Origin of the sequence: Tenacibaculum sp. (assembly GCF_048269885.1) — a bacterium.
GTDB lineage: Bacteria > Bacteroidota > Bacteroidia > Flavobacteriales > Flavobacteriaceae > Polaribacter.
In genome coordinates, this window is record NZ_JBLWTZ010000024.1 from 1 (window position 1) to 48915 (window position 48915).

Genomic DNA, 48915 nt, shown 5'->3' on the forward strand with positions numbered 1-48915 from the left:
GGAGGTGGCGGTGATATTGCAGAAGATGATACCTCAGGAACCCCTATAGTAACAAGCCCTGTAGAAGATGCTGATGGAAATACTTATACAGAAGCACAAATTAGAGCGAATAATATTAATAGAGCTTTAGATAATACCTTATCACCTTCAGATTTGCACTATTTATCAGACAGTAATAATTCAACCCTTACTATAGAGGTAGAATCCTTTTTATTTGAAAACACCTCTCCAGAAGCTAAAGTTTTTGCCATGGGAGCTATTAAAAATAAGTCTATAAAATATATTAAAGAAAATTTTAATCTTACTCTAAAATCTCCTTTCAATGTAAATATGACTCAGGTGCTCGACTCTATAATACTACCTACAGTAACCCCAGAAAATAAAATCGCTGCCGAAAAGTTCAAATGTATTTATGATAAAGTAACAAAATCACCTAAATTTAAAGACTTATTTATTGACCTTTTTGGAACAAATAAAGATATTAATATAACATTTGAAATTGCAGATGATTTTGTAACAAAACCAGACGGAACACAAACAAACGGAAATTGTATATTAGAAAACTATTTATTAAATACAGATGGTTCTCTTAAAAGAGCTAATGCAAAAATTAAGATAAACAAAAATAAACTTACTGCTACAAGCATGCAACTCTCTAATATTTTAATGGCTAAAACCATTGTACACGAAGGTATCCATGCTTTTTTAAGTGTTAAAAGAAAAGATTGTAATGCTGGCATAACAATTGATTATTTAAATAATTTAGAGTTCAAAGAACTTATAGAAGAATATTATGACGGTACTTGCGCTACCAAACAAGAACAACATGAATTTATGTTTGATTATATGGTGCCAACATTATCAAAAATTTTTACTGAGGTTAGAGACGATTTAATACCACAAAGTAATACTGATTATGTATCTGATTATAATTTTTATAATATTTCTCAAACCTTAAATGGTCCTTTGAGCAGTGACCATCCTTGGAGCTGGATTGAATTTTTTAATAATATTTCCTTAATGGGATTACATGATACAGAATCTTTTTTAAAAGAAGTAAAAAATAATGATGTGAAATATTTTATATACCAGCAGTATAATTCTATAAGTAGAAACTTCACAAAAAACTGTAACAACTAAAATTATGAAAAAAATAATCTATGTAATTGTTTTCCTATTAAATTACAGCAATATTTTTAGTCAGAATATTGAAAAAATAAACAATAATAATATTGCTTTTATTTATTTCGATAAAGAAGATGATAATTTTAAGAAAACAAAAGATGTTTTTATTGTCGGAAAAATTAAAGAATATGGAGAAAAGTATAACTATCTCTTTTTGAATCGATATAAGAAACAAATAGAAATTAGCTTTATACATAATAAATACAAAGATTTTGATAGTTTTGACAATAAAGAAGAGATGCTGAGTTTTAAATTATGTAAGAGTTTTTTAAAAAACAACAAAGATATTATTATTAATAACGAGACAATTAAAAAAATAGGACTGAAAGGGCTCTATGACATAATTTTAGATAAACAAAAAGTTTTTTTGATAGATAAAAGCGAGATAGAAAACAATTTGATTCTTGTAAAAGAAGTTTATCTTTTGGATCTTAACAGTGAAGAATAAGAAAAAAATGTATTGTAAATTGTAAAGGCACAGAGTTAACCAATACCTCAAATACTTACTTTCATAGTTTAACAAAAAACTTACCCTAACTAATTATGAAAATACAATATTTGAAAAGTCAAAACAGAAAATAAATAAGTATTACGATTCAAAAGGTAAACTTAAGTCAGAATTAATAACAGCTTAAGGTAAAGGACTATCGGAAAAAGAATGGAATGACTTAGGTGAACTTATAAAACACAAAATGTATGACAAAAAAGGTAAACTAATAAAAGAAAACATTTATAAGAAAAGACCCTGATATTTTTGTAAAAACGTCAAGGCCTTTTCAGTAAAACATCAAGACGTTTTTTTAAAAAACGTATTAACTCAAAATATCAACTCTGTTCCTGTAATTAATTACCAACAAAAAACCTCACTGTAACAGTGAGGTTTTTTTTAAATATATTACTAAGAATTAATTAAAAAAAGTTTTAAGCATTTAAAACTTCTCCTACTTTATCAGCAGCCTCTTGGAACTCAGTAGCTGAGATAATTTCCATTCCGCTGTTGTCAATTAATTCTTTTGCTTCTTTAGCGTTTGTTCCTTGCAAACGACAAATAATAGGCACATTAATTTTGTCTCCCATATTTTTATAAGCATCTACAACACCTTGAGCAACACGATCACAACGAACGATTCCTCCAAAAATGTTTACCAAAATAGCTTTTACATTAGGATCTTTTAAAATGATTCCGAAAGCTGTTTCAACACGTTGTGCATCTGCAGTACCTCCAACATCTAAGAAGTTAGCTGGATCACCACCTGCTTGCTTAATTAAATCCATAGTTCCCATTGCTAAACCAGCTCCGTTAACCATACACCCAACGTTACCATCTAAATCTACATAGTTTAATCCTGCAGCTTTAGCCTCTACCTCAATAGGGTTTTCTTCACGTAAATCACGCATTGCTGCATAATCTTTATGACGGTATAATGCATTCTCATCTAACGATACTTTAGCATCTACAGCCATAATTTTATCATCAGATGTTTTTAATACTGGGTTAATTTCAAACATCGAAGAATCAGACTTGATGTATGCAGTATATAAAGCAGTAACAAACCTTACCATTTCTTTTAAAGCCCCACCGCTTAAACCTAAGTTAAAAGCAATTTTACGAGCTTGGAAAGGTAATAATCCTGTTCCTGGATCAATTTCTTCTGTAAAAATTAAATGTGGAGTTTCTTCTGCCACAGTTTCAATATCCATACCTCCTTCAGTAGAATACATGATCATGTTTCTACCAGTAGCACGGTTTAATAAAACTGACATATAAAATTCATCTGGCTCACTGTCACCAGGATAATATACATCCTCAGCAATTAACACTTGGTTAACTAACTTACCTTCTGCTGAAGTTTGAGGAGTTATTAACATCATTCCTAAAATGTCATCAGCAATACTTTTTACCTCATCTAAGTTTTTAGCTAACTTAACACCACCACCTTTTCCACGACCACCTGCGTGTACTTGAGCCTTAATTACGTGCCAACCAGTACCTGTTTCTTCTGTTAATTTCTTCGCTGCTTCCACAGCCTCTTCTGGAGTATTTGCAACAATTCCACGTTGAATACGAACGCCAAAACTGCTTAATATTTCTTTACCTTGATATTCGTGTAAGTTCATTAGATATGAATTTTTAAAGTCGAACAAAAATACAAATTCAATTTATAATACCTTATAAATTGTACTTTAATTTATGATTAAAATCAATTTTATTTAATTTCCAATTTTACATTTTTTTAACATTTAAACGTGTCACATTCTTTTTTTTAACAGGTCTTTACCGTAATTAACATGATTTTGTGATTTATTAATCCAAATCATAATAATTTAGCCCAACAACTAATACTATATCTCAATCAACTATGCTTAAAGTTTTAGCATTTATTACAACCTGTTTCTTCTTTATTGGAGTTTCAACTGCCCAAACTATAAATCAACACAGAAAAAAACTAAACGTAACACGCGTAGATATTCCTCCAAAAATTGACGGAAAATTAGACGATGCTGCTTGGAAAAATGTTCCTGCTGCAAAAGACTTTGTAATGATGCGTCCCGACAATGGAAAAGCAGAACCCAACACTCATAAAACAGTAGTTAAATTAGTATACGATGATAATGCTATTTACATCAGCGCTAAAATGTACGACCCTGAACCATCTAAAATACCTGCGGAGTTTACCAACAGAGACAATATTGGTAACAGTGATTTCTTTTTAATAACTATTAACCCTAATGATGACGGACAAAACCCTTTTGAGTTTATAGTAACCAGTTCAGGAGCCCAAGCAGACTCAAAAGTATCTAACGGAAATGAAGATTTTAACTGGAGTGCTGTATGGGACAGCGATTTTAGTATTAATGAAGACTCTTGGATTGTAGAAATGAAAATTCCTTATAGGGCTTTGCGTTTTGCGAATGTTCCGGTTCAATCGTGGGGAATCAATTATCACAGAAAAGTACTAAACTTAAATGCTCAATTCACGTGGAATCATATTGATAATCAACAAGGAAACTGGACGCAATATGATGGTTTGTATGAAAACTTCACCAATATAAAACCTCCTACCCGATTAAACTTTTATCCGTATGCATCGGCAACTACTACCACTAAAGATGGTAATACTGACTTTGACTGGAGTGTAGGTATGGATGTAAAATATGGAATCACCGAGAACTTTACCTTAGACGCTACTTTAATTCCTGATTTCAGTCAAGTAGGTTTTGACAATGTTACCTTAAACTTGGGCCCTTTTGAACAGCAATTTACAGAACAACGTCAGTTTTTTACTGAAGGAACTGAGCTATTTAGTAAGGGACGTTTATTTTACTCCAGAAGAATTGGTGGTAGGCCAATAGATCAATTTTCTGGTGAACGAAAAGACGATGATGAGTTTGTTGATGGTAAAAAAGTAAATGATGAAGTTATAGATGTTCCTGATAAAGTTCAAATGTTAAACGCTATAAAAATTTCAGGAAGAACCAAAGGAGGTTTAGGAGTAGGTTTCTTTAATGCCATTACCGAAAAAACAGAAGCTACGGTTGAGAGAACTGAGCAAACAATTAATGGTTTAGATACCCTTAGCAATGTGAGTACTTACAAAACCACGGTTAATCCATTTTCTAACTATAATATTATGGTACTAGATCAACAGTTTAACCAAAACTCATCTATTACCTTAATTAACACCAACGTAACTCGTGACGGACGATTTAGAGACGCAAATGTTACTGGATTGCTATGGCATGTTGAAGATAAAAAAAGCCGGTATAATATCGACGGAAGTTTTAAAATGAGTAACATTTCTGACGACGAAGATGACCCAAATACAGGATATGCTTTTGATACCAGTATTGGTAAACAATCAGGAAATTGGCGAGGAGAAATTGGGTACAATTTTGAAAACAAAGACTATAACCCTAATGATATGGGGATTCTTTTTAGTAACAATGAACAAACTATTTACGGTTTTGTTGGTTATCGATTGTTAAAACCTAAAGGTATATTCAACAACTACGGAGCTAACATATATTATAATTTTAACTTCTTACACAATCCAGGAACCTATGTAGGTACCAATACTGGTTTGTCTTTTTGGGCCGATACCAAAAACCGATTTAGCTTTGGAGGTAACTTAAATTACAGTACCGAAAGAAAGGACTTTTTTGAACCAAGACAAGGAACTACTAGCGGTATTTACTTTAACAGACCAGAAAGATTAAACATTAATCATTGGGGATCGACTGATTATAGAAAAAAGTTTGCAATAGACTATGATTGGTACTATACCTTTTATAACAACAACCCTAAAGAAGACTATGGCTTTAGGTTTTCACCTAGATACCGTTTTACCAACAAGTTTTCTTTAATTTATGGTTTTAGGTATGGTAAAACTAATAATGGTCAAGGCTATGTTACAAAAGTGGATGAAGATGATGTGCAAGAAAAACCTTCATTAGCCCCGTTAAAAGATCATATTATTTTCGGACAACGAGATTGGGCTACCTACGACAATTCTTTAACAGGAAAATATACCTTTAGTACAAAATCGGCAGTATCATTATCATTCAGGCATAATTGGAGTAAAGTTCCGTACCAAGGAAAGTATTTTAGCTTAAATGAAGAAAACGGAGAACTTACGAAGAACAACTACCAAGGTGACCACGATAAAAACTTTAATAGTTGGAATTTAGATATGAACTACCAATGGCAATTTGCTCCAGGGAGTCAATTGATTTTTTTCTACAGAAACTCTATAAGACCAGATCACGATTTTGCCCCTGCAACAATTAATTTTAAAAACAACATCTCAAAACTTTTTGATCAAAGTATGCAACATAGGTTTTCTGTTCGATTGGTTTACTTTATCGATTACAACAACATTAAAAACATAATTTAAATACACGTTTATGTATTGTTTGAAATCAGGTAAGCATTAAAGCGTATCTGATTTCTTTTTTATACATTCGTTACTTAGAAAATAACACTATGATTGTTGCTAAAAACATCCACAAACATTACGGAGAGGTAGAAATTTTAAAAGGCGTTGACCTTCATATAAAAAAAGGAGAAATTGTAGCTATTGTTGGTCCTTCAGGAGCAGGAAAAACAACCTTACTGCAAATTTTAGGAACCTTAGATAAACCATTAAAAGATCAGAGCTACGAATTATTGGTCGATGGTGTTTCTATCAAAGATTTAAACGACACCAAAGTTTCTGCTTTCCGAAATAAACACATCGGATTCATTTTTCAATTTCATCAATTATTACCAGAATTTACAGCCTTAGAAAACGTTTGTATTCCTGCCTTTATCGGAGGAAAAGGAAAAGTAGAAACCGAAAAAAGAGCCAAAGAATTACTAGCCTTTTTAGGATTATCGCATAGAGAAAATCATAAACCTAACGAGCTTTCTGGAGGAGAGCAACAACGTGTTGCTGTTGCCAGAGCTTTAATTAACGAACCTTCTGTTATTTTTGCTGATGAACCTTCAGGAAACCTAGATTCTACTTCTGCTAAAAACTTACATGAGTTGTTTTTTAAGCTACGTGATGAGTTTGGACAAACGTTTGTATTAGTTACACACAACAAAGAATTAGCAAAAATGGCTGATAGAACGCTTACAATGAAAGACGGAATTATTGTTGAATAATGTAACTATTTAAAGTTTCTTGCTACTAATTAATAAATCACTCCCATGAAAGAAACTTTTCAAGAACTTGTTACTTATTTAAGAAATCCTGTTTTAGAAGAAGATACCAACCAAGATATTTCGTATCGTTTTCAAAAATTCTTTCACCTCCTTTTTATAAGCATTATTACAGGTGCAATATTATCATCTCTTTTTCTTCTTATTCAGGAATTAGGTTTGATCAATATGAATGAACATGCTATGGAAGAATTACTAAAAACGCATAGCAAATGGTTTATCGCGTTTCTTACCATTATTTTAGCTCCTTTGTTTGAAGAGTTATTTTTTAGAGCACCAATCACCTTATTTCATGGTAAAAAAACTTTTAAAATAGCCTTTTATGTATTTGCGCTACTTTTTGGTTTGGTACATTTAACTAACTTTACTATTACCACCAATGTACTATTATTGGCCCCAATATTAGTAGCTCCACAAACTATATTAGGTGGTTATTTAGGGTTTATCAGAGTTCGTTTTGGTTTACAATGGAGCATCTTATTACACGCTTGTTACAATGCTTTCTTTGTTTTGCTTAGTTTTGCAGGAGATTTAGCATAAAATGAACAAAAAGGAGCTTAAAGAATTTTTAGACGAAAAAGTAATACAATACAATCATCCAGGTTTTATTGATAGTGACCCTATTCAAATTCCACACCAATTTTCGGTCAAAGAAGATATTGAAATCGCTGGTTTTTTAGCTGCAACCATTGCCTGGGGAAATCGTAAAATGATTATTAACAACTCCCATAAAATGATGGATTTAATGGGGAACGCTCCGTACGATTTTGTTCTCAATCATTCTGAAGAAGACTTGGCTACTTTTGACGGGTTTGTACACCGAACATTTAATGCAGATGATTTTAAACTCTTTGTTCAATCGTTAAAAAACATCTACCAAAATCATGGTGGCTTAGAAGTTGTTTTACAGCCAAAGGGTAATGCCGATAATTATCAGCATGCTATTCATCATTTTAAACAAGTTTTTTTTGAAATTCCTCATCAACCAAGAACCTTAAAACATGTTTCTGATCCACTAAAAGGTTCTGCATCTAAAAGAATTAATATGTTTTTACGTTGGATGGTGCGTAATAATACTACTGGAGTCGATTTAGGTATATGGAAAACACACTCACCAGCACATTTACATTGTCCGCTAGATGTTCATACAGGAAATATTGCTAGAAAACTAAAAATACTCACTCGAAAACAAAATGATTGGAAAGCGATTCAGGAACTTGACCTAACTTTAAGAAAATTTGATAAAAAAGACCCTGTTAAATATGATTTTGCTTTATTTGGCCTGGGTGTTTTTGAAAAGTTTTGATATTTTTAACTTTCTAAGCAACCTATCACGATGAAAAAAATTATAATATTAATAACTTTTTTATATTCAATTAAAAGCACTTCTCAAGACAGTAGAATTCCTTTAGACACTATCGTTACTACTTCTAATTCTGTTACTATAAATGGTAGAAAAATACAATATAAAGCACAAACAGGAACCCAACCTGTGTTTGATGCTAACGGAGTAACTAAAGCAACCCTTTTTTATACTTATTATTACAGGACAGATAATACCGATAGAGAGAAAAGACCTTTAATTATGTCTTTTAACGGTGGGCCTGGTTCAGCTTCTGTTTGGATGCATATTGCTTATACGGGTCCTAAAATTTTAAAAATTGATGAAGAAGGTAATCCTATACAACCTTACGGAATAAAAGACAACCCCTACTCTATTTTAGATATAGCTGATATAATTTTTATCAATCCTGTAAACACAGCTTATTCAAGGCCAATAGTAGCACCTAAAAAGAAAGTAGACAAAGATTATTTCTTCGGAGTGAATGCTGATGCAAAATATTTAGCGGACTGGTTAAGTGTATTTGTCTCCCGTAATAACAGGTGGAATTCTCCTAAATACATTATTGGTGAAAGCTATGGTGGTACTCGTGTTATGCAACTTGCATACGAGCTGCAAAACAATCAATGGATGTATCTTAATGGAGTAATTATGGTTTCTCCAGCCGATTATCAATTGCTAAGAACTAAAAGTTCGGAAGACTATGCTATTAATTTCCCTTACTTTACTGCAGCTGCTTGGTACCATAAAATGCTTCCTCTAAAACTACAACAAAAAGATTTATTAGATATTTTACCTGAAACCGAACAATTTGCTATTAACACTCTGCTCCCTGCATTAGCTAAAGGAGGGTATATTAGTGAACCAGAAAAAAACAGTGTTGCTGAGAAAATGTCTTATTACTCAGGGATAAAAAAAGAGGTGATTTTAAAACATAATTTAGAGGTTCCTAATAGCTATTTTTGGAAAGAATTATTAAGAGATACTTCTGGAAAAACCATCGGACGTTTAGACAGTAGATATCTTGGTATTGATAAAAGAGAAACTGGAAACTCTCCAGATTATAGTCCTGAATTAGTTTCTTGGCTTCATTCTTTTACCCCTGCAATTAATTACTATATCCAAAATGTATTAGACTTTAAGACCGATGTAAAATACAATATGTTCGGCTCTGTTCAACCATGGGACTTTAGTAATAATAATGCTCGTGAAAATTTACGAAAAGCAATGGCTCAAAACCCTTATTTAAAAGTGTTAGTTCAATCGGGTTATTATGATGGAGCAACTACCTATTCTGCTGCCAAATATACTATAGGAAAGATAGATCCTAGTGGTAAATTTAAAAACAGGTTTTCTTTTAAAGGCTATAGAAGTGGGCACATGATGTACCTTAGAAAAGAAGATTTAGAAAAAGCTAATGACGATCTACGTGAATTTATTAAAAATAGCTCAAAAAATATAGGTTCTGCAAAATACGAATAACACCAACTATAAAACTTTTATTTTTTACTTTCATGAAAAATGACCTTGCTAATATGATGTCTCTAGATATTTATATATCAAGTTTAGACAAAGAAGAATATACCAAAATTACTGATGACCTTAAACCTATGCCCCAAAAAAGTGTCAACCTTTTAAGCTGGGGAGTCCACGATTTGGTTACAGAAAAAGAACTATACAATGATTTAAAACTCATAAAAACATTTTCTCAAAATTTCAACTGGAAAAACAATATCGCAACTATAGTAAAAGAAAACAATTATGAATCTTTAGTTCTTACTGATGTTCAAAAAAAGATAATGTGGGTAAGCGACGGTTTTACAAAAATGACAGGCTATCAAAAAGAATTTGCACTGAACAAAACCCCACATTTTTTACAAGGAGAAAAAACCAAGGATACTACTAAAAAAAGAATTCAATCAAAACTTTTAAAAGGAAAACCATTTAAAGATGTAATTATCAATTACAGAAAAGACAAATCTACCTACAAATGTGCGTTGTACATTATTCCGCTATATAATAACGAAAGTCTGAAAATCACACATTTTTTAGCTTTAGAAAAAGAAGTCGTTTAACCGTTCGATAAATGCAACTATTTATTCACTACTTTTTACATTTTGGCTTTCCAATAATTATAGCCTATTTATTTTTTAGAAAAAATTGGAAAAAAGTTGCGCTATTACTACTCGCTACCATGTTAGTGGATGTAGACCATTTATTAGTGACCCCTATATTTGACCCAAATCGATGCAGTTTTGGTTTTCATGTACTCCACTCCTACTACGCAATAATAATGTATGCTCTTTTGCTCTTTTTAAAAAGACCTTATAATATCATAGGTTTAGGACTATTACTTCACATGCTAACCGATTTTATCGACTGTTTATTTATGTACAACGCATGTAATTCTTGCCTAGAAAATGCTCCCGCTAGAAAACTATTAGAAGCAATAAGCAAATTATTTTTTTAACTGTAAATCACAATACCAAAAACTTCTATCATAGTTTTTAGTGGTGCCTTCCTCTGTTTTCTTGGTTTTCTTTGAATCTTGATAACAATTGTCATCATCATTTTTATGCAAAGTATACGATTTCAACACCTTCTCTCCTATGTCAAACTCCACAGGTTTCTTAAAAATAGGTCCGTCATAACAAAACGTATGGAACTCTCCATTTTCTCCACAAACATCAACTCCATCAGGAAGTTCATTAATAAAGTCTTCATCAATCACCCTCCCTACAAACTCTTCTCCTAACAATTTTGCATTCACACAAACGGTAATGGTTTTAAAACCTAAAGCTAAAAACTCACGAAGTAATTCCTTTGTATCTTGTTTCCATAACGGATACACACCTGTAATCCCAACCTCTTGTAGCTTCGAATCGCGATATGCTCTCAAGTCTTCCAAGAAAATATCTCCAAAAATACCATTTACAAGTCCTGCTTCTTTTAACTCAGCAGTTTTCTCTTTCATTCTTTGGTTATACAAGTCCATCGTAACCTCAGCCGGAAAGTATATTTTTTCTAATGGAATACCTATGCTTTTAGCCTGCGCATCTAGCAAATCCTCATGCAAGCCATGCATTGAAACACGCTGGTAATCTTGATTTACATTCGTAATCAATTTTTGTACATCGTACTCTTTTTCTTGCTGTATTTTATACAATGCTAACGATGAGTCTTTTCCTGAACTCCAATTAAAATAGGCTTTTTTCATGTGGCAAATATGCATAAAAAAACCTGCATTTTGCAGGTTTGATTTTATTTCCTCTTTTGATTTAAAGGAACTGGTCTTTCTTGTTTTACTACTGGTTTTCCATGCAAATCAAAATCACCTGCATCAAAAATCTCAATATCGATAAACTCTCCTAGTTTGATATAATACTCACGAGCATCTACAATGACATCGTTATCTACATCTGGTGAATCAAATTCGGTACGTCCGTAATAGTACTCTCCATCTTTTCTATCGAATAAACATTTGAACGTCTTTCCTATTTTCTCTTGATTCAATTCCCAAGAAATTTGCGACTGCACTTCCATTATTTCGTTTACACGTCTGAATTTTACATCTGCTGGCACATCATCTTCTAAAGCATAAGCTCCTGTATTCTCTTCATGCGAATATTCAAAAGCTCCTAAACGTTCAAAACGCATCTCCTCTACCCAATCTTTCATTTCTTGGAATTGCTCTTCAGTTTCTCCGGGATACCCAACAATTAATGTTGTGCGGATTGCCATATTTGGCACTGCCTCGCGGAATTTATGAATCAATGCCGTCGTTTTTTCATGTGTTGTACCACGCTTCATCGATTTTAAAATCTCGGTATTGATATGCTGTAACGGAATGTCTAAATAATTACAAACCTTTGGTTCGTTTTTCATCACTTCCAATACATCCATCGGAAAACCTGTTGGAAAAGCATAATGCAAACGAATCCACTCTATACCATCAACTTTTACTAATTCCTTTAATAAATCTGCTAACGCACGTTTTTTATAGATATCTAATCCATAATAGGTTAAATCTTGTGCGATTAACATGATTTCTTTAATCCCTTTTTCTGCCAATTTCGTTGCTTCAGTAACCAAATTTTCAATTGGTGTCGATTGATGCTTTCCACGCATTAACGGAATGGCACAAAATGAGCACGGACGATCACATCCTTCTGCAATCTTTAAATAGGCATAATGCTCTGGAGTCGTGGTTAAACGCTCACCGATTAACTCATGCTTATAATCTGCTTCTAAAACTTTTAACAAATTTGGTAAATCATGTGTCCCAAAATACTGATCTACATTGGTAATCTCAGCCTCTAAATCTGGCTTATAACGCTCGCTTAAACAACCCGTAACAAACACTTTGTCTACTTCACCTTCTTCTTTCTTTTGTGCATAGTGTAAAATAGTCTCTACACTTTCTTCTTTGGCTTTGCCAATAAAGCCACAGGTGTTGATAACTACAATATTTCCATCGTCATTTTCATCTTCATGAACCACTTCTTTACCATTGGCTTTTAACTGCCCCATTAACACTTCACTATCGTAAACGTTTTTTGAGCAACCTAAAGTAACTACATTGATTTTGTTCTGTTTTGTTGTTTTAGTACGCATATTCTTGAAAAATTCGGAGTGCAAATATACGCTTTAATTCAGCTTTTTAGCTAGTTTATGTCCTTAAAAATTAGTTTGATTCTTATCCTTGTTTTCGGTAACTTCGTTATTAGAGAACATACCTTTAAAAACTAAATTAATCGCTATCAAACACTAATGACTGAACTCAAAAGATTACTATACGACTTAATCGGACTTACGGAAAATGAGTTTCAAACATTTTATAATCGATTAGAAAAAAAAGAATACAAAGCAAAAACATTAGTTATTAAAGAAGGAAAATGTGCTAAGGATTTATACTTTATAGCATCTGGACTCTTTAGAACATTTAAGTATATAGAAGACAAAGAGTTTACTACTTATTTTGCCTGTGATAAACAGTTTATAACGATTTTTGATAGTTTTATATACCAAACCCCTTCTCACGAATTTTTAGAAGCTCTTGAAGATAGTATTGCATATAAAATCTCTTTTGAGAGTTTATCTCACTTATATAAAGAATCTCCCAATTTTGAGAAGTTTGGAAGGGTCTTAGCCGAGAGAAATCATCTTTGTGCACAACAAAGAGCGTTAACTATGCAAACAAAATCGGCTAAGAAAAAGTATTTAGATTTTATAAAGACCTACGATAAAAAAATTGTGTTAAGAGCTCCTCAATACCAAATCGCAAGTTTTCTTGGTATAGCTGCTGAGTCACTCAGTAGAATTCGAAAAGAAGTTGTTATTTCCTAACATTTGTCAAGATAAAAATAGTTTCCTCTCATTTTCTTTGTTTTTATAAACCATAAAATAAATACAATGAAAATCGTATCGATAGCAAAATATGCTATTCTCTTGTGCTTGGCTATTTTTATCGCTAGTGTTGCTTTTAAATCTTGTTCAATTAGCCCTGAAGCTTGGTCTCCAGCACCTCCTCCAAAATTAGAAGGTATACTCCTTGAAAATGAACTACTCAGTTCTACCAAACACATCAACTTAGACGGTTGGTATGGCCCTGAGGACATTGCAGTAGATAATCAAGGAAATCTATATTGCGGAGTTCATATTTCTGAAACAGATTTTTCAGATGGTCGAATTTTAAAAATTGACACATCGGGAAAAGTTTCTGTCTTTTGTAATACGGAATCTTGGGTTGCTGGTTTACATTTTGACAGCAATCAAAATCTAATTGCTTGTGACTTAGAAAGAGGGTTGATTAGTATAGATAAAAAAGGAAAAATTACCACTTTAGCAAGTGAAGATGAAAACGGGAACAAGTTTCTTATCCCCAATGATGTAGACATTGCTTCTGATGGAACTATTTACTTTACCAATACTTCTTCTAAAATTCCTTTTAGCAGAACACATATTTGGAAACTTTTAATGGAAGCGAAACCCGATGGAGGTCTTTATCGTTACAATCCGAAAACTAAAGAAGTAAAAACACTTATAGAGGGTACTTATTTTGGAAACGGTGTTGCGGTTTCTCAAAAGGATGACTTTGTGTTAATGGTAGATTTAGCTAAATATAGAATTCTTAGATACTGGTTAAAAGGTAGTAATAAAGGAACAACAGATATTTTTCTTGACAACCTACCTGGTTTTCCTAATGGAGTCTCTAGAAGAGTCGATGGTAGCTTTTGGCTTGGTTTTTCAACTAAAAGAGATTCTTCTTTAGATGAAATACATTCTAAACCTCTTGTAAAAAAGTTAGTTTATGGTCTTCCTCTATTTTTACAACCTAAAGTAGCTCGCTATGGAATGATTATGCATTTGAGTGCTAATGGAGAGATTTTAAAAACTTATTATGACACAACTGGTAAAGTTGTGTCAGAAGCTAGTTCTGTTGAAGAGCATGATGGATATCTTTATCTCGGCGGAGATGTGTCTGGTTATATTGGAAAATACAAATTAGAGAATTAAAATAAAAACTCCCGAATTGGGAGTTTTTATTTTATATGTAGTCCTATTAATGATAATCAACTGGAGTCTTTCTTGCTTTCGTTAGTTGTTCAAAAGCATACCCTAGCTGCAATAATTCTTTTTCAGTAAAAGGCTTCCCTATAAACGTTAAACTAACAGGTTCTCCAGAGTTTTTATATCCCATAGGAACTGTTAATGTCGGATACTTCGCTACTGCTGCAATACCAGAATGATAATTATTAATTGATAGAATACCATCTAAATTTTGAGCTTTTAAAGCTAGTAAAAATTTCTTTCCATTATAACTTAGACTATCTTTTACCACCTCTAACTGAGCTAAACTAGTCGTATCTTTTATTATTCCTTCAAATAGCTGTTGTCCGTAAGGAGCTCTTTTTGTAGTATCTTTTTTATTAAACTCAACCACATCTTGTATATTTTTCACTGTTAGCTTTTTGTTTCCGTAAGTAGCTAAGTATTCAGGTAAATCATGTTTCATATCTATATTTAGCAGCGTAATAAATCCATCAAACGAAATTTCTGGTGGAGTTATCTCTATAATTTCTGCACCAGCTTCTTGTAACTTTTCTACACTTGCTTTATAAATTGAGTCTGTTAGAATGGATTGTAGCACTCCTATTCTTTTTCCTTGGATTGTGTAGCTTTCATTAAGTAATTCTTTAGGTTTAAAATCTTCTATTTCTAAAGAAGCAGTATCTTCATTATCTTTCCCTAGCATTGCTTCAAATAAAATAACATTGTCTACGACACTTTTAGTCATCGGACCTGGAGTATCTAACGTACTTGAAATCGGAACAATTCCTGAGCGACTTAAAACACCAATTGTTGGTTTTAACCCAACTACTGAGTTTTGACTTGATGGTGAAGTTATAGACCCTGCTGTTTCTGTACCTACAGCAGCTACGGCATAGTTTGCTGCTACAGAAACTCCACTTCCTGAGCTTGAGCCTCCTGTTTCAAAAATTTTTCTCCCATAAGGATTCAAGGTTTGTCCCCCTGTAGCACTATACCCTAACGGGCAATCTTCACAAAAGAAATATGCCCATTCACTTAAGTTTACTTTTCCTAAAATTAATGCTCCTGCTTTTTTTAATTTTTTGACGATAAAAGCATCTTTATCCGTTGAGTTATCTTGTAAAGCTACGGCTCCAGCAGTCGTTGTCATTCCTGCGGCATCAATATTATCCTTTATCAAAATAGGAATTCCACTAAGCGAATATTCATCAACCTCTTTAGCTTCTTTATCTTTTGCTCTCGCTTCTTCTAAAACCTTTGGGTTTAGTGATATGATTGCATTCAAATACTTGGTACTATCACTTTCATATTTTCGAATTCTATATAAATAGAATAATGTTAGTTTTTCGTAGGTGAGTTTCTTTTCTGCAATGCTTTTTTGAAGGATTGGAATCTCTTTTTCTAAAATTAATGGTTTTAATTGTTGATATTCTTCTTCAGAAAAATCTGACAATTCCTTTTCAAAAGGTTTGAATTCTTTATTTAAATCTAAAAAATGAGACTGTAGTAGTTTAAACTGCATTCTCTTCTTTTCATGCTTTTGCTGTGCTTCTATTTCTGAAGATTCATCGTACTTTTTAAAGTACAATTTACTGGATGTTTGCTTGCATGAATTAATGAATAAAACAATTAATAGTAGTAGTAGTATTTTTCTCATGGAGTCAAGTATTTGATACTCAAATGTAATTATAAAAAACGAAAAGTTTCATTTACTTTCAAAAGAAGCTTTCTCTTATGTGAATTCAAATAACTTGCGGTTTACTAACTTTTACTTAGAGTAGTTGTTTACTACAAAATCTCCCCAGTCGGCGATAGACTGAATTATCGGAATTAAACTTTGTCCTAAATCAGTTAAAGAGTACTCTACTTTTAAAGGCGGTTTTGATGTATACACCTTTCTTTTAATTACCCCGTCTTCTTCTAAGGCCTTTAACTGTAAGCTTAAAGTTCGTTCTGTAACCATTGGAATCTCTTTTCTTAGCTCACTATAACGAAGCGTTCCTTTTATTAAATGAAAAAGAATGACTGTCTTCCATTTCCCTCCAATAACTCCCATAGTAAGACTTGTACAGCAAGGAAATTCTCTTCCTTTAAATGTTAGTGTTTTAGATGTTTGTGCGTCCATAACTTATACTATCCTTTTTGACCGTTATTGCAAAGATAAAAAACTATACTTACTTTTGCTACTATAATTTTTATAGTTTAATTTAAAAAAATAAAATATGAGCTTTATAACATCTATGCAGCAACGTTATACAACTAAAAAATACGATGCTTCAAAAAAAATTGAATCTGAAAAAATTAGAGAATTACAACAGGTTTTACAATTAAGTCCGTCTTCTATCAATAGCCAACCTTGGAAATTTACTTTTGTTTCTGACACCGATACTAAAGAACAACTTTCAAAAGTATCTTGGTTAAATACTAGCAAGGTTCTTGAAAGCGATACTGTTGTGGTGTTTAACAGAATTAATGACATAGCATTATTTGAAAAACAAATTGAGGAAGAACTACCAGAAGGAGCTGTAAATTATTATAAAGAGTTTATAAAACCAAAAACTGAAGAAGAGATTAAAGCTTGGTTTGGTAAGCAGGTATATTTGGCTTTAGGAATTTTTTTAAGTGCTTGTGCTGAAATGGGAATTGATGCTACTCCAATGGAAGGTATTGAACCTGCAAATTACGACGCAATTTTAAACAACAAAGAATATGCAACCCTTGTTGCTGTGGCTATTGGCTATAGGGATGACGAAGATTTTAATCAACCAGATAGAAAACCTAAATCGAGATTGGCTTTTGATAAGGTTATTGAAACCGTTTAAAGTAAAAAAACTCCCAAATTGGGAGTTTTTATTTTTTTATTTAAAAAACGAATCTACAAATTCGTGTTTGTTAAATACTTGTAAGTCATCAATACCTTCACCTACTCCTATGTATTTTACTGGTATTTTAAATTGATCTGAAATTCCGATAACAACGCCTCCTTTTGCGGTACCGTCTAGTTTGGTTACTGCTAACGAAGTTACCTCGGTTGCTTTGGTAAACTGTTTTGCTTGTTCAAAAGCATTTTGACCTGTAGAACCGTCTAACACTAGCAATACATCGTGTGGTGCATCTGGCACTACTTTTTGCATTACTCGTTTGATTTTTGTCAACTCATTCATTAAATTAACCTTGTTATGCAAACGTCCTGCCGTATCAATGATAATGACATCGGCCTCTTGATTAACTCCAGATTGGACTGTATCAAAAGCTACTGAGGCTGGATCTGATCCCATTTCTTGACGTACAATAGGTACCTCTGTTCTATCTGCCCAAACTTGTAATTGATCAATTGCTGCTGCTCTGAAAGTATCGGCGGCTCCTAAAACAACTTTTAACCCTTTCTTTTTAAATTGTGATGCTAGTTTACCTATCGTAGTTGTCTTTCCTACTCCGTTAACCCCTACCACCATTAATACATAAGGTTTCGTGTTGGCTGGAATGGTAAAATCGGTGTCATCACCAGTATTCGTTTCTGATAATAAACCTGCTATTTCTTCGCGTAAAATTTGGTTTAGTTCTTCAGTTCCTAAATACTTATCACGAGATACGCGTTCTTCTATTCTATCTATGATTTTAAGGGTAGTTTCTACTCCTACATCAGACGATACCAATACTTCTTCTAAATTATCTAACACATCATCATCAACCTTTGCTTTACCAGCAACTGCTTTTGATAATTTAGAGAAAAAACTTGATTTGGTTTTTTCCAACCCTTTGTCTAGGGTTTCCTTTTTCTCTTTCGAGAAGATGTTCTTAAAAAAACTCATTTTTAAATATTATAATCGCTTACATAGGTTAAAAACTATACCGTTTTGTTAATACGGTCAAATTGTCATTACCCTTGCGTTAGGGATTGAGGCGTTTGTTGAAGCACTCCCGATTCTTCGGGAAGCGACTGCCGAAAGCCCGACCCACTAGGGTAACGCCCAAATTTTTAAATTGCACTAAAAACTTGAGACTGTCAAATATAAAAAAAGCTACTCTCTAATGAAAGTAGCTTTTCTTTAAACTGTATACAAGAATTACTTTTTTGCTAAAAAGTCATTCACGCTTTCTGGATCCATAATAGCCTCAACAAAAGTATACGCTCCTGATTTTGGAGACTTTACCATTTTGATAGCTTTGGTTAATCTTTTCGAACCTGTTTGTAACGATGCTACTGATTTCTTTGCCATTTTATATTAAAGTTTACGCCGTAGCTTATTATTTAATTTCTTTATGAACTGTCATCTTCTTTAAGATTGGATTAAATTTCTTTAATTCCATTCTATCAGGAGTATTCTTTTTGTTCTTTGTTGTAATATAACGAGAAGTTCCTGGTTGACCAGAAGCTTTGTGCTCAGTACACTCTAAAATTACTTGAACTCTGTTTCCTTTTTTTGCCATCTCTCTAAAATTTTATCTAGTAAGGAATTATTTAGTTAAGAAACCTTTTTCTCTAGCTTCTTTAATAACCGCAGAGATTCCTTTTTTATTAATATTTTTTAATGCAGAAGCAGATACTTTTAACGTTACCCATTTATCTTCTTCTGGAATATAAAAACGCTTCGTCATTAAATTAGCGTTAAATCTTCTTTTAGTTCTATTTAAAGCGTGAGATACATTGTTACCTACCATCGCTTTTTTTCCTGTTAATTCACAAACTCTAGACATCTTCTTGACAGTTTTTAGTGTTATTTCTAAACGAGGTGCAAATTTATGCATTTTAATTTACTGCACAAAAATATTCTCGATTAAATTTTTAATTAATTTTAATCTTTTCAAAACTAGGTTCAGCATCTAACCTATTTGGAAGCGTAACGGCGGCAAAAATACTAATTTATTTTAATATGGCAGCTTGTAAAAGTTCTAAAGATTTGGTTACCGTTCTATTAATTACCTTTTCTCTCGGTTGCCCAAAATTAAACTCGTGAACCTCTACTCCACTTTTAGTTGCTATACCAATATACACTAAGCCTACACTTTTATCGTTATGATCGGTAGTTGGTCCTGCATTTCCAGTTACAGCGATGGCATAATCTGTTTGTAACTTCTCTAAACATCCTTTTGCCATTGCCAAAGCTACTTCTTTGCTTACTACCGTAAACTTATCTATTGTTTCTTTAGAAACCCCTAGTAGTTGTTCTTTTAAAGCTGCTGTGTACGTAACAAATCCTCCCATAAAATAGGATGATGCTCCTGGAACGGACACCATGGTTGATGCTATTTTTCCTCCTGTCAGGCTTTCTGCTGTGGCAACAGTTTTTCCATGCTCTTTTAACAATTTTCCTACTTCTTTTTCTAAGGATGTTTCATTATCGTCTCCAACGATAATCTCTGGAATTAATTCATATAGTGCAGCAACTTGCTTTTCCATCTCTTTTGCTAACAATTCTTCATCATTTCCTTTAGCTGATAATCGTAGACGAACACTTCCGTAAGACGGTAAATAGGCTAGTTTTATAAAGTTAGGCAAGTTCTCTTCCCACTCAGAAATCCTTTCTGCAATAATTGTTTCCCCTGTACCTACCGTCATAATGGTTCTATGCAATATGAATGGTAATTTAAAAGTAGATTGGAGCTTAGGCAATACATCATACTTCATCAACCCTTTCATTTCGTATGGAACTCCTGGTAGGGATACAAAAACCGTATTATTTTCATAAAACCACATTCCAGGTGCTGTTCCTAAGCGATTCATTAACAAGGTTGCTTTGGAAGGAAGCTGTGCTTGATACTTTTGGATTTCGTTGAACGGATGATTGACTTTTTTAAACAGGTGTTTGATATTATCAATTACTTCGGGATATTCAACAATCTTTTCATCTTTGAAATATTCAGCTATTGTTTTTTTGGTGATATCGTCTTTAGTAGGTCCTAATCCCCCTGTAACAATAACAATATCTGCCCTACTTTCTGCTTCTTTCAAGGCATGTAAAATATGTTGTTTTTCGTCTTGTACCGATGATATTTGATAGACTGAAACGCCTATTTTATTAAGTTCTTGACCAATCCATTGAGAATTGGTATCTACAATTTGACCGATAAGAATTTCATCTCCTATCGTAATGATCTCTGCATTCATGTATATATCTAAAAAAAGAATCCCGCCAAAGCGGGATATTTTATTTTACTTTTATTTGAAAAGCTTGCTTTCCTTCTATAATTCCTGTTAAAATGTCATTCTCAGCCACCTTACCAACACCTGCTGGTGTGCCTGTAAAAATAATGTCTCCTTTTTTCAACGTAAAATATTGTGATACGTAACTAATCAACTCATCAATTTTCCACAACATACTAGAAGTATTTCCATCTTGAACCACCTCGTCATTCTTTTGTAATTGAAAAGATACGTTTGCTAAGTCAAACTCTTCTTTCGGATAAAACTCCCCAACAATAGCACTACCATCAAAAGCTTTCGCTTTTTCCCAAGGCAATCCTTTTTCTTTACATTGTGCTTGTACATCACGCGCTGTAAAATCGATTCCCAACCCTACAGTATCGTAATACTTATGTGCAAATTTTGGAGAAATGTGCTTTCCCACCTTATTAATTTTTACCAATACCTCTACCTCATAATGAATATCATTTGAAAACGGAGGAATAAAAAATGGCATTTTTTTAGGAAGAATAGCCGAATCTGGTTTTAAGAAAACTACGGGGTTTTCTGGTCTTTCGTTTGCTAATTCTTCTATATGTTTTGCGTAATTACGCCCTATACAAATTATTTTCATAAGCCCCTTTTAATTTCCCCAAAGGGGAAAAATCATACTCTTTTATTTTTATAATTTACTCAAACTAATCCCCTCCCTTTGGGAGGGTTAGGATGGGCTTTTAAGGTATCCACGTTTTAGGAAAATTTGGCTTACGTTTTTCTAAAAACGCATCACGTCCTTCTTTCGCTTCATCTGTCATATATGCTAAACGAGTTACCTCACCTGCAAATACTTGCTGACCAACCATTCCATCATCCGTTAAGTTCATTGCAAACTTCAACATTTTTATTGAAGTTGGTGATTTTGCTAAGATTTCCTGTGCCCAATCAAAAGCTGTTTGCTCTAATTCATCATGAGGAATTACGGCATTTACCATTCCCATTTCATACGCTTCTTGTGCCGAGTAATTTCTTCCTAAGAAAAAGATTTCACGAGCTTTTTTTTGCCCCACCATTTTCGCTAAATATGCTGAACCATACCCTGCGTCAAACGACGTAACATCGGCATCAGTTTGCTTAAAAATAGCATGTTCTTTACTCGCCAAGGTTAAGTCACAAGTTACATGCAAACTGTGTCCACCTCCTACTGCCCAACCTGGAACCACGCATATTACTGCTTTTGGCATAAAGCGAATTAAACGTTGTACTTCTAAAATATTTAATCGGTGATACCCGTCTTCTCCCACATATCCTTGGTGTCCACGTGCATTTTGATCTCCTCCAGAGCAAAAACTCCAAACTCCATCTTTAGTAGATGGGCCTTCTGCTGATAATAATACAACTCCAATATTGGTATCTTCGTGTGCGTCATGAAACGCATCCAATAATTCTGAAGTAGTTTTTGGTCGAAACGCATTACGTACATTTGGTCTGTTAAATGCTATTCTCGCAACGTTGTGTGACTTTTTATAGGTAATATCTTCGTACTCTTTGGCAACTTTCCAGTCTGGTTGTATCATAATTTTAAAATATTGTCGTTATTTAGTTGTACAAAAATAACATAATAACTTTATTTTTCTTTTCTATATTTGAACGATATAATTTACCCCGAATATGAAACAAGTATATTTATTATTTGCCTTATTAATTAGCACTAGTCTTTTTTCTCAAGAAGTTATTACTCAGAAAGTCAATTCAAAAGAATTAGGAAAAGATAGAAACATAAAAGTCTACCTTCCTAAAGGATATGATTTAGATGAAACCACTAATTATCCGCTAGCTATTGTTTTAGGTGATGAGTACCTTTTCGATTTATATGTAGGTAATGCCAAGCTTTATGCTAATGTTGATAAGGCGCCAAGGCAAATTGTTGTGGGAATTGATATGAAAAACACTTACGGAAAAGATATTTCTATCATCCCTTCCAATAATTCCTTAACCACTTCAGGGGTGCATTTTTTTAATTTTATTAAACATGAATTGATTCCTTTTATGGAAGGAAACTTTAGGACTTCTCCTTTTATGACAATTGTAGGTGAAGGGAAAGCTGCTAATTTCATCACTCATTATTTAAAAGACGAAAAGCCTGTTTTTAACTCATACATCTGTATTACTCCTGATTTTCCACAGTTTGCTCCTGCAATAATGGAGTCGTACTCTCTTAACAGACTAGGTGCCATCGATAACACTTACTTTTTGTATACTAGTAATAATAAAAAATACATCGACACTAATCAATACAATCGATTTAGTGATATTAGAACGTTGTTGACGTCCTATGAAGCTAAGAACTTTAATGTTGTTTTTGATGAGTTTGATTCTTCTCCAAGCTATTTAGCTATGATTGGAGAAACTATTCCTAGAGCTTTTACACAAATGTTTAGCTTATATTCTAAAATTACTAAGGAAGAATACGAAGCAAATGTTAAAGATTTAGCTCCTTTAGATGCAATTAAGTATGTGGAGAAAAAATATTTAGACATTCAGTATCTATACGGTTCTAACTTAAATGTTCGTTTGGAGGACATTTTTGTTATTGAAGATATTGTAATTGACAGACAAGATGGTGATTATTTACGAGTTTTAGGTGATTTTGTGATGATTAAATACCCTGATTCTCACATGGGTGACTTTTACATAGGTAAATACCATGAGCTTGGAAAAGACTACGAAAAAGCAGACTTTTACTACAAAGCTGCGTATGGTAAAATGGATCCTTCGGACCCTAATGCCAATGCTTTTTATGAAAATATTAAACGAGTCAACGATTTAATGGGTAGTAAAAAGAAAGAAAAAATTAATACAGATGAAGAACTTATAGACGAAGAAGGACAAGAATAGGTTATTTTAACACTATTCTGTCTTCTTGTAATGCTATTTTTTTACTCTTATACAAACTGCCAATAGCTCTCTTGAATGCTTTTTTACTCATTTGTAAGTGAAATTTGATTGATTCAGGAGAGCTTTTATCTGTCAACAACAAAAAGCCTTTTTCTTCTAGTTTTTTTAGGATAATATCGACGTCTGAATCAATTACGTTTTTAAAACCTTGCGGACGTAGTGAAACATCTATTTTTTCGTCTTCACGCATCTTTTTAATATACCCTACTGTTCGCATTCCTTCCTCTACATCACTAAAAACTTCATTGTTATACAACAGGCCTTCATACGCTTCATTAATTAATACTGAATACCCTAAAGCGGTTTGAACACCAATTACTAAATCGACCTTGTCACCTTCTTTTAATTCCATCTTATACGTTTTTAAAATAGTTCTTTAAAACTACATCATTTATTTCTTTTGGAGTAAAAACCTCCATTATTTTTGGTTGATTCGACTCAGCATAAAACGAAGTCAAACTACTTTGTAAGTTCTTTAAATCTTTTATTTGAACATATTCAAACCCGTACGTTTTTGACAAATATTCTGCTGTTAAATCGTGAGGTGTTTCAAAGTACCTTGCCGCATTTGTTGTTAATGGTCCTGGGATATATCTAAATATCCCCCCGCCTGCATTGTTTAAAATAATAATTCTAAAATTTTTCGGAATATTGGTATTCCACAATGCATTGCTATCGTAAAAGAAACTTAAATCTCCTGTTATAAATACTGTTTGATTTTTTGAAGCATGGGCTGCTCCTACTGCTGTACTCGTACTTCCATCAATTCCGCTTGTTCCTCGATTACAAAATACTCTTAGCGTAGGGTTTACATCAAACAATTGCGAGTATCGAATAATTGAACTATTGCTAATTTGTACTTGTGAAGCATTAGGAATGCTTTCTAAAATAATTTCAAAAGATTTTAAATCTGAATATTCACAATTTTTCAAATACTCCTTATGCTTTACTGCTCTGAGTTCTTTTTCTTCTAACCATCTAGGTTGGTAATCACTTTCAACACTTGTCTTCTCCTTAGAAAGACTTGTTAACAAGGTTACAGGTTTTACTTGTAAAAACTCTGACAAACAGTGATACGTATCCATTGCCTTTAACTCATCAACATGCCAATGATGTTTGGGCTGTAATTTTCGTAAAAACTGTTTAATTCTTTTAGAAATCACCATTCCTCCTAAGGTAACTAATACTTCAGGTTGTAACTCTTTATATTCTTCTTCAGTTAACTTAGAAATTAATTTATCTATGCTATTGATAAATTTAGGGTGGTATATGTTTGAAGTCGTTTCTGTTAATACCAAAACAGAAGTATCTTCTGCATATACATTCAATATTTTTTGAAGTTCAGTATCTGGAAAATGACTTCCTACCAAAATCATTTTTTTAGTTGTAGAATTCCAAATAGGGAGCAACTTATCTAAATCAACAAACTGTTTCTTTTTACTTGCAATAACACTTGAAAAGTCAAAAAATGTCAGTTCTTCTACTGTTTCATATAAAGGCTCATCAAACGGAACGTTGATATGAACTGGCCCTTTTTGAGTGATTGAAGTCTGTAATGCTTCAATTAATAAACTGATATTATTTTTTAACTGACTTTCTTCTTCTATCAAATTAGCCGAAAACAAAATGTGATTTTCAAACACATTCTCTTGACGAATGGTTTGTCCGTCACCAATATCTATTAAATGTTTAGGTCTGTCTGCTGAAATTACAACTAGTGGAATGTTGCTATAAAAAGCTTCTGCTATCGCAGGATAATAATTCAATAAAGCCGAACCAGAAGAACATACAATAGCTACAGGTTGTTGTTTTTGTTGTGCTATTCCCATTGCAAAAAAGGCTGCACAACGCTCGTCTACCACGCTTAATGCATTAATTGCTGGATGATTTGAAAATCCAACAGTAAGTGGAGCATTACGAGAGCCTGGAGAAATCACGACGGTATCAATATTAAATTGATTACAGGCTGAAACTACTAATTGTGCGAGTTCTTTTTTTGGGTACATATCTTTTAAAAAATGAGATTCCCGCTTTCGCGGGAATGACAAAATACTAAAGCCAACTTCGTTGGTTAGTTTCCTTTTTTATAATCTGCTAAGAATTTAGCTAAACCAATATCAGTTAAAGGGTGTTTTAATAATCCTTCAATAGCACTTAAAGGTCCAGTCATAACATCAGCACCAATCTTAGCACAATCAATAATATGCATTGTGTGACGTACAGATGCTGCTAAAATCTCAGTTTCAAATGCATAATTATCAAATATCTGACGGATTTCAGCAATTAGGTTTAAACCGTCTGTAGAAATATCATCCAAACGACCAATAAACGGAGATACATACGTTGCTCCTGCTTTTGCAGCCAACAATGCTTGTCCTGCTGAGAACACTAAAGTCACATTCGTTTTAATTCCTTTATCAGAAAAATATTTACATGCCTTTATACCGTCTTTAATCATAGGTAATTTCACTACGATTTGAGGATTTAAAGCAGCTAAGGCTTCTCCTTCTTTCACCATTCCGTCAAAATCAGTAGAGATTACCTCAGCAGAAACATCTCCTTCTACGATTTCACAAATTGCTTTGTAGTGATTGATAATATTACCTTGTCCTGTTATTCCTTCTTTAGCCATTAACGATGGGTTTGTTGTTACCCCATCTAAAATACCTAAAGCTTGTGCTTCTCTAATTTGGTCTAAGTTAGCAGTATCTATAAAAAATTTCATTTGTATATTTATTATGTAGTTGTGTTCTTATTCTTGATTTCCGAGAGAGTTCAACTCTCTACAAAACAACGCATAAAACAATATTTTATGCCTAATTTCATTTCATTACAAATCGTTTGCGAATTTACAATTTATAATGATTCATTAGTAGTTTTTCATAAACTTTATCAGGCAGTATTCTTTTTAACACAATTGAAAATTTCTCCATAAATCCACCTATTTTATAATGTATTTTAGGGTTCTTGCTTTCAATAATTTTATAGATTGCTTCTGCCATTAGTATTGGGTCTGCTCCAGAATTGACATGAGCATCCATCAATGCTAAATTTTCAGCATATTTTTCTTTGTAAGCCGAGTTTTCAAAAACAGGGGTATGGTATCTTCCAGCTGCAATATTTGTAGCAAAATCTCCTGGAGCCACATTTACTACTTTAATCCCAAATTTTTTTACTTCCATACTCAACGCTTCTGTTACCAGCTCTAACGCTCCTTTACTGGCCGAGTAAATCCCTCTAAAAGGCAATCCCATATACCCAGCAATTGAAGTTGTATTGATAATTGTTCCCGACTGCTGTTCTCTCATATAAGGCAGCACTTCTTTAACCACGTCAATTACTCCAAAAAAGTTTGTATTAAAATTTTCTTTCATTTCTTCTGTTGGAGTATCTTCAATAGGACCTGTAATTCCTTTTCCTGCATTATTTATCAACACATCAATCTTTCCTTCAGCAGCGATTACTTCTTCTACAGCTTTCTTAATAGACTCTTGATTGGTTACATCTAATGCTACCATTTGAAATGGAGTCGTTACTTTTTGTGGATTCCTACTTGTTCCGTAGACTTTAAACCCGCTATCATGTAAATAGGTAGCTATTGATTTTCCTATTCCTGAAGAAGCTCCTGTAATGAAAACTGTTTTTGACATTGTTCTTATTTTAAGCAAATATCTTAAAGTTAGCTTCAATAAAAAAACTTTAAAACTTATCTTAGCGTTTTATCTCTCAAGAACAAATACTATGCATAAAAAAACATTTTCTTTATCTGTTTTTATAACATCTTTAGCAATTTTAATTGCTGGATGCTCTTCTTTAACTGCTCAAAAAAGTTCCTCGTTATTTTCAAAAAGCGAAACGTTTACACGCCAAGATTCTTTGCGTGGTTCTATTACTCCTGAAAGATCGTGGTGGGATTTAACTTATTACCATCTTAATATAACCGTTAATCCTGACAAAAAGTTTATTAAGGGAAAAAACACCGTACAATATACGGTCTTAAAACCTCATCAGGTTTTACAAATAGATTTACAGCCTCCTTTAAAAATAACCAAGGTTATTCAAAACAATAAAGAGCTACATGTTATTTCTGAAGGCAACGCACACTTTATTCAACTACAATCTCCTCAAAAGAAAGGTGCAATAAATGCTGTTGATGTATATTATGAAGGAAAACCTAAAGAGGCCATCAGAGCTCCTTGGGACGGTGGTTTTTCATGGAAGAAAGACAGTAATGGCAATCATTTTATTGCCACTTCTTGCCAAGGATTAGGAGCCAGTGTTTGGTGGCCTAATAAAGATCATATGTATGACGAAGTAGATAGTATGGCTATTAGTGTTCGCGTACCTAAAAACTTAATGGATGTTTCTAATGGACGTTTGCGTAATATCGAACAACACCATGACGATACAACTACTTACCATTGGTTCGTAGACAATCCTATAAACAACTACGGAGTAAATGTTAATATTGGAGATTACGTACATTTTTCTGAAAAATATGAGGGTGAAGACGGGCTGTTGGATATGAACTATTACGTGTTGCGTGACAATCTTAAAAAAGCCAAAAAGCAATTTAAAGATGCTCCTAAAATGATGAAAGCTTTTGAGCATTGGTTTGGTAAATACCCTTTTTATGAAGACGGATTTAAACTGGTGGAAGTTCCCTATTTAGGAATGGAGCATCAAAGCTCTGTTACGTATGGAAATCAATACCAAAATGGGTACTTGGGTAGAGATTTATCTGGAACTGGTTGGGGATTGAAATTTGACTTTATTATTATTCACGAAGCAGGTCACGAATGGTTTGCTAACAATATTACGAATGTAGATATTGCCGATATGTGGATTCACGAAAGCTTTACAGCCTATTCTGAAAACTTATTTTTAGATTATTACTATGGTAAAAAAGCTGCTGCCGAATATGTTATTGGAACACGAAGTTCTATTCAAAATGACAAACCAATTATTGGTCATTACGATGTAAACAACGAAGGTTCTGGAGATATGTATTACAAAGGAGCAAATATGCTTCATACAATTCGCCAATTAATAAACGATGATGAAAAATGGCGACAAATTTTACGTGGTTTGAATGCTGATTTTTACCACAAAACGGTAAGCACTCAAGAGGTTGAAAAGTATTTAATTGAAAAGTCTGAAATTGATTTAAGTAAAATATTCGACCAATATTTACGTACAATAAAAATTCCAGAGTTGGAGTATACACTAAAAAACAACACCTTAAAATACCGTTGGAATAATGTTGTTAAAGGATTCAATATGCCTATCAAAGTAACTATTGATGGAAAAGAGGAGTTTCTGAATCCTACTGAGAATTGGCAAACAAAAACTATTGAAGGGAATGTTATTGAAGTTGACAAGAATTATTACGTTAACTCTAAATCCGTTTAAAATAGCTGTATCCTTAATTAAACGATTCTTAAAAAGTTGTACACTTACCTCCAAAAACTGTTCTTAATTGACGGATTAGGAGCAGTTCTATCTGCTTTTTTATTGAGTGTTGTACTAGTAAACGTTCAAAATATTATTGGCATCCAGTTTCTTATCTTTACTTACTAGCTGTTTTGCCCATAATTTTTACTGCTACATAAAAACACATCGTAAACTAAAGTCTTTTTTTACAAGGGATTGCGATAGCAAACCTGTTCTATACTTCCTTCCCTATTGGAGTAGCATTCTATCACTCGAAAACCCTCACTCGCTTGGGCTGGACTTATATATTAGTTGAAACTTTAACCATCATCACTCTGTCAATTTTTGAACTTAAGGTAGCGAAACAGCTTACTCAGAATTAAATAAAAAACTCGAACCTTACAAGGTTCGAGTTTTTTTTATGATTATAGAGTGTTTTTTAATAATCTAATCTTTTTAAGTAGTCCAGTTTTTCTTGCCAAAGGTCTAACTGGTCTTTAAACTCTTGAATTCCTTTACGTACATTTTGTACCAAAGGGTTATCTTCTGTAGCATTAGAAATAAAGCTTAAATTATTTTCTAACTGCTGCATTTCTCGCACAGTTTCATCTATTTTCTTTCTGATAAAGAACTGCTCGCTATCTAACTTCCTGAAATCTTCTTGTGCTAAATACGTATCAATAACCCCCTTAAATTTCATCATTTCAATATCAATTCTGCTCATATCTAATTTATCGAGATGTGCATCCATTGCTTTATTGAATTTTTCATCTAAGTAGCGTGCATTTCTTGGCAATGCCCCTAACGCTCTCCAATCTGCTAAGGCTTTTGCTACATCTTCTTCGGTTGAGATTTCGGCAGTTTTAATTTGCTCTACAAATTCTTTCTTAGCCTCTACTACTACTAATTGTTCTTTATTTTCCTCGTTCTTGCGAGTGTGCAACCTGTCGAAATAGTGGTTACAAGCGTTTTTGAATCGTTTCCATATATCGTCAGAAAATTTTCTAGGCACGTGCCCTATTTTCTTCCAATCTGCTTGAATACGCTTCATGGTATTGGTCGTTTCGCTCCAATCGTCACTATCTTTTAAGCTCTCAGCAAGCTCTACCAATTCCATTTTTTTTCTTAAATTCTCATTTTGTGCGCTTTTTTCATGCTTGTAAAAAGCATTTTTTGCGGAGTTAAATTTTTTAGTAGCCGCTTTAAACTCTTGCCAAACAGCTTCACTTTTACTGTATGGTAATTTCCCTATATCAAAGTATTTTTTTCGCAATTTTTCTATCGCAACAATACTCTTTTGCCAATCGTTGTGCGTTTTATTGTTCGAGGTATCATAAGCCTTAATTTCTGCTGCCACTGCCAATTTAGCATCAATCATTTCTTGATGTTTAGACTTCAACTCTCGATAATGCTGATGACGTCTATCATGAATTTTTTTAGTTGCTTCACTAAACCTACCCCAAACATCTTCTCTATGCTCTCTTGATACAGGTCCTACATCTTCTTTCCACATACGATGTAATTCTTGCAGTTCTTTAAAAGCCACATTAACATCTTCTACCTCACTCAAAGCCTCTGCTCTTTCAATTAATCGTAATTTTTCTTCTAAATTATGTTTAAAGTCTAACTCTCTAAAGTCTTTATTTAAGTGTAATAAATCGTAAAAACGTTCTACATGATGGTGGTAAGTTCTCCAAGTATCATTGTACTTTGTTTTAGGCACAGCTCCAACATTTTTCCAACGATTTTGAATTTCTTGAAAATCATTATACATCGTTTTAGGGTCAGCATCTTTGATTAAAGATTTTAATTCTTCAATTAAATTGTTTCTTCTGTCTAAGTTTTCTTTTAATTGTTTTTCTAACTGAGAATAATACGCATCACGTTTGCTTTTATATTCGCCTAATAACTTATTGTACTCTGTTTTTACTGGGCTAGAAAACTGAAAATCTATAGAATTTCCTCCTTCTGCTAGAAAAGCTTCTTTTTTCTTAGCCAATAAAGCTCCAAACTTTGAATTAAATGCTATTTTAATCGCATCTACGTTAGATTTTAATTGTTGAATTGGATGGCTTTTTAGTAATTTTTTTAATTCATCTACCAATTTTTCTAACTCCATCGAAGCATAATCAAGCATAGGAATTTCGTGCTTTTCATCTGCTTTTTCAGATTCATTGGCTACTTCATTTTCAACTTCATTAACTGCATTTTCAGTTTCCCTACTAACCTTCGATTGCTCTTCTGTAATTGGCTTTTCTACTTTCTCTTCGTTATTTTCTAACATATCTACAATGTTTAAGTTCCTTTGATTTAGATTATAAAGATAAGGATTCTTAGAGAATAGCAAATTTTATTTTAGTTTTTAAAATTTCAGCTATTGTTCCATATTTTCCAAGCTTTTTCGGCTTGAAGCTCTAACATTTCTAATCCGTTTTTTATGGTTGCTCCTCGTTCCTTGCCCTTTCCTAAAAAAGTGGTCTCCGACGGATTGTATATTAAGTCGTATAATAGGTGGTTATCTGACAAAAATTCGTATGGAATATTGGGACAATTCTCTACATTCGGATGTGTACCTAACGGTGTACAATTTACAATTACAGAATGAGATTCAATAAGTTCTTTGGTAACATCTTGATATGAGATTTGCTTTTTTCCATCAGGGGTTCTAGATACATATTTATATTTCACTCCTAAACTTTCAAGTACATAGGCTACTGCTTTTGATGCTCCTCCCGTTCCCAATATCAAGGCTCTTTTATGGGATTTCTTTAGCAAAGGTTTTAACGACTTCTTAAATCCATACACATCTGTATTATATCCTTTTAACCTTCCTTTTTTAGTTATTTTAATAGTATTAACGGCTCCTACTTTTAGGGCTTTCTTATCTATTCTATCTAAAAAATTAAAAACATCGAGTTTGTAGGGAATGGTTACATTCATTCCTCTTAAGCGCTTTTTGTTTTCTTTTATTTTTTGAGGTAGTTCATGTATTGATTGAATATCAAAATTGACATACTCATGATTTTTCAATTCTAATTTTTCAAATTTTTCGGTAAAGTATCCACGAGAAAATGAGTACGAAATGTTCTTTCCTACCAAAGCATATAACTGCTTATTTTCTTTTTTGGTCATAAAAATCAATTATTAATATTAAAGCGATTCCAATAATAATAAATCCAATTGATATCCATGTTTCTTGATTATTAAAATTGGGAATAAACCTCTGGTAATTTTCTATAATTTTGTTTCCACTTTGATCTAGCAAAAACACTCCTTCTTCTTTTTTATAAATGGTTTCTTTCCATGGCCAAACAACTCCTAATGACCCTGTAATAAACCCGATGATAATTGCTGTTACAATTTGATGCCATCTTTTTAAAACATATCCTAAAACATGGGAAATAGACACAAGTCCAAAAGCTGAACCTGCTGTAAAAACTCCTATAATTTTTAAGTAACGAACTTTTGCTTGGTTATTCAGTACTTCAAAATTTCCCGATAAGAGATTTGTAATTACGTTGCCTAAAACATTTACACTATCTACCAATAACAGCACATAATTCCCTAATAAAATGAGAATGAATGAACCCGAAAGCCCTGGTAATGTCATCCCAGAAACCCCTATAATACCACATAAAAACACAAACCAAAGGTTATCATTTTCTGTAGCAGGTGTCATAAAACTAATAGAAATCCCCACCGAAGCTCCAATAACTAACCCTAAAACCGTCTTAAGTTTCCAATCTCCAAAATCTTTCGATATATAGTAAATAGAGCCTATAATCATTCCAAAAAACCATGACCATACATATAATTGGTAGTTTCTCAAGAAGTAATCTAAAATAAGAGATACACTAAAATAGCTAAACATACTACCTGCCATTACCCATACTAAAAACTGTAAATTGGTATAGCTTCCAAAGCTTTTAAATCGGCCGTTAAACAACAACTTAAATGCTTTGCCATTTATTCTTTGAAAAGTATAAATAAGTTCTTCATAGAACCCCATTACAAAAGCTACCATACCCCCTGAAACTCCTGGTACTTTATTAGCTCCCCCCATTATCAAGCCTTTTAAAAAAAGGGTTATTTTTTGTGATAGCGTGCGCTCTTTATACATGCGGTTTGATTAGAACGCTAAGTTAGTTATTTTCTAGTGCTTTTTTACCGCTAATTTTTCTAGCAATAAAATAAGTGCAAAACCAAGTAAAGCCAGGATCATTGCATACATTAACTGCGGATTTCCGTCGTAAGAAAAAGGAGAAATAGACAGCTCATTAAAAGGGACTTGCTCACCATGTGAATTCGTTCTGTAAGTCAATACTTTTTTCCAAGGCCAAATTTTATTTAACGAACCTATTATAAATCCTGTCAACACAACTAAGGTATAGTTTTTATAATTTAAAAATAGGTATTTTAAAACTCTTGAAAATAGTAACAGCCCTACAATTGCCCCTAAACCAACAAATGTTATGGTTGTAAAATCACGGTTGTTTACGGCTGCTAAAACGGGTTTATAAGCCCCTAATAACACCAATATAAAAGATCCTGAAATACCCGGTAAAATCATAGCACAAATAGCTATGGCACCAGCTAAAAACATAAACGACATTGAAGAGTGTTCTGCAACTAACGGGTTAAGTGTTGTGATATAATAAGCCAATATAGCTCCTAAAATTAACAGCACTCCTGAAACGAGATTCCATTGAGTAACTTGTTTTGCTATATAAATAACGCTTGCTAATACCAGCCCAAAGAAAAAAGACCATACTAAAATTGGGTGGTGTACCAATAACCAAGAAATCATTTTTGCCAATGAAACAATGCTAATAAAAATTCCAACAAAAAGAGCTGCTAAGAAATTACCATTTACCTGTTTCCATGCTGATTTAAAACCTTCATTTTTAAAAGTTTTAAGTAACTTTAAATTAATATTGCTAATAGAACCTAATAGCTCTTCATAAATTCCTGAAATAAAAGCAATAGTACCTCCTGAAACACCTGGAACTACATCGGCGGCTCCCATAGCCATACCTTTTAACATGATTACAAAGTAATCCTTAGTTGTTCTATTCATAAAATAGTTTGGTTATTTATCTTCTTTAGATTTAAAGTGTATCAAGCCCTTTTTCTTTGGTTTTAAGGTGTCTTTTTTTACTTCTTTCTTTTTTGTTTTTTTATGTAAACCTAATTTTTTTCCTAGATCGCGCAAGTTATTAAAATTAACTTGATATGAAATACCAACTCCTTGTGTATACCCTTCTTCTTCGGTAGAGTACTGTACTTCATTTTGACGGTTAAAAACCGTACCTCTTAGGTTCCCTTCTTCATTTAAAAGAACCTCCACTTTTACTTCTCCAACCACACTGGTTTGAGTATTGGCCCCAACTGGAACTCCAACTTTTCCATTAACCAATACGCGATCACTTAACTGTGTTGAAACCGACACATCTACTTGATCATCTGAATTAAGATTGTTTACATTCCCTCTATCTCCTTGGGTATATCCTACTCCTAACTGAAACTTATTTCCGTCGCTATTTAACATATTTGTCAAAATTCCTGAAGCTATTTCTGAAGCGGTTCCTGTAATTCCTGAACTTGCACTACTTCCAATGGCGTCTGGATTATAAAAGGTACCAAAAGCTAACAAGAACGAGAAGTGCTGCATTTTGGTATTTAAATCATTCTCATTCAAAATAAACTCTAACTCAGAACTTACAGTTGAATTTGCATTGGGAATTTTAATATCAAACTCTTGTTTTGAACTAAACAACCCACCTGTAATTTTCGTGTATAAATCAATTGGAATTTTACGATTTGAATTGATATTATCTAACAATTGTGCTGGATTTGCTTTGGTTCTGTATACTGCTGTAATATCTAAATCTGCTTCATAAGGGTCTCCATTCCAAGAAATAGTTCCTCCTTTTTGTACAATAAAGGGCTTGGTTATCCCTGCATATTTAAAGTTATAGAAACCATTATCTACAGTAAAGTCTCCAAACATATTAAACTTACCTCGTGTATCAATATCTATTCTTAAATTTCCTTCACCACTTCCTTTTAATTCACTTCCCGAAACTTTGTCTATTACTACCTGAGCGACTGCATCTTTTGTTACTGCCAAATTAAGCCTTAAATCAAGACCTTTGATATCTCCAATAACTTTTCCTTTTGTTCCCTCTTCTTCCTCTCCTGTTTTAAATCGGATTAGCTTGTAATTATCTATCGTTTTAACATCACTTAAGGGAATTACAAACAAGGTTCCTTTATTTGTTTTTCCATTCACTTCAATATCTAAATAACTGGTAAGCCCTCTAATTTTAGCTTCACCATCTAAAAATCCAGTTCCGTAATATTGAGATTCTTCCGTTTCTTGTGTGTCTAAAATCAATAAGTTTCGGGTATTAATATCAAAATTTAAAAACCAATCTTTAAAGTTTTGATGTACAATACTTCCCGACAAATCTCCCTGAGTTAGGTATTTTGTATCTTCTAGAATAATGTCTTTTAAAATAAATTCTTGTTTGTCTAAAACAATACTTGTATTTCCTTTTAAATCAAAATCTACATTCAAATACGGAAAAGCTAATCCTGCATTTTCAAAATTTAAGACTCCGTTAAAGTCGGGGTTTCTCAAATAACCTTTTGCAGTAAAATCTCCTGTTACCTTTCCTCTAAGTTTAGACAAAACGTCTTCTCCAAGCGGACTGAAAGCTGCAATATCATACTCTTTCAGATAAATATCTAAATCTATAACAGGCCTGTCTTGTGAAAAATCGACCCCACCTGTAGCTGATATATGCTTTGCGTTTTCATTTTCTAGAGATATATTAACATTGTATTTCTCATAAGAATTCTCTCCTGTAATATTCAATGCTAAATTCCCTTGTGAGTAATCATTTATATAAAAATTCTCTACATACAAATTCCCTTCTGGGGCCAAGGTTTCGTTTTCTTGCTTAAACGCTAACCTTCCGTTTAATTTTCCATCTAGTTTTAAACTATCAATAGGGGGTAAAAAGCTCGCTAGTTTAACTTTGTTAAAATCTGCTTCTATATCTTTATAAGTACTATCTCTTACAATGCCTTTAAAATCTATTCGTTGCTCTCCAGATTTAAAAACAAAAGGACTAATGGTAAAATCATCTTTTTGCAAATCAAATGTTACTTTGTTATTTTTATCGTCATTTGGATTTACTTCCCAATCAAACCCCTTGTAATATAGCTTCGACTTTTGAATTCCTACAACAGATTTTTGAAATTCATTTATTGTATAAAAGAAATCTAAGCTAAAACTTTCTTCATAATCCTTTCCTCCTTTAAAAACCGATTTAAAAAATAGCGTATCATTTTTTGTACGGTTTAATAGGTTCAATTTTTCAATGTTATAGTACTTTGTATTTACTTTATTTGCGGTTAAGTGAGTACTGTATAAAGGGTTTTTATTATCCAACCTTAACACCACTCCTTCTATTATGTTTTTATATGCATTTATTTCAGGAGATTCAAACGTAAGTTTTAACGAGTTCTTGTCTGAATTGATACGTCCTTTTAATCGTGTATTCTTTCCTATAGAAATATTTGGTAAAAAAACATCAATTATTTGGTTATAAATTGTGAAATCAAAATCTAAAAACTGATTTGGCGCCACTTCATGCGGGCGATAGTTTGTGTATACACTACCTAAGGCATTTTGAGTGATAGGCAACAACTCTTCAAAAGAAAACTTACCTTTTACATATCCTTTCACAATATCTTCTGAATTTACTTCAATAGTTTTTATGCTATCTTTTACTGATGAATTTACTTCAAAACTCTTAAATGGATAACTTTGTTTTTGGTTGGTATAAATTAAGTTTTTAAAGGTTGCTTTTCCAATAATATCATCAAAGGTATTTCCAGAGATATTTAAATTGATGTTCCCCTTAAGTTCAGCAATACTATCACGGGTAAATAAGTTTGTTTTTTTCAAGTCTATTCTATCAACAGCAGCAATGAAGTCGAATTTGTTAATCTCAGATGAAAAATCCGCTAACCCTTCAAATTTCAGTTTAAAATTATCATCAGCTGCATTTAACAAACCATCAAACTTTTTATTTTGAAATTGTCCGTTTACTTGTAAGTTTTTATATTCATAATCATTAAAATACAGGCTACTTATTTTACCTATAATTATGGTGTTTATATTATCTACATTAAATCCACTTCCATTAACATCCGCTTTTAGTGAAACAGTTCCTAGAACTGGATCATTTGCAAAAACACCAAGATCAAAATTTTTAAACTCTACCTCTCCTGTGTACTCTGCTTTGTCAATATTATCAATATTTGTTAATTGAAGATCAGAGATTGCGGTTCCAATTTCAGATTTTACGGATACCGTAGCATCCATTTGTTGCGGAGTTACTTTTACGATTCCATTCAAAGTAAAATTCCCTAATCTTTGAAATTCTGTAGGTAACGTTCTTCCCAATAAATTTGGCAGTACACTTCGTAACTGATAATAATTAGCTGTTAGATTATCTAAATCGGCATCAAAAACAAAACCTCTACTTGTTTTAATAGCGTTTACAAATCCCATATTTCCAATAATCCTCATTCCTCCCTTCGAGTGTACTCTTACATTATTGGCACTAAAATTATTCAAGACGCCGTCAATATCTCCACTTATATACAGAAAATCGTGTCCACCAATTTCATTGTATAGTTTGTTTAAATCTCTTACTGAAACTACACTTTCTTGAAACTTAGCCTTAATTCTAACTTTATCATTAAAATTTACAAAGTCTTTTCGATTGTAGGCAAACCTAACTTCAGCTTGTAACTTTGTATTATTGTCTGTTGTTAAAGTTGTATTCTTAAAATCCATAAAGGATTTTGTATATGTAAAATCGGTAGCTAAATTTGATACATTTACCCCCCTATTTTCAGTAAAATACATGTTTCTTATTTTCATAGAAACATCAGGGCCTATAATAGAGAAATCGTTTAATTCTGCTCCTGCACGGTAGGCAGCAAACTCGAGAGGGGCCTCTTTGTTCTCATCCATTAACTTAAAAGTTAAATCTTCTAAAGAAATTTTATTACTCTTCAGAATAAACGGAGTAGCTATACTGTCTCTAGGCTTTCCATCTTCAAAACTATCTATAAAAATAGACATGTTATCATTGTTTTCACCTTTGTATGTTTTCATATAAAAATGAACACCGCTTAAAGATGCCTCTTCTAAATCTACTTGGTTTTCTAAAACACGCTTCGCATTCTGTATAGAAGTTGTTAAGTTGTTTACAAATATTAACGTGTCTTTATGATGATCTCGAATTTCAATTTCTTTTAATTGAATATTTCCAAACCATGATAAGTCAATTTTTCGTACAACAATATTGGTATTGTATTCCTTATTTACCCAATTCGTTGCTTGCTTGGCAAGTTGACTTTGTACGAAAGGTAAGGATAGTAAAATAAAAAGCAAGAGTAAAAAAAGTACTGTATACTTTAGTATTCTACCTATTATGTTTCCTAATCTTTTAATAATCCCGCTTATTTATAATCCTATTTAACAAAAGTAATCAGCAAACTGCAAAAATGCTGCCTTATTTTAAAGAAATGTTATTTTTAACGAAAATCTAACGTAATATCGATATTTTTGTACCCTAAATCAGAGAAGATTTGAGTACAGAAAACATCTATATTTTAGGTATTGAAAGCTCTTGTGATGATACAAGTGCATCGGTAATTTGTAACGGAAAAGTGCTAAGTAATGTTGTAGCAAACCAAGAAGTGCATGCCAAATATGGCGGTGTAGTTCCTGAGTTGGCATCAAGAGCGCATCAACAAAATATCGTTCCTGTTGTACAGCAAGCTATTGAGCAAGCAGGCATAACCAAAAACGATTTAAATGCAATTGCTTTTACTCGTGGGCCTGGATTAATGGGATCTTTATTGGTAGGAACTTCATTTGCTAAATCTTTAGCTTTGGGGCTGAACATTCCTTTGATAGATGTTAACCATATGCAAGCACATATTTTAGCTCATTTTATTGAAGAGGAAGGAAGTAAAATACCTCCTTTTCCTTTTGTTTGCTTAACCATTAGCGGAGGACATACACAAATTGTAAAAATTACCAATCATTTTGAAATGGAAATTTTAGGAGAAACAATTGATGATGCAGTTGGAGAAGCTTTTGATAAATCAGCTAAAATACTAGGGCTGCCTTATCCTGGAGGTCCTTTAATTGATAAATATGCTCAATTAGGCAACCCAAAAGCCTTTACATTTACCAAACCTAAAGTAAGTGATTTAGCGTTTAGTTTTAGTGGATTAAAAACTGGAATCTTATATTTTATTCAAAAAAATGTAAAGGAAAATCCTAATTTCATTCAGGAAAATCTTAATGATATTTGTGCCTCCATTCAACATACTATTATTGAAATTTTAATAGATAAACTTAAAAATACGGTAAAACAAACCAGTATTAAGCATATAGCAATTGCTGGTGGCGTTTCTGCCAATTCAGAAATACGAAAGCGTTTAACTTTAGCTGAAAAACATTGGGGTTGGACAACCTATATTCCTAAATTTGAATATACCACAGATAATGCTGCTATGATTGCCATTGCTGGATATTTAAAGTATTTAAACAACGACTATTCTGATATTTCTGTAACAGCTAAGGCCAGATTAAAAGTTACAGAGTAAACCTCTTTCATACTACAATGACGAACTTTAAAAACAGATTTTTATTTAGTATTACCTATTACTTTTTATGGGTAGTATATTTTTTACTCGCCCGCTTTTTGTTTTTAATATATTACTTTGATAAAACTTTTGAATTACGTTTTTTTACTGCTTTAAAAACATTTGTATACGGTATTCAATTAGATTTTTCTTTTGCGGCTTACTTAGCTGCTATCCCTTTTTTAGTCATCTTACTTTCCATATGGATTCCTAAAAAAGTGGTTGGTTACATTATTAAAGCTTATACTTTTCCTATTCTTTTAGTAATTAACCTGTTTATGCTAACGGATATATCTTTGTATAAATTTTGGGGAGTTCGTATAGATGTAACAGTTTTAAATTATATTAATACCCCCAAAGCAATGTTAGCTTCTGTAAGTACTTTACAGTTAATTGGCGGACTTTTTGCTTGGGCATTACTTTCGGTAATTACTATTTACTGTTTTAATAAGGTGTTGAACAAAGTCCTTAAGAAATTAAATAAAAGACATTTTTTAGAAGCTCCTATATTTTTACTGTTAATTGGTAGCTTAATTATTCCTATGCGAGGTGGTTTTGCTAATATTCCTATTAACCAAAGTAATGTATACTTCTCTAAAAATATGTTTGCCAATCATGCTGCTGTAAACTTTATTTGGAACTTCGCTAATACAATTAGTCATAAAACTGATGGTAAGAATCCCTACATTCATTATAAAAAAGATGTTGCTAAAGACATCATCAATAAAACTAAGAATCAACTTTTAACAGCTAATACAGATGCTATCTTAAATACTCAAAAGCCGAATGTTATTATCCTTATTTGGGAAAGTCTTTCAGCAAAAGCTGTGGGTGTATTGGGAGGTGAACCCGATGTGACCGTAAACCTAAACCAACTTGCAAAAGAAGGTATTTTGTTTACTAATTTCTATGGAAATGGGGACAGAACAGACAAAGGGCTTCCTGCTATTTTAAGCGGTTATTATCCTCAGCCTACAAAAAGCATCATGAAAATTCCGTACAAAGCAAGAAAGTTACCTATACTTACCAAAGAAATGAAAAAACTAGGATACAATACTAGTTTTTATTACGGAGGTGATAGCAATTTTGGAAATATGATTACCTATTTACGAAACGGTAAAATTGATAAAATTGTAGATGGAACGGAATTTGACAAAGATAATTGGAACTCAAAATGGGGAGCTCATGATCACATTTTTTTAGATCGATTTATGAAAGATTTATCAGATCCAAGCCTTAAAGAACCTTTTTTTGAAGTAGCTCTGACATTAACCAGTCACGAACCTTATGAATTTCCTGGAAAATATAAATTCGGTAAAAATTCTGTAGAAAATTTATACAGAAGCGCTCAAGCTTATACAGACAAGGCCATTGGAAAGTTTATTGAGGAAGCCAAAAAACAACCTTGGTGGGATACTACATTAATTGTTATTTTATCTGATCACGGACACCCATTACCTAAACATAAAGGATATTTTAATGCTCCTAAAAGATTTCAAATCCCAATGGTTTGGTTGGGCGGTGCTCTTAACAAAACAGGAATTACCATTGATCATTTTAGCGCTCAAAGTGATTTGGCGTATACTTTAACAGACATGTTGGGAGGTAAACCAGAACAATTTCAGTTTGGAAAAAATATTTTTAATACTTCTGAAAATCAATATGCACATTATGTTTTTAATAAAGGATTTGGTACTGTTTCTAAAAACGGAACTTTTGTTTATGATTATGTTAGCAACAAATCCGTTATACAAGAAGGTAATTATCAAGCTTTAGATTCTTTAGGAAGAGCTATTAGTCAGAACGCCTATCAAGATTTTTTAGATAAATAAAAGTTAATCTTTGATTGAGAAATAAATCGTTAAAATCCATTTCATTACTTTTACCCTATGAAATGGATTTTAACGTTATTTTTATTTACTTCTTTAGTTGTTGAGTCTCAAAAATTACCTGACGGTTTTTCATATATAAAAGAGGTATCTCCTACTATACAAGGTGAATTAAGATATTGTCATACCAATAATTTTATGGGGGTTCCAGTTAATGGATATGAAGAAAATACCCTTATAGCTACTACTCCCACTGCTAAAGCTTTAAAAAAAGTTCAAGATGAGTTAGCAAGTCAAAAATTAGGCTTAAAAGTTTATGATGCTTATCGCCCACAAACAGCAGTAAATCATTTTGTAAAATGGGCTCGGGTAATAAACGATACCCTAATGAAACAACAATATTATCCTGATGTTAACAAACGTCATTTGTTTAAGCTGGGATATATTTCTTCTAAATCTGGTCACTCAAGAGGCAGTACTGTCGACTTAACAATTATACACTTAGAAACGGGTAAAGAATTAGATATGGGAAGTCCCTATGATTTTTTTGGAGTTTCTTCTCATATTACTTATGAAAACCTTACCAAACAGCAAAAAAAGAACAGACAATTACTACAAAAAATAATGCGTAAACATGGTTTTAGGTCTTATAGCAAAGAATGGTGGCATTTTACCCTAAGAGCTGAGCCTTTCCCTAAAACCTTTTTTGATTTTCCTGTAAAATAACTAGTTTTAACTCTTTATTTTAAAATCACTTAAAAATCGGCATTATATTTGCTTAGATTTATTTCCAATGATGAAAATAATACCAACACTTCTAATCGTTTTTTTATGTAGCATACCATCACATGTTTTTGCACAGATGGATGGCACTGTTAGTGGTAAAAAAAAGGGAAACTCTACTTTTGGAGTGATTACTGCGCCAGCCAAAGAAGTAAAAAAACCAGAATCATTGGATTTTGGTAATACTAATGGTTTTAAGACTGCACATCAAAAACAACAAAAAGAACTTCAAAAAAAGCAAGCTCAAAAAGATATAGAAAATAAAGGGATCTTAACTAAGGCCAGAATAGCTGAAGAACAATACTTAAAAAATTTCAAACAGATTAATGGAATGTACCAATACCCTGTTATTGATCAAGATTTAGGGAGTTTTAGCACTAAGTCTAAAAGTGTTAATATTATCTGTAGAGACTATCAATATCCCGATGGGGACAAAGTTACAATCAGCATAAATGGTATACCTGTTGTTAGCAACCTTACCTTAAGACAAAGTTACCAATCTTTCAACCTTCCTTTAGATGAAGGCATTAATACTATAGAAATTATTGCTCTTAATCAAGGGACTTCTGGTCCTAATACCGCTGCTTTTAAAATTTACAATGATGCAGGCATGTTAATTTCTTCTAATGAATGGAATTTAGCCACAGGTGCTAAAGCCACGATTATTGTAGCTAAGGAGCAGTAATTGCACCTCTCTTTTTCATCTAAAACCTTTGATTAACTTTTAGTAATAACGTTTTTTAAATTACTAAAAACTACTTATTTTTGTAGCTACGTTTTGCAACAGGTAAAACAAACAAACATTTAAATAAACAACTAAAGTATATAATGAAAAAAGTCACCAAAGAAACCTATATCAACTGGTATAGAGATATGCTATTTTGGAGAAAGTTTGAAGACAAGCTAGCAGCAGTTTACATTCAACAAAAAGTTAGAGGTTTTTTACACTTATATAACGGTCAAGAAGCTGTTTTAGCAGGTTCATTACATGCAATGGATTTGACAAAAGATAAAATGATTACTGCATACCGTAATCACGTTCAACCAATTGGTATGGGAGAAGACCCTAAACGTGTTATGGCTGAGTTGTATGGTAAAGCTACAGGTACTTCTCATGGTATGGGAGGTTCAATGCATATCTTTTCTAAAGAATACCGTTTCTATGGTGGTCACGGAATTGTAGGAGGACAAATTCCTTTAGGTGCTGGTATCGCTTTTGGAGATAAGTACAAAGGTAGCGATGCTGTTACTCTATGTTATTTCGGTGATGGAGCGGCACGTCAAGGTTCTTTACATGAAACTTTTAACATGGCTATGAACTGGAAGTTACCAGTAGTGTTTATCGTTGAAAATAACGGGTACGCTATGGGAACCTCTGTTGAAAGAACAGCAAACCATACTGATATTTGGAAACTTGGTTTAGGGTATGAAATGCCTTGTGGACCTGTTGATGGAATGAATCCTATTAAAGTCGCTGAGGCTGTAGATGAAGCTATTCAAAGAGCTCGTCGTGGTGACGGCCCTACCTTCTTAGAAATGAAAACGTATCGTTATAGAGGTCACTCTATGTCGGATGCTCAACATTATCGTACCAAAGAAGAAGTTGAAGAGTACAAAAAAATAGATCCTATTACTCAGGTTTTAGAGATTATTAAAGAAAAGGAATACGCTACAGAAGAGGAAATCAAAACAATTGATAAGGAAGTAAAAGATATGGTTAAGGAATGTGAAAAATTCGCAGAAGATTCTCCATATCCAGCGCTTAATCAATTATATGATATGGTATACGAACAAGAAGATTATCCATTTATAAAATCTAAGTAAACAATGGCTACAATTATAAACATGCCTCGCTTGAGCGATACGATGGAAGAAGGAGTGGTCGCTTCTTGGCTAAAAAAAGTAGGTGATAAAGTTGAAGAAGGAGATATTTTAGCTGAAATCGAAACTGATAAAGCAACTATGGAATTTGAATCTTTCCACGAAGGTACTTTATTACATATCGGTGTTCAAGAAGGTGAAACAGCTCCTGTTGATAGTTTATTAGCTATTATTGGAGAAGAAGGAGAAGATTTTTCAGCATTATTAAACGGAAATACTTCTGCTCCTGCTGAAACAAAATCAGAAGAACCTAAAACCGAAGAACCTGAAACAGCATCTAGCAATGCTTCTATTCCTGAAGGAGTAAAAGTGGTAACCATGCCTCGTTTAAGTGATACGATGACTGAAGGTACCGTAGCTACTTGGTTAAAAAAAGTAGGTGATAAAGTTGAAGAAGGTGACATTTTAGCTGAAATCGAAACTGATAAAGCAACTATGGAATTCGAATCTTTCAACGAAGGTACTTTATTACATATTGGTGTTCAAGAAGGTGAAAGTGCTCCCGTAGATAGCTTATTAGCAATTATTGGTGATGCTGGTACTGATGTTTCATCATTGGTAGAAGCTCATAATGCTGGTACTTTGGCAAATACTGACGCTTCTGAAAAACAAGAAGAAGCTCCTAAGGCTGTAGAAAACAAAACAGAAACAGTCGCTGCTCCAGTTGAAACAGTATCTAATAATAAAGGAGGTCGAATTTTCGCTTCTCCTTTAGCTAAGAAAATTGCTAAAGATAAAGGGATTAATTTGGCAGATGTAAAAGGTTCTGGAGAAAATGGTCGTATCATCAAAAAAGATGTTGAAAACTATACTCCAGCTGCTAAAGTTGAAGCTCCTGTAGCTACAAGTGCAGCTACAACTCCATCAGCAGTAACAAATTTTGCAATTGCTGGAGAAGAAAACACTTCTGAAGTTAAGAACTCTCAAATGCGTAAAGCGATTGCTAAGGCATTAAGTAATTCTAAATTTTCTGCTCCTCACTTCTACTTAAATATAGAAGTAGATATGGACAATGCAATGGCTTCTCGTAAAACCATTAACGCAATTCCTGATACTAAAATATCTTTCAACGATATGGTTGTAAAGGCATGTGCAATGGCTTTGAAAAAGCACCCACAAGTTAATACTAGCTGGACAGATAACGACACGTTGTTCCACAGTCACATTCACGTAGGTGTTGCGGTTGCGGTTGATGAAGGCTTAGTTGTACCTGTAGTAAAACATACAGATGCTTTAAGTTTAACACAAATTGGTGCTGCTGTACGTGATTTGGCTGGTAAAGCTAGAAACAAGAAAATTACTCATGGAGAAATGCAAGGAAGTACCTTTACCGTTTCTAACTTAGGAATGTTTGGAATTGAGAGTTTTACTTCAATTATTAACCAACCAAACTCTGCAATTTTATCAGTAGGTGCCATCGTACAAAAACCAGTAGTTAAAAATGGAGAAATCGTTGTAGGTAATACAATGAAATTAACCTTAGCATGTGACCACAGAACGGTTGACGGTGCTGTTGGTGCTCAGTTTTTACAAACTTTAAAAACCTATATTGAAAATCCAGTTACTATGTTGGCTTAGTTTTCAATAAAACTATAAATAAAAAAGCTCGCGAATTGCGAGCTTTTTTTTGTTAATTAAATTAGGTGTTATTTTGAATTGATAATTTTGATTACCTCTTTTACCAATTGAGGAACCGATGCAGGATTTTGTCCTGTTACCAATCTTCCATCAACTTCTACATGTGCATCAAGAGGAGAGCTTGAGTAAAAGAAGTTTCCACCATGCTTTTCAATTGTCTCTCGAATTAAAAAAGGAAAGCTTTTAAAATACGCTCTATCTTTCTTTTCATGATCTTCAGGAAAACCATTGACACGTTTATTTTTCACCACATATTCTCCGTTACTTTTCTTTAAAAAAACAATTCCAGCAGTACCATGACACACTGCGCTGATAACTCCATTTTGGCTTTCATAAATATCCATAGCTATCTTTTGAATTTCTTTATTCTTAGGCACGTTAAACATCGCACTACCACCTCCCACATAGTAAATAGCTTTATAATCAAGCGAACGAACTTGCTTGGGTGTTTTAGTGTATTTTAAAGCATACATAAAATCACTATCGTATAAATATTTCTTCTTCTTTTTCTCTGAAGTATTCAAATATTTTAAAGGAATAGCACCTCCTTGTGGACTTATAATATCTATGTTAAAACCAGCATCTTTAAACATTTCATAAGCCACTATAATCTCATCAAAACTATTCCCCGTAGGAATATCAGTTCCTAAATAATAATCTGTGTTAGAAACTACAAATAAAATTTTATTTCCCGTTTCTATAGATGATTCTCTCGTTGCTGTTTTACTGATGATTTTCCATTCGTTAGTAAACTTCTTTAATAAAAAAAGATCAATAAATCTCCATTTACGGTTAGGTATTAAAATTTCAACTTTAGCAGTGGCAATATCATTAGTGATATCAATTGAAATGATTTCTCCTATCCTGCCATTAAACTCTCCTTTTTTATCCGCTGAGAAGAAATTTGTATACTGTTCTGGAGAATAACGCTTGAAGCCATTCTTTGTGGTTAAATAAAGTGTTGCATCTTTTGAAAAAGAGTTTTTTAATACCTGAAGTCTATTATATGAACTTCCGTTAATATAACTTTTAAGAGTTTCTTCTACAAGCTCTTTATCAGAAAGAGGTAAATTAGTATCTGGACGATCTAAACTTTCATAAAACAATCTATCATCAGAGACAAAGCTCTTATCGTAATTAATTACTTTTTGTTGTTTGTTTCCATAGGTATTAATTAGAAGTTCTTGTTTAATATCTTCTTTATCTTGTGAAAAACACGATAAAGAAAAGAGTACTGAAATGAATGTTGTAATAATTTTCATATTTAAAAGATTTAAATTTTACTTCAAATCTCCTAAAACAACTTTCTTTCTTGATGAAGTCTTATAATTTAGGCGTCCTAAATTATAATTGTGTACTCGTTAGTCTTCTAAAAACTGTTTTTGGTATTGCGCTGGTGTTAACCCAACAATTTTCTTAAACGTAGCATAAAAATTTGATTTTGAAGAAAAACCAGCTTCAAAACCGATGCTTTCTAAAGTAATTTTATGATTTTCTCGCAACAACTTCTTTGCTTCTTCTATTCTGTATTCATTTAAAAAACTTGCAAAGCTTTTTCCTAAGTTATCGTTTAAAAATTGCGATAATTTATGCGAAGATATTTCTATTTTAGACGAAACATCGGACAATTTTATATCTGTTGCTTTATATAGTTCTTCTTCTTTCATTAAAAAATCTAATTGTCTGTTTAACAAATCAGCTTCTTCGTTCACTATCTTCTTAGCGGAATACTTTTCTGGCAAATCTTTGAAAATAGACTCTCTATTTTTCTTAGAAAGAAATAGTAGTATTAATGCATAAAATACAATAGAGAAAGTAACAGTTCCCACAAAATAAAAATAAAAATACCCAACAATATAAGCTAGATAAATGAGTAGATTACTTAGATAAACAGCCATTATCCAAACTTCGGGAGTACTACAAGTATCTTTCTTTGAAAACATTTTCTTAAAAGTATTTTTTAAAATAAAAGCAGATAAAAGTATGTAAATACCCCAAACGACATAAATAAACTTTACAAAATAAGTGTTCCAAAAAAGAGCATCTATTGCATAAGGCTTTATAATGCCAACAATGATTATTATAAAAAATAAGAAGAAGAAATGAAGTTTCCAACTCAATGGAATTTTCTTCGTTTTTCTTACAGACGATTTGAGGTAAAAATACAGTGAGACTCCTATTAAAAAACAGGCTGATAAACCTATTTGAATAATCAGTAAGCTTCTTTCTTCTCTTGGTGTGAATATTGTGTAGACAGATTTCCCTATTCTAACTGTTAAAAAGAAAACTAGCAATCCAAATAAAAAATTAGGGACTCTTTTAACTCTTTCTATCAATAAAAAATACATACTGACCAGAAAACCATTAAAAACCCCCAAAGAACATATGAAAAATAAAACTGCCTTACCTAAACTCATTTTTGCTTATATAAAACGTAAAGATTAAAAAACAAATTTCAATCTACAAATCTTATTTACGCGAATGCTTCTTAAACCATTTAGCTATGTAAGGGACGTATAACAACGATTAAAAAGTATAAATATATTAGTAGATTCCTCCTTTATTTGCCTTCTAAGGCTTTACAATAAGAAAAACTGTTGCACTATAACTTTTCCTTAAAAAAAGGCATAAAAAAAACCTCAATCTAATCAAAGATTGAGGTTTGTTAAAGAAAGGCAACGCCCTACTCTCCCACCTGTGGCAGTACCATCGGCGCTAATGGGCTTAACTTCTCTGTTCGGAATGG

Annotated in this window: 43 protein-coding genes; 20 read left to right on the top strand and 23 right to left on the bottom strand. The window is 32.7% G+C overall.

Annotated elements, in window-relative coordinates; all coding sequences use genetic code 11:
- Positions 1–1140 (top strand): hypothetical protein (locus ACN0WY_RS14905; protein WP_417800873.1); only part of this gene is annotated, 1140 nt, incomplete at its 5' end.
- A gap of 4 nt (positions 1141–1144) precedes the next feature.
- Positions 1145–1633 (top strand): hypothetical protein, encoded by a 489-nt coding sequence (locus ACN0WY_RS14910; RefSeq protein WP_417800874.1) that lies wholly within the window; start codon positions 1145–1147, stop codon positions 1631–1633.
- A 473-nt stretch (positions 1634–2106) separates the two neighbouring features.
- Here ACN0WY_RS14910 and sucC read toward each other — a convergent pair whose 3' ends face one another.
- Entirely contained in the window at positions 2107–3303 is a 1197-nt protein-coding gene (sucC, locus tag ACN0WY_RS14915) for an ADP-forming succinate--CoA ligase subunit beta (protein ID WP_417800875.1), read from the bottom strand.
- A 242-nt stretch (positions 3304–3545) separates the two neighbouring features.
- Between sucC and ACN0WY_RS14920 the strand changes: the two genes are divergently transcribed.
- The 7 genes from ACN0WY_RS14920 to ACN0WY_RS14950 all read left to right on the top strand — a co-directional run bounded on the left by ACN0WY_RS14920 (position 3546) and on the right by ACN0WY_RS14950 (position 10701).
- A complete protein-coding gene (locus ACN0WY_RS14920) occupies positions 3546–6080 on the top strand; it encodes a DUF5916 domain-containing protein (protein ID WP_417800876.1) in 2535 nt (844 codons plus the stop codon).
- A gap of 89 nt (positions 6081–6169) precedes the next feature.
- On the top strand, positions 6170–6832 hold the full coding sequence (locus tag ACN0WY_RS14925; RefSeq protein ID WP_121147041.1) for an ABC transporter ATP-binding protein: 663 nt from the start codon (positions 6170–6172) through the stop codon (positions 6830–6832).
- A 45-nt stretch (positions 6833–6877) separates the two neighbouring features.
- A complete protein-coding gene (locus ACN0WY_RS14930) occupies positions 6878–7429 on the top strand; it encodes a CPBP family intramembrane glutamic endopeptidase (RefSeq protein WP_417800877.1) in 552 nt (183 codons plus the stop codon).
- 1 nt (position 7430) lies between these two features.
- Positions 7431–8195 carry a TIGR02757 family protein gene (locus tag ACN0WY_RS14935; RefSeq protein ID WP_417800878.1) on the top strand — a complete coding sequence of 255 codons (765 nt, stop codon included), beginning with the start codon at positions 7431–7433 and terminating at the stop codon, positions 8193–8195.
- Between the two features lie 30 nt (positions 8196–8225).
- On the top strand, positions 8226–9713 hold the full coding sequence (locus ACN0WY_RS14940; protein ID WP_417800879.1) for a S10 family peptidase: 1488 nt from the start codon (positions 8226–8228) through the stop codon (positions 9711–9713).
- Between the two features lie 32 nt (positions 9714–9745).
- A complete protein-coding gene (locus tag ACN0WY_RS14945) occupies positions 9746–10306 on the top strand; it encodes a PAS domain-containing protein (protein ID WP_330489549.1) in 561 nt (186 codons plus the stop codon).
- A gap of 11 nt (positions 10307–10317) precedes the next feature.
- Positions 10318–10701: a DUF6122 family protein gene (locus tag ACN0WY_RS14950; RefSeq protein ID WP_417800880.1), complete on the top strand. Its 384-nt coding sequence runs from the start codon at positions 10318–10320 to the stop codon at positions 10699–10701.
- Here ACN0WY_RS14950 and ACN0WY_RS14955 read toward each other — a convergent pair.
- Positions 10690–11448, bottom strand: a complete 759-nt coding sequence (locus ACN0WY_RS14955) for a diphthine--ammonia ligase (RefSeq protein ID WP_417800881.1) — start codon at positions 11446–11448, stop codon at positions 10690–10692. The genes ACN0WY_RS14950 and ACN0WY_RS14955 overlap by 12 nt on opposite strands.
- Positions 11449–11492: 44 nt before the next feature.
- Positions 11493–12845 carry a 30S ribosomal protein S12 methylthiotransferase RimO gene (gene rimO, locus ACN0WY_RS14960; RefSeq protein ID WP_417800882.1) on the bottom strand — a complete coding sequence of 451 codons (1353 nt, stop codon included), beginning with the start codon at positions 12843–12845 and terminating at the stop codon, positions 11493–11495.
- Between the two features lie 156 nt (positions 12846–13001).
- Between rimO and ACN0WY_RS14965 the strand changes: the two genes are divergently transcribed.
- Both ACN0WY_RS14965 and ACN0WY_RS14970 read left to right on the top strand, forming a co-directional pair.
- Entirely contained in the window at positions 13002–13577 is a 576-nt protein-coding gene (locus tag ACN0WY_RS14965; RefSeq protein WP_417800883.1) for a Crp/Fnr family transcriptional regulator, read from the top strand.
- A 66-nt stretch (positions 13578–13643) separates the two neighbouring features.
- A complete protein-coding gene (locus ACN0WY_RS14970; protein WP_417800884.1) occupies positions 13644–14747 on the top strand; it encodes an SMP-30/gluconolactonase/LRE family protein in 1104 nt (367 codons plus the stop codon).
- A gap of 46 nt (positions 14748–14793) precedes the next feature.
- Here the strand turns inward: ACN0WY_RS14970 and ACN0WY_RS14975 are convergent, their stop codons facing one another.
- Both ACN0WY_RS14975 and ACN0WY_RS14980 read right to left on the bottom strand, forming a co-directional pair.
- The gene (locus ACN0WY_RS14975; RefSeq protein ID WP_417800885.1) at positions 14794–16440 is read right to left on the bottom strand and encodes an amidase family protein; all 1647 of its coding nucleotides are present in this window, start codon (positions 16438–16440) and stop codon (positions 14794–14796) included.
- A gap of 111 nt (positions 16441–16551) precedes the next feature.
- The gene (locus ACN0WY_RS14980; RefSeq protein WP_330489542.1) at positions 16552–16908 is read right to left on the bottom strand and encodes a winged helix-turn-helix transcriptional regulator; all 357 of its coding nucleotides are present in this window, start codon (positions 16906–16908) and stop codon (positions 16552–16554) included.
- A 97-nt stretch (positions 16909–17005) separates the two neighbouring features.
- On the opposite strand from ACN0WY_RS14980, the gene ACN0WY_RS14985 reads away from it, so the two are divergent.
- Entirely contained in the window at positions 17006–17605 is a 600-nt protein-coding gene (locus tag ACN0WY_RS14985; protein WP_417800886.1) for a nitroreductase family protein, read from the top strand.
- 36 nt (positions 17606–17641) lie between these two features.
- Here ACN0WY_RS14985 and ftsY read toward each other — a convergent pair whose 3' ends face one another.
- The 7 genes from ftsY to ACN0WY_RS15020 all read right to left on the bottom strand — a co-directional run bounded on the left by ftsY (position 17642) and on the right by ACN0WY_RS15020 (position 22481).
- Positions 17642–18595: a signal recognition particle-docking protein FtsY gene (gene ftsY, locus ACN0WY_RS14990; RefSeq protein WP_330489540.1), complete on the bottom strand. Its 954-nt coding sequence runs from the start codon at positions 18593–18595 to the stop codon at positions 17642–17644.
- Between the two features lie 255 nt (positions 18596–18850).
- Positions 18851–19003 (bottom strand): DUF4295 domain-containing protein, encoded by a 153-nt coding sequence (locus tag ACN0WY_RS14995; protein WP_073183390.1) that lies wholly within the window; start codon positions 19001–19003, stop codon positions 18851–18853.
- A 28-nt stretch (positions 19004–19031) separates the two neighbouring features.
- Entirely contained in the window at positions 19032–19214 is a 183-nt protein-coding gene (rpmG, locus tag ACN0WY_RS15000) for a 50S ribosomal protein L33 (RefSeq protein WP_013070733.1), read from the bottom strand.
- Between the two features lie 27 nt (positions 19215–19241).
- Positions 19242–19481, bottom strand: coding sequence for a 50S ribosomal protein L28 (gene rpmB, locus ACN0WY_RS15005; protein ID WP_047790661.1), 240 nt, complete (start codon positions 19479–19481; stop codon positions 19242–19244).
- A 166-nt stretch (positions 19482–19647) separates the two neighbouring features.
- Positions 19648–20892, bottom strand: coding sequence for a competence/damage-inducible protein A (locus ACN0WY_RS15010; protein WP_417800887.1), 1245 nt, complete (start codon positions 20890–20892; stop codon positions 19648–19650).
- Between the two features lie 40 nt (positions 20893–20932).
- Complete coding sequence (locus tag ACN0WY_RS15015; RefSeq protein ID WP_417800888.1) at positions 20933–21541, bottom strand: fumarylacetoacetate hydrolase family protein; 609 nt, start codon at positions 21539–21541, stop codon at positions 20933–20935.
- Positions 21542–21641: 100 nt separating this feature from the next.
- Positions 21642–22481, bottom strand: coding sequence for a 1,4-dihydroxy-2-naphthoyl-CoA synthase (locus ACN0WY_RS15020; RefSeq protein WP_125068180.1), 840 nt, complete (start codon positions 22479–22481; stop codon positions 21642–21644).
- 94 nt (positions 22482–22575) lie between these two features.
- On the opposite strand from ACN0WY_RS15020, the gene ACN0WY_RS15025 reads away from it, so the two are divergent.
- The gene (locus ACN0WY_RS15025) at positions 22576–23802 is read left to right on the top strand and encodes an alpha/beta hydrolase-fold protein (protein ID WP_330489537.1); all 1227 of its coding nucleotides are present in this window, start codon (positions 22576–22578) and stop codon (positions 23800–23802) included.
- Position 23803: 1 nt separating this feature from the next.
- On the opposite strand, the gene ACN0WY_RS15030 is transcribed toward ACN0WY_RS15025, so the two are convergent.
- The 4 genes from ACN0WY_RS15030 to ACN0WY_RS15045 form a co-directional block, all read right to left on the bottom strand.
- Positions 23804–24214, bottom strand: coding sequence for a DNA-binding protein (locus ACN0WY_RS15030; protein WP_330489536.1), 411 nt, complete (start codon positions 24212–24214; stop codon positions 23804–23806).
- Between the two features lies 1 nt (position 24215).
- Positions 24216–25868, bottom strand: a complete 1653-nt coding sequence (menD, locus tag ACN0WY_RS15035; protein ID WP_417800889.1) for a 2-succinyl-5-enolpyruvyl-6-hydroxy-3-cyclohexene-1-carboxylic-acid synthase — start codon at positions 25866–25868, stop codon at positions 24216–24218.
- 65 nt (positions 25869–25933) lie between these two features.
- Entirely contained in the window at positions 25934–26587 is a 654-nt protein-coding gene (gene fsa / locus ACN0WY_RS15040) for a fructose-6-phosphate aldolase (protein WP_330489534.1), read from the bottom strand.
- A gap of 124 nt (positions 26588–26711) precedes the next feature.
- Positions 26712–27512 (bottom strand): SDR family oxidoreductase, encoded by an 801-nt coding sequence (locus ACN0WY_RS15045; protein ID WP_330489533.1) that lies wholly within the window; start codon positions 27510–27512, stop codon positions 26712–26714.
- 91 nt (positions 27513–27603) lie between these two features.
- Here ACN0WY_RS15045 and ACN0WY_RS15050 point away from each other — a divergent pair, with 91 nt between their 5' ends.
- Complete coding sequence (locus ACN0WY_RS15050; protein ID WP_417800890.1) at positions 27604–29274, top strand: M1 family metallopeptidase; 1671 nt, start codon at positions 27604–27606, stop codon at positions 29272–29274.
- Between the two features lie 460 nt (positions 29275–29734).
- Here ACN0WY_RS15050 and ACN0WY_RS15055 read toward each other — a convergent pair whose 3' ends face one another.
- From ACN0WY_RS15055 to ACN0WY_RS15075, 5 genes are all read right to left on the bottom strand, one after another.
- Positions 29735–31579 (bottom strand): DUF349 domain-containing protein, encoded by a 1845-nt coding sequence (locus tag ACN0WY_RS15055; protein ID WP_330489531.1) that lies wholly within the window; start codon positions 31577–31579, stop codon positions 29735–29737.
- Between the two features lie 86 nt (positions 31580–31665).
- Positions 31666–32427 carry a shikimate dehydrogenase family protein gene (locus ACN0WY_RS15060; protein ID WP_417800891.1) on the bottom strand — a complete coding sequence of 254 codons (762 nt, stop codon included), beginning with the start codon at positions 32425–32427 and terminating at the stop codon, positions 31666–31668.
- Positions 32408–33415 (bottom strand): DUF368 domain-containing protein, encoded by a 1008-nt coding sequence (locus tag ACN0WY_RS15065; RefSeq protein ID WP_330489529.1) that lies wholly within the window; start codon positions 33413–33415, stop codon positions 32408–32410. Before ACN0WY_RS15065 ends, ACN0WY_RS15060 begins: the two co-directional genes overlap by 20 nt.
- Before the next feature lie 33 nt (positions 33416–33448).
- Positions 33449–34372, bottom strand: coding sequence for a DUF368 domain-containing protein (locus ACN0WY_RS15070; RefSeq protein WP_330489528.1), 924 nt, complete (start codon positions 34370–34372; stop codon positions 33449–33451).
- 12 nt (positions 34373–34384) lie between these two features.
- Positions 34385–38773 carry a translocation/assembly module TamB domain-containing protein gene (locus ACN0WY_RS15075; RefSeq protein ID WP_417800892.1) on the bottom strand — a complete coding sequence of 1463 codons (4389 nt, stop codon included), beginning with the start codon at positions 38771–38773 and terminating at the stop codon, positions 34385–34387.
- Positions 38774–38970: 197 nt separating this feature from the next.
- Between ACN0WY_RS15075 and tsaD the strand changes: the two genes are divergently transcribed.
- The 6 genes from tsaD (at position 38971) to ACN0WY_RS15105 (ending at position 46109) form a co-directional block, all read left to right on the top strand.
- On the top strand, positions 38971–39999 hold the full coding sequence (gene tsaD / locus ACN0WY_RS15080) for a tRNA (adenosine(37)-N6)-threonylcarbamoyltransferase complex transferase subunit TsaD (protein WP_330489526.1): 1029 nt from the start codon (positions 38971–38973) through the stop codon (positions 39997–39999).
- 17 nt (positions 40000–40016) lie between these two features.
- Complete coding sequence (locus ACN0WY_RS15085) at positions 40017–41870, top strand: LTA synthase family protein (protein WP_417800893.1); 1854 nt, start codon at positions 40017–40019, stop codon at positions 41868–41870.
- Between the two features lie 57 nt (positions 41871–41927).
- Complete coding sequence (locus ACN0WY_RS15090) at positions 41928–42593, top strand: M15 family metallopeptidase (protein ID WP_330489524.1); 666 nt, start codon at positions 41928–41930, stop codon at positions 42591–42593.
- A 67-nt stretch (positions 42594–42660) separates the two neighbouring features.
- Positions 42661–43335 carry a hypothetical protein gene (locus ACN0WY_RS15095; protein WP_330489523.1) on the top strand — a complete coding sequence of 225 codons (675 nt, stop codon included), beginning with the start codon at positions 42661–42663 and terminating at the stop codon, positions 43333–43335.
- Between the two features lie 143 nt (positions 43336–43478).
- A complete protein-coding gene (gene pdhA, locus ACN0WY_RS15100) occupies positions 43479–44474 on the top strand; it encodes a pyruvate dehydrogenase (acetyl-transferring) E1 component subunit alpha (RefSeq protein ID WP_330489522.1) in 996 nt (331 codons plus the stop codon).
- 3 nt (positions 44475–44477) lie between these two features.
- On the top strand, positions 44478–46109 hold the full coding sequence (locus tag ACN0WY_RS15105; protein ID WP_417800894.1) for a pyruvate dehydrogenase complex dihydrolipoamide acetyltransferase: 1632 nt from the start codon (positions 44478–44480) through the stop codon (positions 46107–46109).
- A gap of 68 nt (positions 46110–46177) precedes the next feature.
- Here ACN0WY_RS15105 and ACN0WY_RS15110 read toward each other — a convergent pair whose 3' ends face one another.
- Entirely contained in the window at positions 46178–47431 is a 1254-nt protein-coding gene (locus ACN0WY_RS15110) for a nuclear transport factor 2 family protein (protein ID WP_417800895.1), read from the bottom strand.
- Positions 47432–47530: 99 nt separating this feature from the next.
- On the bottom strand, positions 47531–48586 hold the full coding sequence (locus ACN0WY_RS15115; RefSeq protein ID WP_417800896.1) for a helix-turn-helix domain-containing protein: 1056 nt from the start codon (positions 48584–48586) through the stop codon (positions 47531–47533).
- Positions 48587–48915 lie beyond the last annotated feature (329 nt).

Excerpts from the sequence above, each read along its gene's own strand:
- ACN0WY_RS14910 (WP_417800874.1), top strand. The coding sequence starts at position 1,145 with ATGAAAAAAATAATCTATGTAATTGTTTTCCTATTAAATTACAGCAAT.
- sucC (WP_417800875.1), bottom strand. The coding sequence starts at position 3,303 with ATGAACTTACACGAATATCAAGGTAAAGAAATATTAAGCAGTTTTGGC.
- ACN0WY_RS14920 (WP_417800876.1), top strand. The coding sequence starts at position 3,546 with ATGCTTAAAGTTTTAGCATTTATTACAACCTGTTTCTTCTTTATTGGA.
- ACN0WY_RS14925 (WP_121147041.1), top strand. The coding sequence starts at position 6,170 with ATGATTGTTGCTAAAAACATCCACAAACATTACGGAGAGGTAGAAATT.
- ACN0WY_RS14930 (WP_417800877.1), top strand. The coding sequence starts at position 6,878 with ATGAAAGAAACTTTTCAAGAACTTGTTACTTATTTAAGAAATCCTGTT.
- ACN0WY_RS14935 (WP_417800878.1), top strand. The coding sequence starts at position 7,431 with ATGAACAAAAAGGAGCTTAAAGAATTTTTAGACGAAAAAGTAATACAA.
- ACN0WY_RS14940 (WP_417800879.1), top strand. The coding sequence starts at position 8,226 with ATGAAAAAAATTATAATATTAATAACTTTTTTATATTCAATTAAAAGC.
- ACN0WY_RS14945 (WP_330489549.1), top strand. The coding sequence starts at position 9,746 with ATGAAAAATGACCTTGCTAATATGATGTCTCTAGATATTTATATATCA.
- ACN0WY_RS14950 (WP_417800880.1), top strand. The coding sequence starts at position 10,318 with ATGCAACTATTTATTCACTACTTTTTACATTTTGGCTTTCCAATAATT.
- ACN0WY_RS14955 (WP_417800881.1), bottom strand. The coding sequence starts at position 11,448 with ATGAAAAAAGCCTATTTTAATTGGAGTTCAGGAAAAGACTCATCGTTA.
- rimO (WP_417800882.1), bottom strand. The coding sequence starts at position 12,845 with ATGCGTACTAAAACAACAAAACAGAACAAAATCAATGTAGTTACTTTA.
- ACN0WY_RS14965 (WP_417800883.1), top strand. The coding sequence starts at position 13,002 with ATGACTGAACTCAAAAGATTACTATACGACTTAATCGGACTTACGGAA.
- ACN0WY_RS14970 (WP_417800884.1), top strand. The coding sequence starts at position 13,644 with ATGAAAATCGTATCGATAGCAAAATATGCTATTCTCTTGTGCTTGGCT.
- ACN0WY_RS14975 (WP_417800885.1), bottom strand. The coding sequence starts at position 16,440 with ATGAGAAAAATACTACTACTACTATTAATTGTTTTATTCATTAATTCA.
- ACN0WY_RS14980 (WP_330489542.1), bottom strand. The coding sequence starts at position 16,908 with ATGGACGCACAAACATCTAAAACACTAACATTTAAAGGAAGAGAATTT.
- ACN0WY_RS14985 (WP_417800886.1), top strand. The coding sequence starts at position 17,006 with ATGAGCTTTATAACATCTATGCAGCAACGTTATACAACTAAAAAATAC.
- ftsY (WP_330489540.1), bottom strand. The coding sequence starts at position 18,595 with ATGAGTTTTTTTAAGAACATCTTCTCGAAAGAGAAAAAGGAAACCCTA.
- ACN0WY_RS14995 (WP_073183390.1), bottom strand. The coding sequence starts at position 19,003 with ATGGCAAAGAAATCAGTAGCATCGTTACAAACAGGTTCGAAAAGATTA.
- rpmG (WP_013070733.1), bottom strand. The coding sequence starts at position 19,214 with ATGGCAAAAAAAGGAAACAGAGTTCAAGTAATTTTAGAGTGTACTGAG.
- rpmB (WP_047790661.1), bottom strand. The coding sequence starts at position 19,481 with ATGTCTAGAGTTTGTGAATTAACAGGAAAAAAAGCGATGGTAGGTAAC.
- ACN0WY_RS15010 (WP_417800887.1), bottom strand. The coding sequence starts at position 20,892 with ATGAATGCAGAGATCATTACGATAGGAGATGAAATTCTTATCGGTCAA.
- ACN0WY_RS15015 (WP_417800888.1), bottom strand. The coding sequence starts at position 21,541 with ATGAAAATAATTTGTATAGGGCGTAATTACGCAAAACATATAGAAGAA.
- ACN0WY_RS15020 (WP_125068180.1), bottom strand. The coding sequence starts at position 22,481 with ATGATACAACCAGACTGGAAAGTTGCCAAAGAGTACGAAGATATTACC.
- ACN0WY_RS15025 (WP_330489537.1), top strand. The coding sequence starts at position 22,576 with ATGAAACAAGTATATTTATTATTTGCCTTATTAATTAGCACTAGTCTT.
- ACN0WY_RS15030 (WP_330489536.1), bottom strand. The coding sequence starts at position 24,214 with ATGGAATTAAAAGAAGGTGACAAGGTCGATTTAGTAATTGGTGTTCAA.
- menD (WP_417800889.1), bottom strand. The coding sequence starts at position 25,868 with ATGTACCCAAAAAAAGAACTCGCACAATTAGTAGTTTCAGCCTGTAAT.
- fsa (WP_330489534.1), bottom strand. The coding sequence starts at position 26,587 with ATGAAATTTTTTATAGATACTGCTAACTTAGACCAAATTAGAGAAGCA.
- ACN0WY_RS15045 (WP_330489533.1), bottom strand. The coding sequence starts at position 27,512 with ATGTCAAAAACAGTTTTCATTACAGGAGCTTCTTCAGGAATAGGAAAA.
- ACN0WY_RS15050 (WP_417800890.1), top strand. The coding sequence starts at position 27,604 with ATGCATAAAAAAACATTTTCTTTATCTGTTTTTATAACATCTTTAGCA.
- ACN0WY_RS15055 (WP_330489531.1), bottom strand. The coding sequence starts at position 31,579 with ATGTTAGAAAATAACGAAGAGAAAGTAGAAAAGCCAATTACAGAAGAG.
- ACN0WY_RS15060 (WP_417800891.1), bottom strand. The coding sequence starts at position 32,427 with ATGACCAAAAAAGAAAATAAGCAGTTATATGCTTTGGTAGGAAAGAAC.
- ACN0WY_RS15065 (WP_330489529.1), bottom strand. The coding sequence starts at position 33,415 with ATGTATAAAGAGCGCACGCTATCACAAAAAATAACCCTTTTTTTAAAA.
- ACN0WY_RS15070 (WP_330489528.1), bottom strand. The coding sequence starts at position 34,372 with ATGAATAGAACAACTAAGGATTACTTTGTAATCATGTTAAAAGGTATG.
- ACN0WY_RS15085 (WP_417800893.1), top strand. The coding sequence starts at position 40,017 with ATGACGAACTTTAAAAACAGATTTTTATTTAGTATTACCTATTACTTT.
- ACN0WY_RS15090 (WP_330489524.1), top strand. The coding sequence starts at position 41,928 with ATGAAATGGATTTTAACGTTATTTTTATTTACTTCTTTAGTTGTTGAG.
- ACN0WY_RS15095 (WP_330489523.1), top strand. The coding sequence starts at position 42,661 with ATGATGAAAATAATACCAACACTTCTAATCGTTTTTTTATGTAGCATA.
- pdhA (WP_330489522.1), top strand. The coding sequence starts at position 43,479 with ATGAAAAAAGTCACCAAAGAAACCTATATCAACTGGTATAGAGATATG.
- ACN0WY_RS15105 (WP_417800894.1), top strand. The coding sequence starts at position 44,478 with ATGGCTACAATTATAAACATGCCTCGCTTGAGCGATACGATGGAAGAA.
- ACN0WY_RS15110 (WP_417800895.1), bottom strand. The coding sequence starts at position 47,431 with ATGAAAATTATTACAACATTCATTTCAGTACTCTTTTCTTTATCGTGT.
- ACN0WY_RS15115 (WP_417800896.1), bottom strand. The coding sequence starts at position 48,586 with ATGAGTTTAGGTAAGGCAGTTTTATTTTTCATATGTTCTTTGGGGGTT.